The organism is Corynebacterium sp. HMSC055G02 (assembly GCF_001809065.1).
Classification (GTDB): domain Bacteria; phylum Actinomycetota; class Actinomycetes; order Mycobacteriales; family Mycobacteriaceae; genus Corynebacterium; species Corynebacterium jeikeium_D.
The window spans coordinates 1-53,017 of sequence record NZ_KV795634.1; the positions used below are offsets into that span (position 1 = coordinate 1).

General features: G+C 59.6%; 46 protein-coding genes. 19 read left to right on the top strand and 27 right to left on the bottom strand.

Annotated features, from left to right (window positions below; genetic code table 11):
* Positions 1-382, top strand: a 382-nt coding sequence (locus tag HMPREF2547_RS10890; RefSeq protein WP_210383939.1) for a hypothetical protein, incomplete at its 5' end; no start/stop codon positions are given.
* Positions 383-385: 3 nt separating this feature from the next.
* On the opposite strand, the gene HMPREF2547_RS01320 is transcribed toward HMPREF2547_RS10890, so the two are convergent.
* Together HMPREF2547_RS01320 and HMPREF2547_RS01325 are read right to left on the bottom strand one after the other, a co-directional pair.
* The gene (locus tag HMPREF2547_RS01320) at positions 386-1,267 is read right to left on the bottom strand and encodes a VOC family protein (RefSeq protein ID WP_070604497.1); all 882 of its coding nucleotides are present in this window, start codon (positions 1,265-1,267) and stop codon (positions 386-388) included.
* A gap of 3 nt (positions 1,268-1,270) precedes the next feature.
* Positions 1,271-1,564: an RNA-binding S4 domain-containing protein gene (locus HMPREF2547_RS01325; protein ID WP_005510922.1), complete on the bottom strand. Its 294-nt coding sequence runs from the start codon at positions 1,562-1,564 to the stop codon at positions 1,271-1,273.
* Positions 1,565-1,727: 163 nt separating this feature from the next.
* Here HMPREF2547_RS01325 and HMPREF2547_RS01330 point away from each other — a divergent pair, with 163 nt between their 5' ends.
* Positions 1,728-2,255, top strand: a complete 528-nt coding sequence (locus HMPREF2547_RS01330; RefSeq protein WP_049189801.1) for an HPP family protein — start codon at positions 1,728-1,730, stop codon at positions 2,253-2,255.
* Positions 2,256-2,621: 366 nt separating this feature from the next.
* On the opposite strand, the gene HMPREF2547_RS01335 is transcribed toward HMPREF2547_RS01330, so the two are convergent.
* Positions 2,622-3,497: an abortive infection family protein gene (locus HMPREF2547_RS01335; protein ID WP_070601361.1), complete on the bottom strand. Its 876-nt coding sequence runs from the start codon at positions 3,495-3,497 to the stop codon at positions 2,622-2,624.
* Positions 3,498-3,725: 228 nt separating this feature from the next.
* On the opposite strand from HMPREF2547_RS01335, the gene HMPREF2547_RS01340 reads away from it, so the two are divergent.
* Entirely contained in the window at positions 3,726-4,421 is a 696-nt protein-coding gene (locus tag HMPREF2547_RS01340) for an acetyltransferase (RefSeq protein WP_070601362.1), read from the top strand.
* Here HMPREF2547_RS01340 and HMPREF2547_RS01345 read toward each other — a convergent pair.
* From HMPREF2547_RS01345 to HMPREF2547_RS01370, 6 genes are read right to left on the bottom strand one after another with little or no spacing between them, the layout of a single operon-like run.
* Positions 4,405-5,070: a sugar transferase gene (locus HMPREF2547_RS01345; RefSeq protein WP_070604499.1), complete on the bottom strand. Its 666-nt coding sequence runs from the start codon at positions 5,068-5,070 to the stop codon at positions 4,405-4,407. The two genes, HMPREF2547_RS01340 and HMPREF2547_RS01345, sit on opposite strands and share 17 nt — an antisense overlap.
* Positions 5,071-5,080: 10 nt before the next feature.
* Positions 5,081-6,637 (bottom strand): O-antigen ligase family protein, encoded by a 1,557-nt coding sequence (locus tag HMPREF2547_RS01350; RefSeq protein WP_070604502.1) that lies wholly within the window; start codon positions 6,635-6,637, stop codon positions 5,081-5,083.
* Positions 6,634-7,812 carry a DegT/DnrJ/EryC1/StrS family aminotransferase gene (locus HMPREF2547_RS01355; protein ID WP_070604504.1) on the bottom strand — a complete coding sequence of 393 codons (1,179 nt, stop codon included), beginning with the start codon at positions 7,810-7,812 and terminating at the stop codon, positions 6,634-6,636. The genes HMPREF2547_RS01350 and HMPREF2547_RS01355 overlap by 4 nt, the downstream gene beginning before the upstream one ends.
* Entirely contained in the window at positions 7,812-9,002 is a 1,191-nt protein-coding gene (locus HMPREF2547_RS01360; protein ID WP_070595857.1) for a glycosyltransferase family 4 protein, read from the bottom strand. Before HMPREF2547_RS01360 ends, HMPREF2547_RS01355 begins: the two co-directional genes overlap by 1 nt.
* A 3-nt stretch (positions 9,003-9,005) precedes the next feature.
* Positions 9,006-10,250, bottom strand: a complete 1,245-nt coding sequence (locus tag HMPREF2547_RS01365; RefSeq protein ID WP_048731977.1) for a lipopolysaccharide biosynthesis protein — start codon at positions 10,248-10,250, stop codon at positions 9,006-9,008.
* Positions 10,251-10,268: 18 nt separating this feature from the next.
* Complete coding sequence (locus HMPREF2547_RS01370; RefSeq protein ID WP_070601367.1) at positions 10,269-12,146, bottom strand: polysaccharide biosynthesis protein; 1,878 nt, start codon at positions 12,144-12,146, stop codon at positions 10,269-10,271.
* A gap of 366 nt (positions 12,147-12,512) precedes the next feature.
* Between HMPREF2547_RS01370 and HMPREF2547_RS10825 the strand changes: the two genes are divergently transcribed.
* Together HMPREF2547_RS10825 and HMPREF2547_RS01375 are read left to right on the top strand one after the other, a co-directional pair.
* Positions 12,513-12,665, top strand: coding sequence for a hypothetical protein (locus HMPREF2547_RS10825; RefSeq protein WP_161798520.1), 153 nt, complete (start codon positions 12,513-12,515; stop codon positions 12,663-12,665).
* Positions 12,666-12,797: 132 nt separating this feature from the next.
* Positions 12,798-15,365, top strand: coding sequence for a multicopper oxidase domain-containing protein (locus HMPREF2547_RS01375; protein WP_070604506.1), 2,568 nt, complete (start codon positions 12,798-12,800; stop codon positions 15,363-15,365).
* A gap of 8 nt (positions 15,366-15,373) precedes the next feature.
* On the opposite strand, the gene HMPREF2547_RS01380 is transcribed toward HMPREF2547_RS01375, so the two are convergent.
* Both HMPREF2547_RS01380 and gltB read right to left on the bottom strand, forming a co-directional pair.
* Complete coding sequence (locus HMPREF2547_RS01380; protein ID WP_070604507.1) at positions 15,374-16,915, bottom strand: glutamate synthase subunit beta; 1,542 nt, start codon at positions 16,913-16,915, stop codon at positions 15,374-15,376.
* On the bottom strand, positions 16,908-21,530 hold the full coding sequence (gltB, locus tag HMPREF2547_RS01385; protein ID WP_070604531.1) for a glutamate synthase large subunit: 4,623 nt from the start codon (positions 21,528-21,530) through the stop codon (positions 16,908-16,910). The genes HMPREF2547_RS01380 and gltB overlap by 8 nt, the downstream gene beginning before the upstream one ends.
* 314 nt (positions 21,531-21,844) lie before the next feature.
* On the opposite strand from gltB, the gene HMPREF2547_RS01390 reads away from it, so the two are divergent.
* Positions 21,845-22,702, top strand: coding sequence for an HNH endonuclease family protein (locus HMPREF2547_RS01390; RefSeq protein WP_083295689.1), 858 nt, complete (start codon positions 21,845-21,847; stop codon positions 22,700-22,702).
* A gap of 539 nt (positions 22,703-23,241) precedes the next feature.
* The gene (locus tag HMPREF2547_RS01395; protein ID WP_049193377.1) at positions 23,242-24,939 is read left to right on the top strand and encodes an AMP-binding protein; all 1,698 of its coding nucleotides are present in this window, start codon (positions 23,242-23,244) and stop codon (positions 24,937-24,939) included.
* Positions 24,940-25,021: 82 nt separating this feature from the next.
* Here HMPREF2547_RS01395 and HMPREF2547_RS01400 read toward each other — a convergent pair whose 3' ends face one another.
* The gene (locus HMPREF2547_RS01400) at positions 25,022-25,753 is read right to left on the bottom strand and encodes an SDR family oxidoreductase (RefSeq protein ID WP_016421787.1); all 732 of its coding nucleotides are present in this window, start codon (positions 25,751-25,753) and stop codon (positions 25,022-25,024) included.
* Positions 25,754-25,777: 24 nt separating this feature from the next.
* On the bottom strand, positions 25,778-26,539 hold the full coding sequence (locus HMPREF2547_RS01405) for an SDR family oxidoreductase (protein ID WP_049193380.1): 762 nt from the start codon (positions 26,537-26,539) through the stop codon (positions 25,778-25,780).
* Between the two features lie 183 nt (positions 26,540-26,722).
* Here HMPREF2547_RS01405 and HMPREF2547_RS01410 point away from each other — a divergent pair, with 183 nt between their 5' ends.
* Entirely contained in the window at positions 26,723-28,783 is a 2,061-nt protein-coding gene (locus HMPREF2547_RS01410; protein ID WP_070604509.1) for an oxidoreductase, read from the top strand.
* An 11-nt stretch (positions 28,784-28,794) separates the two neighbouring features.
* Here the strand turns inward: HMPREF2547_RS01410 and HMPREF2547_RS01415 are convergent, their stop codons facing one another.
* The 4 genes from HMPREF2547_RS01415 to HMPREF2547_RS01430 all read right to left on the bottom strand — a co-directional run bounded on the left by HMPREF2547_RS01415 (position 28,795) and on the right by HMPREF2547_RS01430 (position 31,924).
* The gene (locus HMPREF2547_RS01415; RefSeq protein WP_049172542.1) at positions 28,795-29,457 is read right to left on the bottom strand and encodes a nitroreductase family protein; all 663 of its coding nucleotides are present in this window, start codon (positions 29,455-29,457) and stop codon (positions 28,795-28,797) included.
* A gap of 3 nt (positions 29,458-29,460) precedes the next feature.
* Entirely contained in the window at positions 29,461-29,961 is a 501-nt protein-coding gene (locus HMPREF2547_RS01420; RefSeq protein WP_049172545.1) for a methylated-DNA--[protein]-cysteine S-methyltransferase, read from the bottom strand.
* A gap of 12 nt (positions 29,962-29,973) precedes the next feature.
* Positions 29,974-30,921, bottom strand: a complete 948-nt coding sequence (locus HMPREF2547_RS01425) for an alpha/beta hydrolase family protein (RefSeq protein WP_049189819.1) — start codon at positions 30,919-30,921, stop codon at positions 29,974-29,976.
* Between the two features lie 109 nt (positions 30,922-31,030).
* Positions 31,031-31,924: a cation diffusion facilitator family transporter gene (locus HMPREF2547_RS01430; protein WP_049189821.1), complete on the bottom strand. Its 894-nt coding sequence runs from the start codon at positions 31,922-31,924 to the stop codon at positions 31,031-31,033.
* A 43-nt stretch (positions 31,925-31,967) separates the two neighbouring features.
* On the opposite strand from HMPREF2547_RS01430, the gene HMPREF2547_RS01435 reads away from it, so the two are divergent.
* The gene (locus HMPREF2547_RS01435; protein ID WP_070547009.1) at positions 31,968-34,385 is read left to right on the top strand and encodes an ATP-dependent RNA helicase; all 2,418 of its coding nucleotides are present in this window, start codon (positions 31,968-31,970) and stop codon (positions 34,383-34,385) included.
* 12 nt (positions 34,386-34,397) lie between these two features.
* Here the strand turns inward: HMPREF2547_RS01435 and HMPREF2547_RS01440 are convergent, their stop codons facing one another.
* On the bottom strand, positions 34,398-35,564 hold the full coding sequence (locus tag HMPREF2547_RS01440) for a glycosyltransferase 87 family protein (RefSeq protein WP_246819591.1): 1,167 nt from the start codon (positions 35,562-35,564) through the stop codon (positions 34,398-34,400).
* Positions 35,565-35,648: 84 nt separating this feature from the next.
* Between HMPREF2547_RS01440 and HMPREF2547_RS01445 the strand changes: the two genes are divergently transcribed.
* Positions 35,649-36,371, top strand: a complete 723-nt coding sequence (locus HMPREF2547_RS01445; protein ID WP_070429089.1) for a YggS family pyridoxal phosphate-dependent enzyme — start codon at positions 35,649-35,651, stop codon at positions 36,369-36,371.
* Between the two features lie 30 nt (positions 36,372-36,401).
* A complete protein-coding gene (locus HMPREF2547_RS01450; RefSeq protein ID WP_049172555.1) occupies positions 36,402-36,788 on the top strand; it encodes a Rieske (2Fe-2S) protein in 387 nt (128 codons plus the stop codon).
* Between the two features lie 9 nt (positions 36,789-36,797).
* Here the strand turns inward: HMPREF2547_RS01450 and HMPREF2547_RS01455 are convergent, their stop codons facing one another.
* The gene (locus tag HMPREF2547_RS01455; protein WP_049189830.1) at positions 36,798-38,006 is read right to left on the bottom strand and encodes an MFS transporter; all 1,209 of its coding nucleotides are present in this window, start codon (positions 38,004-38,006) and stop codon (positions 36,798-36,800) included.
* 106 nt (positions 38,007-38,112) lie between these two features.
* On the opposite strand from HMPREF2547_RS01455, the gene HMPREF2547_RS01460 reads away from it, so the two are divergent.
* Positions 38,113-39,330 (top strand): saccharopine dehydrogenase family protein, encoded by a 1,218-nt coding sequence (locus HMPREF2547_RS01460; protein WP_049193394.1) that lies wholly within the window; start codon positions 38,113-38,115, stop codon positions 39,328-39,330.
* On the top strand, positions 39,327-40,178 hold the full coding sequence (locus HMPREF2547_RS01465; protein WP_070604513.1) for an SDR family NAD(P)-dependent oxidoreductase: 852 nt from the start codon (positions 39,327-39,329) through the stop codon (positions 40,176-40,178). Before HMPREF2547_RS01460 ends, HMPREF2547_RS01465 begins: the two co-directional genes overlap by 4 nt.
* 1 nt (position 40,179) lies before the next feature.
* Here HMPREF2547_RS01465 and HMPREF2547_RS01470 read toward each other — a convergent pair whose 3' ends face one another.
* The 3 genes from HMPREF2547_RS01470 to HMPREF2547_RS01480 form a co-directional block, all read right to left on the bottom strand.
* Complete coding sequence (locus tag HMPREF2547_RS01470; RefSeq protein ID WP_049189837.1) at positions 40,180-40,515, bottom strand: YciI family protein; 336 nt, start codon at positions 40,513-40,515, stop codon at positions 40,180-40,182.
* 108 nt (positions 40,516-40,623) lie between these two features.
* The gene (locus tag HMPREF2547_RS01475; RefSeq protein ID WP_083296844.1) at positions 40,624-41,028 is read right to left on the bottom strand and encodes a hypothetical protein; all 405 of its coding nucleotides are present in this window, start codon (positions 41,026-41,028) and stop codon (positions 40,624-40,626) included.
* 79 nt (positions 41,029-41,107) lie between these two features.
* Entirely contained in the window at positions 41,108-42,436 is a 1,329-nt protein-coding gene (locus HMPREF2547_RS01480) for a PepSY-associated TM helix domain-containing protein (RefSeq protein WP_070429084.1), read from the bottom strand.
* A 145-nt stretch (positions 42,437-42,581) separates the two neighbouring features.
* On the opposite strand from HMPREF2547_RS01480, the gene HMPREF2547_RS01485 reads away from it, so the two are divergent.
* Positions 42,582-43,619 (top strand): aldo/keto reductase, encoded by a 1,038-nt coding sequence (locus HMPREF2547_RS01485; RefSeq protein ID WP_070604516.1) that lies wholly within the window; start codon positions 42,582-42,584, stop codon positions 43,617-43,619.
* Here the strand turns inward: HMPREF2547_RS01485 and HMPREF2547_RS01490 are convergent.
* Positions 43,603-44,601, bottom strand: coding sequence for an LLM class oxidoreductase (locus HMPREF2547_RS01490; protein ID WP_049172573.1), 999 nt, complete (start codon positions 44,599-44,601; stop codon positions 43,603-43,605). The two genes, HMPREF2547_RS01485 and HMPREF2547_RS01490, sit on opposite strands and share 17 nt — an antisense overlap.
* A 54-nt stretch (positions 44,602-44,655) precedes the next feature.
* Between HMPREF2547_RS01490 and HMPREF2547_RS01495 the strand changes: the two genes are divergently transcribed.
* Entirely contained in the window at positions 44,656-45,573 is a 918-nt protein-coding gene (locus HMPREF2547_RS01495) for an FAD-dependent oxidoreductase (RefSeq protein WP_049172575.1), read from the top strand.
* Here HMPREF2547_RS01495 and HMPREF2547_RS01500 read toward each other — a convergent pair.
* Positions 45,530-46,051 carry a GNAT family N-acetyltransferase gene (locus HMPREF2547_RS01500; RefSeq protein WP_070604518.1) on the bottom strand — a complete coding sequence of 174 codons (522 nt, stop codon included), beginning with the start codon at positions 46,049-46,051 and terminating at the stop codon, positions 45,530-45,532. The genes HMPREF2547_RS01495 and HMPREF2547_RS01500 overlap by 44 nt on opposite strands.
* A 286-nt stretch (positions 46,052-46,337) precedes the next feature.
* Here HMPREF2547_RS01500 and HMPREF2547_RS01505 point away from each other — a divergent pair, with 286 nt between their 5' ends.
* Positions 46,338-47,567 carry an HNH endonuclease signature motif containing protein gene (locus HMPREF2547_RS01505; RefSeq protein ID WP_070604520.1) on the top strand — a complete coding sequence of 410 codons (1,230 nt, stop codon included), beginning with the start codon at positions 46,338-46,340 and terminating at the stop codon, positions 47,565-47,567.
* Here the strand turns inward: HMPREF2547_RS01505 and HMPREF2547_RS01510 are convergent.
* Positions 47,564-47,890, bottom strand: coding sequence for a transglycosylase family protein (locus HMPREF2547_RS01510; protein WP_005511827.1), 327 nt, complete (start codon positions 47,888-47,890; stop codon positions 47,564-47,566). The two genes, HMPREF2547_RS01505 and HMPREF2547_RS01510, sit on opposite strands and share 4 nt — an antisense overlap.
* Before the next feature lie 93 nt (positions 47,891-47,983).
* Between HMPREF2547_RS01510 and HMPREF2547_RS01515 the strand changes: the two genes are divergently transcribed.
* Complete coding sequence (locus HMPREF2547_RS01515; RefSeq protein ID WP_070604523.1) at positions 47,984-48,997, top strand: App1 family protein; 1,014 nt, start codon at positions 47,984-47,986, stop codon at positions 48,995-48,997.
* Positions 48,994-49,686, top strand: a complete 693-nt coding sequence (locus HMPREF2547_RS01520; RefSeq protein WP_070604525.1) for an AAA family ATPase — start codon at positions 48,994-48,996, stop codon at positions 49,684-49,686. Before HMPREF2547_RS01515 ends, HMPREF2547_RS01520 begins: the two co-directional genes overlap by 4 nt.
* Here HMPREF2547_RS01520 and HMPREF2547_RS01525 read toward each other — a convergent pair.
* The gene (locus HMPREF2547_RS01525) at positions 49,670-51,052 is read right to left on the bottom strand and encodes a DHA2 family efflux MFS transporter permease subunit (RefSeq protein ID WP_070604527.1); all 1,383 of its coding nucleotides are present in this window, start codon (positions 51,050-51,052) and stop codon (positions 49,670-49,672) included. The two genes, HMPREF2547_RS01520 and HMPREF2547_RS01525, sit on opposite strands and share 17 nt — an antisense overlap.
* A gap of 59 nt (positions 51,053-51,111) precedes the next feature.
* On the opposite strand from HMPREF2547_RS01525, the gene HMPREF2547_RS01530 reads away from it, so the two are divergent.
* Positions 51,112-51,528, top strand: coding sequence for an iron chaperone (locus HMPREF2547_RS01530; protein WP_070604529.1), 417 nt, complete (start codon positions 51,112-51,114; stop codon positions 51,526-51,528).
* Positions 51,529-51,566: 38 nt separating this feature from the next.
* Here the strand turns inward: HMPREF2547_RS01530 and HMPREF2547_RS01535 are convergent, their stop codons facing one another.
* Positions 51,567-52,382, bottom strand: coding sequence for a hypothetical protein (locus HMPREF2547_RS01535; protein WP_048731909.1), 816 nt, complete (start codon positions 52,380-52,382; stop codon positions 51,567-51,569).
* Between the last annotated feature and the right edge of the window lie 635 nt (positions 52,383-53,017).

Genomic DNA, 53,017 nt, shown 5'->3' on the forward strand with positions numbered 1-53,017 from the left:
TGGCATGCGGACACACTTTTCTTTACTTAACCCGAGATCACTACAGCAGTGCTTGTTGATGGTGGCTTTTACCGCAAACGTGCGGCAACACTGTTTGGTCATAAGACCGCAGAGGATCGCGCTGATGAACTGGTCAAGTACTGCCATCGCCATATACGTGAATCGCGCGCTGGACTGTACCGAATCTTTTACTACGACTGCCCACCGTCACAGCGGGTTGTTTATCACCCATTGCTCCAGCAGCAAGTCAACCTTGGTAAAAGTGAACTTTTTACCTGGACCAATGACTTCTTCACTGCATTGGCTAAAAAACGAAGACGATCCTTTACACGTTAACTACACCGGAAAACAGGACCCTGAGGACGACGAAGAAGAGCTCTAGCCCCTACTGGAACTGGCTGAGGTCAATGCCTTCCAGCGGGTCGGACTCGCGGATGTCCTCCTCCGGTGGCAGCGGCACCTCGCAGAGCACAACTGCCGCACCACACGGATCCTGCACGGTTGCCAGCGGGCCGAACTCGGTGGCCTGCGGGGCAACGAGCACGGAACCGCCCAGTTCCTCAGCCTTGGCGACAGCGGTGTCGATGTTCTCCACGCCAAGGTAGGCCAGCCAGCCAACGAAGCTCTTATCTGCCGCATCGGTCTGTGCAGCAACCGAGCTGGCTACCAAGCCAGCGAACGGCGCCCCGTCTTCCATCGCAACTGCGAAAGTGCCGTGCTCGTTCTTGTTGCGCACTGCGATTTCCCAGCCAAAGAAGTTGCGGTAGAAGTCCGCGACCTGCTCGAAGGTCTCCTCCAGGCCTGCGACCAGCTCGAACCACACTGGTGTGCCGGGCTCGCCCGCTGCGATGAAGGCCTGCTCACCCGGCTGTTCCAGTAGCCCGATGAGGCCACCGGCGGGGTCGGAAACGACAGCCATCGTGGATCCGTCGACAAGCGGGGTCGGTTCCTGGAAGACCTCGGCGCCGAGCTCACGCGCCTTCTCGACGGCACCAGCGGCGGAGTCGACATGGAAATTCACGCGCCACTGGTTGACGAAGGCATCCTCAGCGTCCTTATCGGCCTCAAGCAGCACCGACACCGGCATTCCGGACAGCATGGCAACGCGGCGACCAGCGGATGCCTCGCGGGCATCCTCATGGATTGGCGCGGTATTGCGATAAGCCCACCCGAGAACGCCGCGGTAGAAGCGCTCGGTCTTACGCGGTGCGGCGGAGAGCAGATCTACGCGCAGGGGCATGCCAAATTCGGCGGGAAATGCGGGCATGAGTTACAAGTTCCTCCACTTTTCAGGATCAAAGTCATCGTCGGCGGTGGCCTCATCAAAGTAGTCATCATCGACTTCATCGGCGGTGGCCACGCGTGCCGACATACCGGCAACAGAGACGACGTCCCCTGGACGCAGCACCTTGCCACGGCGGGTGTCGACCTCACCGTTCACGCTGACCTGGCCCTCGGCAATGAGTTCCTTGGCCAGACCGCCCGTTTCCACCAGGTTTGCCAACTTCAGGAATTGCCCGAGACGGATGGACTCATCCCGGATTGCGACATCGATAGGCTCCATGTCCTTAAGTGTGTCATACCCGGTGAAAATGGTCGGGGTTGGTTCGGGTCTGGTTCGGCTTTGGAGGCTTGGGAGACCTGGGAGCCACCCCATTTAAACTTCTATTTCAATAAAAACCTCGAACCGCGACGCAGATGAGGCAGCACACCCTAACATCGTTCTCATGTCTAATTCACGGTCTCCGAAGTGGCCCCGGATCGCCAGCGAAGCGCCACCTCGCCCTCCGCTACGCCATGTTATCGCCGCCTCGGTAGCCGTGAGCCTGCCGCTGATGACCCTGGCACTCATCTCAACTTCTGTCTCTGACCTGCTATTTCTGCCTCCTATTGGCGCTGCCATGGCGCTTATTGTCGGTGCGCCCAACTTGCCTCTGGCTCAGCCACGAAATGTCGTGGTCGGACACCTCATCGGCTGCACGACTGGCATCGCAATTCTGCACATGTTGGGTTCGACCATCATTGCTGCAGCGGTTGCCGCCGGCGTCGCCTTCGCGCTCATGCTTCTTGCTCGCGCGGCGCACTCCCCTGCCACCGCTACCGCTATGGTCACTGTGCTGATGCCACACGGTCATGGGCTTGCCAACGATTTCCGCTTCATAGGCTTCATTTTCGCTTCGTCGATCATGATCGTGATGCTTGGCATCCTCGCAAATCGACTGCGCGGCCTCCGCTATCCCACATACTGGTGGTAGGTGGATTCGGAGCTCAGCCTCGAACCAGCGCCAGGGAAATCTATGGATTCACTACTAGGCATCTTTGCAGCCCCAAATATAGTTCCGTCGCACTTTCTATAGTGATTTCTCGCTTTACGGCGAACACAACCTAGGCTTTCCTAGGTTATGAACTTTTACCTTCCCGAACTGCAACGAGAAAAACTCTAATGGAGCTTTTCGAGACACATCCACCAACGTTTAGATAGCTCGAACCTTTCCCCATTTCTCTAACGGAAAAATAGGCCGCCAAGAGCCTACTACAGAGACCAAGTAAATCCAGCTGAAGAATCACTAGATACAGATAACTTTTTAGTAATGAGAGAAAAGACCAAAAAATTTCAATACTTAAAAGGGAGATATCTGCCGTTGGTTATAGACTCCGAGGACATAACGACACCACGCAATAGCAGAGTCCACTGCTAAATCCGCAGTTACTTTATCGAGTTCTGGAACTTCATTCATTCCATGTCCTGAGTCAGTTTGGCGAGACCTTAGGTCCGCTACACCCTGAACCATCTTATTCAGTCCTCTACGTACCGACTCGAAAGCTTCGCTTGTCATCAAAGCTCCCCCTGATTCGCCAATTCCTAGCATTTTATGCACTTTGGATGCCCTCTCCATCACCCTGAGATCAATGATTTCCGAATCCTTCATTCCCATAGCGGAAAGAATTGCAGCAGCGACTGCTTCAATTACATCCTTCGCGTAACCTACGACTTCCAAGTAGTCATGCTCGATTGTTAAAGCTCGGTTTAGCTTCTTAACTTTTCGCGTAACCCCATCGATTGAAGGCAGATTACTCAAATCGAAAAGATCAAGAGGAACCCCTTCCGGCTCCTCAATCCTCTGACTCTCCAAAGACAACCTAAAACCATCTTCACGGCAAGCGCGGCTGAGATCTTGAATCAAGGCTTCATACCTTAATTCACCCTCCCAGTCGGAATAGTCACTATTCCGAAGCATCTGACTCAAAGCCCGAAGTCCCCGTGATGCTTCTTCTTGGTTGCCCCAGTCCACTCGTTTAGAAAAATTCTGCCCAATTTCAAGCGATGAATAAAGGTTTGGGTTATCCTTCAAAGCTTCAGGGTTCGGAGTATCGGGATGGAAGAACTCGAATCGAGCCCAGCACATATATGTCTCATACGGGGTCAGGAAATCTGTTAAACCCATCGCTGCACCACGGATATTTACGCTGACTAAATCAGGATTTTTCTTAACCATCTTCTTCTCTATCTCCTCTCGTCCTTAACCGCATACCCTCACGCGACCTTCTCCATCTGCTTCTTATCAGCATCTTAACTAGCAGGCCGGAATGAACAGCCTCGTTAAACGATGGTGCTTCGAACGTTGGCACCCATACACAATCGCCCCCTAATCTCTTAGCGTGCAAATTCACTTCGACGCTTTTGCCCTGGCGGTGCCGCTATACGGCATGGGACAATTGTCCTCATGCCAAAGCAGTGGATTAACAACACGACGACCGAAAAAATTGTCATCGTCGGCGCTGGTGGTTTTGGGCGAAACGTGGTCAGCTTCATCAAGGACATCAACGACTACGCAGCAGCCAACGGCCTACCACCGCAGTGGGAAATCCTAGGCATTATTGATGATGGCACCCCAGATATGACCTTTTTCCACAAAATGGGCGTGCAACTCTTGGGCAAAACCGAAATCCTCGCGGACTTGCCCGAGGGGGTTTATTACACAGTCGCAATCGGTAGCGGCGCAGCTCGACGTTCGATTGCGCAACGCGCAGATGCCGAAGGGCTCGTGCCTGCGACTCTGGTCCACCCAGACACCAGCATTGGCGCGCTGGTCTCGCTCGGAGAGGGCACGGTCATCTGCCCCGGGGCACGCTTGACCTGCAATATTGAGGTAGGCAAGCACGCCCAAATCAATATGAATGTCACAATCGGCCACGATGCAGTGCTGCGGGACTACTGCACAATCTTCCCGCTCAATGCCGTGTCGGGCTTTGTCACGCTTGGCGAGGCCTGCACACTAGGCGCCAACTCCGTAATCAACCCCGGCCTCACCGTCGGCGAGGGAGCTTACATCGGATCCGGAGCCGCAGTTACCAGAAACGTCGATGACTACACCGTTGTCGCCGGTGTTCCCGCGGGCGTAATTAAGAACCTGCGTTAGCCGAAACGTCCTTCTCCGCCGAATTCTCATCCGACGAACCGGTGAACTCGGTCATAGTCACTTGCCCCTCTTCCGAGATCCCTTCGCGCTTGAGCACCACCAATATTGTGTCGAGCAGGATCTTTGCATCGAGCAGTAGCGACCAATTATCCACGTACTGCACGTCGTACTCGAAACGTTCTTCCCAGGTGATGCCATTGCGGCCCGAGACCTGGGCAAGCCCCGTAATTCCCGGTGGCACCTCATGGCGGCGTGCTTGGCGCGGCGAATAGCGCTCTAGGTACTTCATGCGCAGCGGGCGCGGGCCAACGAGGCTCATGTCACCACGCAGAACGTTAAAGAGCTCCGGGAGCTCATCCAAGCTTGTGGACCGAAGGAATTTTCCCACCTCGGTGAGGCGGGACGCATCGTCGACAAGCCCCTTTGCCGGATTGACGTGGTGCATCGTCCGAAACTTGAGGATATTAAACGGCTCACCATCCTGGCCCGGGCGTTCCTGGCGGAATAGGACTGGCTTTCCCATGGAAAGTCGCACTGCCAGAGCCGTAGCGCCCATAACTGGCGACAGCACAATCAAGCCCGCTGCAGATGCCGCGATGTCGACGCCACGCTTAATTACCCGTTGCGCGCGGATGCTCAGTGAATCCATTGGTCATCTCCTACTTTTCGTTGAACATTTCGCGCAGAAGCTTTTCGGCACGCGCATCGACTTCCGCATTGGAACGGTTCCTGACCAGCCATCCGATTGCACCCACTGCACCGGCCGCGGCAAACGACGCTGCCGCAACGCGCAGTTTCTTGTGGTCATTCTGGTTGTCAGGCGCACTTTGCTTGACGACGGCCACCGCTGGCTCCGGCTCCGGCACAACCGGCTCCGCGGTATCGGTGACCATGACTGGTTCGGGCTCGGCTGCGGGTTCTGGTTGCGGCTCCAGCTCTGGTTCTGCCGATGCTGCGTCCTTGCGCCGTAGGCTCAGCATCGCAAATGCTGCTGCAAAGCCAAATAGCCATAGCGAACGGGAATCGTAGTAGTAGCCGGAAAAAACCTGTGCCACAAGAACCGAGAATGCCACGGCTGCGGTCAGACCAGCTTGAAGAAACTTGAATAGGTGGCGACAGGCGATTGCCAACACAACCAGCACAATCACAAACAGACCGATACCTATGACACCCGCTTCAGATCCGACTGTGTAGAAGATATTGTGCGGATGCTCCAGTGGACGTGAAGACCTCGGTGTCGACAGCACAACGAAGCTATGCAGGCCTCCACCAAAGATGCGGTGTTCACTCATGATTCGGAAAGCTTCATCATGGAGATAACCGCGTCCGGAATCATGTTCTTTTTCGAAGGTCAACTGGATAAAGCGCGTCTTAAAGTACTCTTCAATCTCGGTACCTGCGATGAACCGCGAGTATCCATACGCGACCGCTGCGGCGACTGCGACGTAAAAAACAGTCGCCCACTTCCAACCCCAGTGAAAAAACACAGCTATTGCGGTAAAGAGGACTACCACGGTGGTAGCAACCAGTACACCGCGGCTTCCCGACGCAACGAGACCGTAAGCAAATGGTGCAGCAAACAAGAGAACTGCCCACATGAACTTACGCCACAGCATGAAAAACACAGCTGCCGCGATGCCGTACAGCATGAAACGGGCAAAGACATTCGGGCCACCGCCGAACGCCGTCATGCGTCCGACATATTTCGGACCAGTAATGCCACCGTAGAGAAAAATAAGCGAGCAAATGGCTACTGCTAACCACAGCCATACCAGTGCCTGAGGATGCAAATAGAACAGTATTGCTGACATCGTGGCGATGAGCCCAAGCGTTATCAACGCAGTAACGACAGGAGCAACTTCGGCAGCTTCGGGGGCCCACAGTCCGGACAGCATCATCCAGAACAACCAGGCATAGAAAGCCACTAATGCCCACACGGCCATCGGCCACTGCTTTACATTGCCAGCGCCTTTCATCGCATTCAGCCAACTCTGGCGCTGCGCTTCTGGGGTGCCGATGGCTGTAAGGATTGCAACGATTACCAAAATCGGCAATGCAAGAGAGAGATCAGGAAGCGCCGAAGAGACGTCCTTCATCGTCGTGTCGCCAACGTAGAGGACACCAGCAAACATTCCCGCGGCCACCACAATAAACAGCGACTGCAGTATTGGTTTTCGCTGTTTTACAGTTTCTCCAGCTACCTCTGTAGAAGTCATCCCAGCACTTCCTTCAAAACACTAATCACCCGCGCGACGTCGTCATCGCCCAGCGCCGGACCACTAGGAAGAGTAATGCCACGGGAGAAAAGATTCTCAGCGGTGCCGTTGATGGTCGCTCGCGCGCCTTCATACACCGGCTGTAGGTGCATGGGCTTCCACAGGTGACGAGCCTCAATGTTGGCCTCACCCAGTGCTGCAATCACGCTGTCCGGGCTCAGGACGCCCTTATCGACGGCCTCCTGCGGCAACACAATTGAGGTCAGCCAGCAGTTCTCGGTGAAACGCTCGTCGGAGTCAGAGAGCAAGCGGGTACCTTTACCAGGGGCATCGTCGTCAAGCGAGGCGAGCAAATCGATGTACGCATCACGAATCTGGCGGCGGCGAGCAATCATGCCGTCCAGACGCGAGTGCTGCGCCCGCCCCAGTGCGGCGAGCAGACTGGACAGGCGGTAGTTGTAGCCGATTTCGGTGTGTTCGTACCAGGCGACGGGCTGACGCGCCTGCGTGGAGAGGTAGCGCGCGCGGGCGATGAGGTCAGCATCGTTGGACAGCAGCATGCCACCGCCGGAGGTGGTCATGATTTTGTTGCCGTTGAAAGACAGCGCGGCGGCACGGCCGAAACTGCCGGCCGGCTGACCATGGACGCTGGCACCGAGCGCCTCGGCGGCGTCCTCGATGAGCGCGATGCCGAGTTCTTCCAGGCGTGGCGCGAAGGCCGGGTAATCGGCGCAGCGGCCAAAGAGGTCCACAATCATCACGGCGGGAACGCTCTTGCCCTCGGCAAGCAGCTCATCGACGGTGCGGAGCAGCAGCTCAGGGTCGATGTTTCCGTCCTCTGCGGCATCGACGAACACCGGCGTAGCACCAACGTAAGCAATGGCGTTGGTCGTGGCCGCGAAGGTCATGGTGGAAACCGGAATGTAGTCACCTTCACCGATCCCCAGCGCAAGCAGCGCCAAGTGCAGACCAGCGGTGCCAGACGACAGCGCGAGCGCGAGCTCAACACCGCAGCGCTTGGCAATCTCCGCTTCAAACGCGTCTACTTCGGGGCCCAACGGAGCCACCCAACCAGAGTGGAGCGCGCGAACGACGGCCTGTTCTTCTGCTTCGGTGACTGTCGCGAGCGAAAGGAAGATCCGCTCATTGGGCTTGTTAGCGTCGGCGTTAGTCATTACTTCTGCACCTTTCGGACGCGGTTGAGTACCTCGATGAGCTGGTTGTACAGGCTGTCACGGGCAAAACGCTTCTCACCCAGTTCGCGGTTTCGCTGTCCCGCTGCGCGCATCTCATCGCGGTCGGAGATGATCTCAGCGAATCGCTTGGCCGCGGTCGGAATATCGCGCGAGAGACGCCAACCGGCATCGTGCTCGGTTGCGGCTTCCTCCAGCCAGCCACCATGGTTGAACACCACCGGACGCGATGCGGCCATGGCATCGAAGACCTTGTTCAGGGAGTTGCCCTCCAGGCAGGGGTCATCACGCAGCGGCGATAGCGCGATATCGGCGGCAGACACGTACTTGGCGACATCTTCCTTCGGCTGACGGCCGAGGAACATCGCATCGGCATCGAGGCCAGCGTCCTTGGCGCGCTGGTACAACGCATCCGAGTCGCTTCCCTGTCCCAGCAGGACAAAACGCACATTCTCCACGCCATCACGACGCAGCTGCGCCGCCAAATCCACAAGCCACTCCAGCTGGTAGGACATGCCAAAACCACCGGCATAGACAGCTACCACGTCATCGCCCCAGCCCTGCTCCTTTCGGAAAGCTGTACGCTGCTCGGCCGGGACATCAAAGCGCTCAAAGTCCGACGCATTCGGAATGACGGTCACGCGCTTCTTCGGAGCGACCTCTTTGACGCCATCGGCCATCGACGGCGACAGCGCCACGACCTCGCTCGATGCCGCATAAAATGCCTTCTCCAGCTGCTTGGCCAAGAAAATTGCCACCGGATTATTGAGGTAGCCCAACTTGATCGGCACCTCTGGCCACAGGTCACGGATCTCCGCCACCAACGGCGCACGCTGGGTAAACTTCGCCACGATTCCCGGAACCGCCACAGTCAGCGGGGTCGAGGACGCGTAGATCACGTCGGCAGGCACACGGGCAGCGACCGCGGAGGCGCGCACCAGGAAGTTCAAGAAACTGACGATACGCTCGCGCTTCGACATTTCATTGCGGTACGGAATCGCTAGACGACGCACGTGGATACCATCAACCGTTTTATCCATGGCCTCATCGCGACCACAGATCATTGTCACCTCGTGGCCTGCGGCGGCCATTCGTCGGGCAAACTCGTAGGGTCGGGAACCACCCGGCTCACCGGGGAGAACAAAGTGCTGGTGGATATAAGTGATTCGCATTGTTTAGGCTTCCTCGATTACGTCGACGGGGAGTTCTTCGGTGGTAGTTGATGGATTCTTCTGGCCTCCGCTTGGCTGCATCAGCGCCACTGCTGCAACAGCGGCTGCTGCAAAGTAGACAATTGCGCTGGTCCACGCGAGACCGAGGGCGTCTCCGAGAAGAATGCCCATCGGGTAACAAATGACAGCGATAACGGCGGAAATGAGCTCCACTCGGCCAATTCGACGGGGATTGTCGCTGCCGAGAATTTCACCGCACAGGTGTCGGTAGCAGCCGAGCACCACGGCCGCGATAGTCAGTGGCAGCACCAACTCCCGGGAAGGCTCAAACTCATGGCCGAATACCGGCACGATGAGGAAGTAGAGTGCCACCCCACCGAGCGCACCAAGTGCTCCGTACGCTGCAGTGACTATGCCAAGGTGTCGGAGCACACGAGATGGGGTGAGTTCGCGACCCCTCTGGTCGCTGGTGCGCTGATCGGCGACTGACTGCGCGATCCAGTACAGCGGTTCCGTCGCCGTCGCCACGACTACAAAAAGACCTAACGACGCCGGTGAGGCCAGCGCCGGCAGCAAAACGCGACCCAAGCGTGTGGTCGTCAACGGCCCCAGACCCGATGCGATGAATGGGGCATTTGTTCGTGCCGTCTCTACCACTCCGCCAACACGGGAATCGGTGTGTTTGCGTGACTTCGCTAGCGACCAGATTGCCAGTGGCAGTGCCGGGAAGATATAGGCCGCAGCCCACCAGCGCCAGTCCTCGACTCCGGCGAAATAGAGCGCAGCGCTTATTAGCAGTACTGAGCCCTGAAAACCGACGAATACTGCGACGAAGAAGGACACTCGATGGCGGCTGATAGCCATGGCACGGACCATGGAAAATGACACGGTAACCAAGGCGACGACGCCGGCCATTGCCGTCCACGGTCCGTAGACGACTCCTGCGATGGCACAGGCAATCAGAGCGACCACAGTCATGGCGAAACCACTCGGAATGAGACCGTGGTCGTAATCATCGCGGCGCAGCAAAAGCCGATCGGCCCCAAATCCGACGAATGGCGCCACAATATAGGCGAACTGCAAAACGGTAGCGACCTCGCCTCGACCGGCGGGCCCCAGCACTCGCGCGGAAAGAATACTGACCACAAAGGCGACGACTGCGGCGAGCGCTGAAGCTGCCGAAATCGTCGCAACTGTTCGAACTCTTTGCGCCAGCTGCCCGGAGTTAGAGGAGCTGGTGGTTGTCACGGTGGGGAGTCATCCTAACTATTTTGCTTTCGAGCTAGCGGTTGCAAGTGATTGTGCACCGGTGGGATGCGCCTCAATACTGCTTTGCGCCCCACCGTGCTCTGCAAGCCAACGACGTGCAGCATCGTGATTATGTGTGCACGGGAGAATCCGCGAATTCAGCCGTTCCGGCTCAACACGTACCTCAGTGATTAGCGGATGACGATCACCGATCTTGGGAACCTCGCGGTCATCAACCAAGTCCTCGGAGATTTTCTCACCGTCACGAAGACCCGTGTAGACAATCTCTACGTCTGCGTCATGGAGCCTAATGAGGTTCTCCGCCAGCTCAGCAATCTTGACCGGCTTACCCATCTCCAGCACCAGAGTCTCACCGGACTCTGCAATAACGGTAGCCTGCAGCACCAGCTGCGATGCCTCCGGAATGGTCATGAAGTAGCGCTGAACGTCAGGATGCGTCACCGTCACCGGGCCGCCCTCTTCAATCTGACGCTGGAAAGTCGTAATGACCGAACCGCGCGAGCCAAACACGTTACCGAAGCGGACAGATGCCCAGACACCTTCGTGAGTTTTCCCCATGTGCGCAGTCAGACGTTCCGCAGCGCGCTTGGATTCACCCAGAATCGAGGCCGGGTTCGCAGCCTTGTCCGTGGAAATATTAATAACGGTTGAAACGTTAGCCGCAGCCGCTGCATCCAGGACGTTCTGGGTTCCGATGACATTGGTTTGCACTGCTTCTGCAGGGTAGCTCTCCAGCAGTGGCAGGTGCTTGAGAGCTGCAGCATGGTAGACAACATCGGGCTTGCGCTCGGTGAAGATTTGCGTCAGCATCTCCGCGTCACGGATATCAGCCAGGACGGTATCGGAGCCGTCGAGAAGCGCCGAACCCGTCAGCGACAGCTGCGTGGCATGCAAGCCGCCCTCATCGCGATCCAGCATGATCAGTTCTGCCGGCTCAAAGCGGTGAACCTGTCGGCAGATTTCCGAACCGATAGAACCTCCAGCGCCGGTGACCAGCACCTTCTTACCGCGGATTATGGAAGCGACCTTGGATTCATCCAGGTGCAGAGGCTGACGGCCAATGAGGTCGGCGATGTTAATTTCGCGCACCTGCGAGGTAGCGACAGCACCACGGTGGCGCGAGTACTCTTCCACCGGCGGCAGAATGAGCAGGCGCAGCGACGATTCCTCACAAATGTGGTTGAGGACGTTGATGCACTCAGTGGACAGTGGCTCATCAGTCGCAATGATGACCGACTGCGCCGAAGTGCGCGATGCGAGCTCACCCAGCTGATCAATTCCACGAACCACGCGGAGACCATGGATACGAGAAATATGGTTCTCGCCGCTTTCTTTGGGATCGACGATTCCAACCAAGTGGAAGCGGTTCTCACGGGAGATACCGGAATCCGTAAGGCTGTTAATAAAGAATTTGGCTCGACGGCCTGCACCGAGAACAATCAAGCGATCATCCGTCTGACGGGAGCCAAAGTTGTTGGTAATCCAGCGAGCGAGAGTTCGGGTATAGATACTTGCCAAAGTTGCGACACAGCCGCCTGCGAACGGAACGTACCACGCAATTTCCGGGAAGGTCTTCAGGATTTGAGCTAACCCAGTGGCTGCGGTAGCGCCGCCCATGCTGATGCTCAGCAGAACAATATCTTCAGTTCGACTGCCGGGCCATACGCGTTGTGGGTTGGTGTACTCCCCGAGCAGCAGGCCGAGCAGGACGATGACGGCCACGGCGACAGCGACAACCAAAAAATTAGTGCCTGATATTTCAGAGAAAGATACCAATTCACCGCGGACGATTCCGTTAGCGGCGGACAGCGCAATCAGCCAGGCGAGTACGTCAAATACGCACCAGGCGAGCTGCTTCCAGTCTCGGATAAACATTCTTATGCCTTTTACTGCTGGTTAAATTTTCTTACGCACAATGCGTTCCACAGGCTTGGCATACTATGCGATATGAACTACATTTACAGCCCCCTACTACAAAGGGCTACCCCATCGTTCGGGTAGCCAAAAAGCCACCTTTACCACTCATCATTCTCCCTGGTAAAACAACGTTTCACCAACTGTTTACTGAAGCTTCAATCTGTTTACATTCATCTAACTAGCTGTACAAACTAGCTTCTAACGCAACCACTTCCTGACGATTGCAATTAATGCAAAATCACCTCTTTATTGAGATATTTATTCAAGGAAGTATTTGCGTGAATACTCAAACAATCGTTTTTGACAAAAGGGTTACACTTCCCCGTGAGCACATCATCAATGCGTCGGGCACGCGCTTTCATCACCCGGAAGCCCTTCCTTGCTGCCCTGATGCTGATTCAAAACCGGATGGGTCAGACACAGAAGACCACACAGTTCTGGCAGGCCCACAAAAACGGCGAAGACCCGACCAAATAAAAGCACTCTTACATGCGCCCATATTAAATGCGCACCCAGTATGCGTATTATTGATATATGTCGTCGCACGCCACACCAGAACCCCAATCCCCCACAACCAAACCGCCTACTAAGCCTGGCAAGAAGCGCCGCATGTCCTGGCATCGCAAGGCCGGTATGCCAGTGCGCTGGTGGTTCGCCTCCATCATTGTGGCAGCACTCATTCACCCTTTCGTCACCGATGGCCGTTGGCTGTTGGTGCATCTCTTTACCCTCGGCGCCGTCACCAACTCCATCCTCATCTGGGGCCGCCACTTCACCGAAAAGCTACTGAAAATCGACGTGCCCGTTGGCAATCGGAAGATTCAGTTGGCAAATATTTACCTGCTCAACGTAGGTATTGTCGCGACGGTCGTCGGCAAGCTCGGTGACTGGTGGCCAGTGACCACCACCGGCGCGACGGTCGTCGGCGTCGCCGTCGCATGGCATGCGTTTTCCCTCGGACGCGACCTGGTAGCGAAGCGCGATCGGCCATTCGCCATCTCCGTTGCACACTACGTCGCGTCGGCATGCCTACTGCCCATCGGCGCTGCACTCGGCGCCATCCTCGCATCTCCTAAGGGCAAAGCGCTTCACGACGACCTCCTACTGGCACACGAAACCGTCAACCTCATTGGCTTCCTCGGGCTCGCGGCCTGCGGCACGCTCATCACCATGTTCCCAGCGCTGTGGCGAACCCGGATGTCGCCGCATTCCCGCCCGAAGCTGGCACTAGCAGTACAGCTCATAGGTATCGCAATTACTGCGATCGGTGCACTGACCAGCTTCAACTGGTTGGACTCCGTCGGCCTTGGCATTATCACTATCGGCTGGGTCATAGCCGCCATCCCGTGGGCACACAACGTCATGACTGTCGCTAAAGACCCGCGCGACCGCCTCAGCTACCCGGCGTTGTCTGCTGCAGCTGCAGTCGTCTGGCTAATCGGCACACTCGCAGTCGCCACAGTCAAGGCGCTTGACGACGGCTTCGTAATCTCATCCCTCACGCTGCCGCTGGTAATCGGTTTCGGCGCCCAGTTGCTTATCGGCATGATGAGCCAACTCTTGCCCGCCACCATCGGCGGAGGTGCTGGCCCAGTCTCTGCCGGTATGAAGGAACTTGACCGCGCGGGCGCATTCCGCTGGTCAACCATCAATATTGGTCTGGCACTGTGGCTAATGCCGCTGCCTTCCTGGACCAAAGTGGCGGTCTCCGCAATGGTCTCCCTTGCCTTGGTGTCTTATCTGCCACTTGTCGGCCGTGCCGCGAAGGCTCAGATTGGTGCGTTAAAAGAGAGTCAGAAGGCACGGGCGAACAAGGAAGCACCGCCGAAACCGGTCGAACTGCATGCAACTGCACGTCGACTCGGTGCTCAAACGACCGCTGCTCTGGCTGTATTGGGCCTGGTAGTAACCGTCGGCGTTGCGCTGAGCGGTGGCGGTGGCGGTACAGGAAGCATTGAAACCACCGGTGATGTTGCGTCCACCGGAGATACCGTCGAGGTGACGGTTACTGCCAACGATATGACCTATACCCCGAACGTTATAGAGGCGAACCCCGGCGACCGACTGGTCATCACCATGGTCAACGCTGATTCCCAGGTCCACGATCTGCGCTTGGCCACCGGCGAGGACACCGGACGTGTCGCCCCTGGCAACTCCGCCACCATTGAAGTGCCGGTTGTTCCCGGTGACATTGACGGCTGGTGCACCATTGCTGGTCACCGCCAGATGGGCATGACGCTCACGGTCAATGCAGGTGGCTCGAATCATTCACACCGCACCGGGAACAGCGGCCACTCCGACCACGCAACGCCAGGCGCACTCGGGAATGTCGGCGAACAGCCCGGTCCGGACTCCCCCACCATCAACCCGATGTTAGAGCCCGCCGAGGACGCCACGGTTCACCACGTCACGCTGCGGGCCAGCGAATTCACCGGCTACGCTGCCCCTGGCGTCGAGCAGCAGCATTGGGTATTCAACGGCAAACCGCTGGGGCCAACTTTGCGCGGCAAGGTGGGCGACGAGTTCGTCGTCACGCTCATTAATGACGGCACCATGAGTCACTCCATCGACTTTCACGCCGGCATTGTTTCGCCGGACGAGCCAATGCGCGACATCGCCCCTGGTGAGAAGCTTGAGTACCGCTTCCGTGCTGACCGCGCGGGCATCTGGATGTACCACTGCGCAACCATGCCCATGTCCATGCACATCGCTGCCGGTATGCACGGTGCCGTCATCATCGACCCACCGAATCTCACTGATGTTGACCACGAGGTTCTTCTGGTGCAGTCGGAAAGCTACTGGGGCGAGGACGGCCCCGACGCCGACAAGACCATGGCCGAGGACCCCGATATCTACAAGTTCAACGGCTACCCCGACCAGTATCTCACCCACCCAATTCGCATTCGCGCAGGTGAGACGGTACGTTTCTGGGTACTTGCCGCCGGCCCCAACAAGGGCACGAGCTTCCATATCGTCGGCACGCAGTTCCATCGCGTGTACAAGGAGGGCGCGCTTTTGCTTGACGACGGCGTGGGCGGTGCCCAAGCCCTTGACCTCGGTGCCGCGCAGGGCGGTTATGTTGAGGCCGAATTCCCGGAGCCAGGCACGTACCGCTTTGTTGACCACCAGATGGTGCATGCCGAAATGGGGGCACGCGGCAACATAGTGGTGAACTAAACCAGGGTTTACAACTTAATTGGAGCGTCTTCTGGCTCGACAGCGCGCGGCAGATTGGACTCGCCCATCAGGTACTGGTCCACGGCCTCGGCGCAGGCGCGGCCTTCGGCGATAGCCCACACAATCAAACTGGCACCACGGCCATTGTCACCGGCCACGAACACGGGACCGTCGAAGTTCTGCTCGATGTCGCTGCGCACGGCGAGGTAGTCGTCGTCACGCATCATCACACCGCGATCGTTGAACTGAATCCCCAGCTCATGCGACAGACCACCGCGCTCCGGACCGGAGAAGCCCAGCGCGATGAGAACTAGGTCGGCATCGAGTTCGAAATCCGTATCCTCCATAGGCACACGCTTGCCATCGATGACCTCGACCTCGTTGGCGGACAGGCCGGTCACGTGACCGTCCTCGCCGTGGAAGGAGACGGTGTTGACGTTGAAGACGCGCTTGCCCAGGGTCTCGCCGGTGACGCGAGCGTTAAGGCCGAGCGCCTCGGTAACCTCTGGCGGTTCGGAACCGGTGATGGTGTACTCGCCCTCTTCGTGGGCAGTCGCCACGCGCCAGACCAGCGGGTACATCGGCCACGGAGTCGACGCCGCACGGGACTTCGGCGCACGCGGGCGAATATCGAACTGCGTGACGGACGCCGCGCCCTGGCGCAGCGCGGTACCGAAGCAGTCGATACCGGTGTCACCGCCGCCAATGACAACGACCTTCTTGCCCTTCGCATCAATCGGCGGGGTGTCGAGCTCGCCTGCGGCAACGCGGTTGGCTCCCGGCAGGTACTCCATAGCCTGGTGAATACCCTCCAAATCACGGCCATCGACGGGCAGGTCGCGGGCCAGCGATGCGCCGGTAGCCAGCACAACTGCGTCGAAATCGGCCAGGTCAGCAGCTGTCGGTGAGACGTTGGTACGGAACTCGGTGCCCTCGATCTCCATCTGCTCAAGACGGCGGTCGAGGAAGCGCTGCTCCATCTTGTAATCCGGCACACCGTAGCGCATCAGACCACCAATCTTGTCGTCGCGCTCGAAGACCGTGACATCATGCCCGGCGCGAGTAAGCTGCTGTGCTGCAGCAAGGCCCGCTGGCCCGGAGCCGATGACAGCGATGTGCTGGCCGGTGTCGAAAGTCGGCACAATTGGCTGAACCCAGCCCTCATCGAAGCCGCGTTCAACGATGGCCAGCTCGATGTTCTTAATGGTCACGGCATCGTCGTTGATGCCGAGCACACAACCGCCCTCGCACGGAGCCGGGCACAGGCGACCGGTCCACTCGGGGAAGTTGTTGGTGGCGTGCAAGCGCTCGAAAGCCTCGTGCCAGCGGTTCTGACGAACCAGGTCATTCCACTCCGGAATGATGTTGCCCAGCGGGCAGGCCGAGTGACAAAACGGCACGCCACAGTCCATACAGCGGGTCGCCTGCTGTTGCACCTGCTCGTTGCTAGCCTCCTCATAGACCTCTTTCCAGTCCATCAGACGCAGCGGAACCGGGCGATGAGCAGGCTCTTCGCGCTGGAATTTCATGAACCCCTTCGGATCAGCCATTGGTTACTGCCTCCATGATTGCCTCGTTGATGTCAGCGTCGTTGTCCTTTGCCTTCGCGACTACGTCGAGAATTCGGGCGTAATCACGCGGCATGATTTTGATGAACTGTGCAGCCGGGAACCGAGTCTTAGAACCCGTGAGCTTGCGGTGCTTCGACAGCGTGGCCTCCAACCAGCTGATGTCCTCATCATCGAGCGGCACAATATCGACCAGCTCGGTGTTGATGTTCGCCCGCGTCGCCTCGTTATCCAGCAGGTAAGCGATACCGCCACTCATACCGGCGCCGAAGTTGTGACCGACCGGGCCCGCCACTACGACGCGGCCACCGGTCATGTACTCGCAACCGTGGTTACCGATGCCCTCGACCACGGCCGTAGCACCGGAGTTACGCACGCAGAAGCGCTCACCGACAGTGCCGCGGACGAAGATCTCACCGCTGGTGGCACCAAAACCAATGACATTGCCGGCAATGGTGTCGGTAGCCACATCCGCGGTCGGCGGGGCCGAACGTGAAGGTCGAACCACAATCTTGCCACCGCACAGGCCCTTGCCGACGAAGTCGTTGGCATCGCCCTCCAGCTTGATGGTCACACCGGCCGGCAGGAACGCACCCAGCGAGTTACCGGCGGAACCGAGCAGGTTGACGACGATGGAGTCGTCGGCAAGCCCCTGCTTACCTGCGACTTTGGTGACTTCATACCCCAGGCGCGTGCCCACGGAACGGTTCACATTGCTGATGGCATGGTGCAGCGATACCGGTGTCGGCGCCAGCCCATTCGCGCGCGCCGTACGCAGCGCGGGCTGCGCTTCGTCGATGAGGCGCTCGTCCAACGCGCCCTCAAGGCCGTGGTCCTGCGCCTTCGTGCAGTAGGAATCCTGGTCCGCAAAGAAGGGGCTTTCGGCAACGTGCAGGATTCGCTCCAGGTCAAGCTTTGCGACGCGCGGAAGGTTGCCCAGATCCTTGCGCGGACGCAGGCACTCGGCATGTCCGACCGCTTCATCGATGGTGCGGAAACCCAGCTCAGCGAGGTATTCACGGACCTGCTGGGCAATAAAGGTGAAGAAGTTGACCACGTGCTCGGCACGGCCGGTGAACTTGCTCCGCAACTTCGGATTCTGGGTGGCAATACCGACTGGGCAGGTGTCCAAGTGGCAGACGCGCATCATGACGCAGCCCTCAACCACCAGCGGAGCGGTAGCAAAACCAAACTCCTCAGCACCCAGCAACATCGCGACCACGACATCACGACCGGTCTTGAGCTGGCCATCGCACTGCACGCGGATGCGGTCGCGCAGCCCGTTGAGCATCAGGGTCTGCTGGGTTTCAGCGAGCCCCAGCTCCCACGGACCGCCGGCGTGCTTGAGGCTGGTCAGTGGCGAGGCACCAGTGCCGCCATCGTGGCCGGAGATCAGCACGACGTCGGCATGCGCCTTCGAGACACCAGCGGCGACGGTGCCCACGCCCTGCTCGGAGACAAGCTTGACGTGAATGCGGGCGCGCGGATTGGCGTTCTTGAGGTCGTAGATGAGCTGCGCCAAATCCTCGATTGAGTAGATGTCGTGGTGCGGTGGCGGCGAGATCAGACCCACGCCCGGGGTGGTGATGCGGACTTCCGCGATCCACGGGTAGACCTTGTTCGGTGGCAGCTGGCCACCTTCCCCGGGCTTTGCGCCCTGGGCCATCTTGATCTGGATGTCGGTGCAGTTGGACAGGTAGTGGCTGGTCACACCGAAGCGGCCCGATGCGACCTGCTTGATGGCAGAGCGCTTCCAGTCGCCGTTGGCCTCCATTTCGAAGCGGTCTGGATCTTCGCCGCCCTCGCCGGAGTTGGACATCGCACCCAGGCGATTCATAGCGATGGCCAGCGTCTCATGTGCCTCCGCAGAGATGGAGCCGTAGCTCATCGCGCCGGTGGAGAAACGCTTGACGATGCTGGAGACCGGTTCGACCTCATCAATGTCGATAGGCTCGCGGTCGGAGGCGAACTCGAGCATGCCGCGCAGAGTTGCCAGCTGCTTGGTCTGCTCATCGACCTTGTTGGTGTAGTCGCGGAAGACCGCGTACTGACCAGTGCGGGTGGCATGCTGCAGCGTGTAGATGGTCTCCGGGTTGAACAGGTGGTACTCGCCTTCGCGACGCCACTTGTACTCGCCGCCGAGATCCAGCTCGCGGTGGGCCTGCTCTTCCGGACGCGGCAGGAATGCGCTGCGGTGACGAGCCGCAACATCTTCTGCGACCTCATCGAGACCGATACCTTCCAGCGGAGAAACAGCTCCGGTGAAGTACTCGTCCAGGAACTCCTGCGACAGACCGACGGTGTCGGCCAGCTGAGCGCCACGGTAGGACTGCAGTGAGGCGATACCCATCTTGGACATGACCTTCAGCACGCCCTTAGAGGCGGCCTTGCAGTAGTTCGAGCAGGCCTGATCCAGCGTCAGATCACCAAGCTGATCCTTCATGCGCAGCTCATCGATGGTTTCGAAAGCCATGTACGGATTAATGGCATCGGCACCAAAGCCCAGCAGCATGGCCATGTGGTGCACCTCGCGGGCGTCGCCAGCCTCAATGATGAGGCTGGCGCGCGTGCGAGTGCGCTCCTCCACCAGGTGGTGGTGGACCGCGGAGGTCAGCAGCAGCGACGGGATGGGGGCAAAGCGCTCGTTGGACTCACGGTCAGACAGCACAATCAGTCGGGCACCACGGTCAATGGCCTCAGAGACCTCACGGCGAACACGACGGATAGCGTTGCGCAGGCCACGGCCACCGCGGGCGACCGGGTACAGGCCAGAGATGACCTCGGCACGGAACTCGGAGTACTCCTCGTTCTTGCCCGCCTGGCACAGGGTGACAAAGTCGTGGTTGTCCAGGATTGGATGCTCAAGCCGGATGCGACGGGCGGCATCGGCGGTGGGCTCCAGGATGTTGGTCTCTGCACCCAGCAACGTATTCATGCTGGTGATGGACTTTTCGCGCAGCGAGTCCAACGGCGGGTTGGTAACCTGCGCGAACCGCTGCGAGAAGAAGTCGAACAGCATGCGAGGGCGGTTGGACAGTGCCGCAATCGGCGTGTCTGAGCCCATCGAACCCAGGCCCTCCGCGCCGGTGAGTGCCATCGGGCGGATGATGAGGTCAACGTCTTCCTCGGTGATGCCGAAGACGCGCTGCCGCAACACCGCGCGGGCATGCGGCATGTACTGGTAGCGCTCTCGTGGCAGGTCGGTGATGTCGACCAGGCCCTCTTTGATCCATTCCTCGTATGGACCGGTGGCGGCCAGCGTGGACTTAATCTCCTTGTCCTCAATAATGCGACCGGCCTTCATGTCCACCAGGAACATGCGCCCCGGCTGCACGCGCGTGCGCTGCACAATCTGCTCCGGCGGGATATCCAGGACACCAGCTTCGGAGGCCATCACCACCAGGCCCTCGTCGGTCACCCAGATGCGCCCCGGGCGCAGACCATTGCGATCCAGGGTGGCACCGATGACCTGGCCGTCGGTAAAGCAGATGGCAGCGGGGCCGTCCCACGGCTCCATCAGGCAGGCGTGGTACTCGTAGAACGCGCGAACCTGCGGGCTGAGGTTGTCATCGTGCTCCCAGGCCTGCGGAACCATCATCATGACCGCATGCGGGAGACTACGACCACCGAGATGCAGTAACTCCAGGGCCTCGTCGAAACGCGCAGTGTCAGAACCGTTGGGGTCGCACACCGGCAGCGCGCGGTCGATGTTGCCCAGCTTGCCAGAGCGAATCAGCGACTCGCGGGCGCGCATCCAATTTTCGTTGCCGCGCACGGTGTTGATTTCGCCATTGTGAGCGACGTAGCGGTACGGGTGTGCCAGCGGCCAGGACGGGAAAGTGTTCGTGGAAAAGCGCGAGTGCACGATGGCGAGCGCGGAAGTGACTTCCTTCTGCTGCAGGTCAAGGTAGAAATCCTTCAGCTGCGGAGTAGTCAGCATGCCCTTGTAGACGATCGTGCGGCTGGACAGCGACGGGAAATACACGGTGTCGCCACCAGAGCCCTCGCCGGCGCCCTGTTCACCCAGCTCACGCTCGCAGCGCTTACGCAGGAAGAACATCTTGCGGTCGAGATCGATATTGCTGAGCTGGCGACCCTCGTAGTTCTTCGCGGTAACGAAGAGCTGACGCAGCACCGGCATAGCCTGGCGAGCCATCTGGCCAAGCCCGTCAGCGTTAATCGGCACATCGCGCCATGCCAAGATCTCGATGCCCTCTTCGGCGCAGATGTCTTCAATAGCCCGGATGGCATCGAGGGTGGCCATGCGCGACTGCGGCAGGAATGCAATACCGGTGGCATAGGTGCCAGCCGGCGGCAAAATGACGCCTTCCTTGCTCAGCTCAGCACGGTAGTAGGCATCCGGAACCTGAATGAGAATGCCGGCACCGTCGCCGGTGGTCTTCTCAGCGCCGGCGGCACCGCGGTGGTCGAGGTTGACCAGTGCCTGAATGCCCTTTTCGACAATGTCATGAGTCTGGCGACCGTAAATGTCGGCAACAAAGGCCACGCCACACGCATCATGTTCGTTCGACGGGTGGTAGAGACCTTCCCTCTGAGGACCACGAGGCAATGTGGTCGCTGTTTCGGTCAGAGTCATGGCTGTCTTAGCTGTCATGGCTGTTTTCCCCTTGTAGGTGCAATGTGCCAATTGGGGGACACGGGTTATCTATATTTCCAACTGTTTTAACAATGCACTTTCACCTAGGCGTATTGCAATACGTATTTAGGGAACTAGCTATATTTACCCACCCCCGAAGGAGCTAGAACACCCTTCCCGTTCGACTAAAACCGGGCTTTTACTACCCGCTTTAACGCCATAACCCCCTAATCGAGCTACCACCCCCGCTAACTACGCACAATTGTTCGATTCTTTAGCACACCTCTCTCCATACCCAATCCGCCCCCACCGCTATGGTTAGCTCCATGCTCGCCAACCGTCGTTTCCGCTCGCCACTGCAGGGCCTCGCCCTCCTTATCGGCGCAGCGACAATCCTCAGCGGCTGCACGGCTCCCACAGCCCCCACTCCAGAGAGCCAGTCATACAGCCCGGCACCGGCACCCGCATTTACGCCCGAGCCAGAGGAACCCGCGCCCGAGATTCCCGAAGTGCCCCACGCCCCCGCCGCCCCGGACACCCCAGCGCCCGGCACATCGCCTATCGACGGCATCCGTAGCGCCCTCAACCAGCTGGAGGTAAAAGGGCGCGCACCGAAAACCGGCTATGCGCGCGATGAGTTCGGGCAACGTTGGAGCGACGACGTCTCTGCCGAGTTTGGGCACAACGGATGTGACACGCGAAACGATATTTTGAATCGTGACCTTATTAATAAGGAGTACAAACCAAATAGCCACGATTGCGTCGTGCTTTCAGGGCAATTACTGGATCCCTATACCGGCACGATGATTGAGTTCCAGCGTGGCCGCGATACCTCTTCTGCCGTTCAAATCGACCATGTCGTAGCCTTAAGCGACGCCTGGCAAAAGGGGGCACAGCAACTCCCGCCCGAGGTTCGGCAGGACTTTGCCAATGACCCCCTCAACCTCTTGGCCGTCGATGGCCCCGCCAATCAACAGAAGCGGGATAGCGATGCCGCATCCTGGGTACCCGCCAATAAGCCATTTCGCTGCCAGTATGTCGCTCGCCAGGTGGCAGTAAAACAGAAATACCACCTGTGGCTCACACAGGCGGAGTACGATGCCATCGACCGTTGGCTCTCTACCTGCACACCAGAGGATGAGCCCACACTTGCCGCCCTAACCCTGAATTAGGGCAACTTCCTCCGACGCTCACCGATGCCGCACACCGAGGCTCAAGCCAGCGAATATGCCACCTATTCAGCTACGCACTCGCAACCTCCGCCCCTCCTAGTCTCGAACATTTCTATTTTTCAGAAGATTCCTAGCCCCCTAATTTCTGGGGGCGACCGCCATTCAGCTACTGCCCGCCCCGTCAAACAAACCAACCGAAAACCCCTGGGTTCATAGAGTTATATACGTCAATATCAGAATTGAATTCGTTACCGCAGTGTTATCCTTTCGTTATATTCACTGCTTCCTGTCGGTTTATAACTGTTTGATAACACTGTATCCTCGAGCCCGTACGCGAAAAGGTACCCGTCGTAAAGCATTGCGCACGCCGACTGCGTATTTTTTACTTTTCTTCGTGGAAACTACTTTTTGACGCGGCACAGGTTTGTTAAAGTCTGGTTGTTACAAAATCGCACTACCGTGACTGATGGTGTCAGTGTGACTAAAGAGTCGCTTGGCGCTATTAATCGCTTGTCCATCATCTTGGAGGATTCTCACCCATGGCAGCTGAAATGAAGGCTCCGGAAGTACCACTTGGGCTCCAAATCAAGGCTTTTGCCCAGTCGATTCCACCACTCCTGCGTACTGGTGCCCTGTACATGACTCCGAAGACGGCGCCGAAGATTCTCGATTACCTGCGTCGCCTGAAGTTCTCCGTCGCCAGCCTGATTTCCATGAGTGCGCTGCGCTACCCGGATCGCCTCGCCCTTGTCGACGATGACGGTGAACTCACCTATTCTCAGCTGCTTGACAACGCCCACGCCCTGGCTCGCGCCTTGATGGACCGTGGCATGACCCAGAAGTCCAGCTTCGGCGTTATCGCACGCAACGGCCGCGGCATCATCCTGCCGATGGCCATCAAGGGATTCATCGGCTCCGAAATTATGCTGATGAACATCGGCTCCGGCCCGACTCAGATTCGCGGTGTCGTTGACCAGAATAAGGCCAAGTTCCTGTTCGTCGATGACGAGTTCCTGGGCAACCTGCCAGAAGACCTCGACGATGTCACCGTCGTTATTACCTCCGTGACCAAGCCGGAGACCCGCAAGAACGCGGGCAAGAACTTCGTGTTCATGGAAGACCTCATTGAAGAAGGTCGTACATCGAACGCCAAGCTAGATCCGAAGCCGGAGCAGGGACGCATCATCATCATGTCCTCCGGCACCACCGGCATCCCGAAGGGTGTCCTGCGCAATGAGCCGAAGACACCGGCAACTGTGGGTGCAATCGCCGATCGTATTCCGTGGCGCCGCAACATGGTCATTCACCAGTCCGCATCCATGTTCCACGCCTGGGGCTGGGCAAATGTGCTGATTGGCATGGCTACCGGCTCCACCATTGTCACCATGCGTGTCTTCGACCCGAAGAAGGCTGTTGACCAGTGTGAACAGTACGGCTGTAACGGCATGATTTCCGCGGCCTTCTTCCTGCGCCAAATCAAGGACGTTCTGGATGAGGAGCCGAACCGCAAGATTGGCCCGTTCCGCTTCATTGTCTCCTCTGGTAACGCCATCCCGGGCTGGCTCGTCTCCGCGCTGACTCACCGCTTCGGTCCGGTTATCTGTAACTTCTACGGCTCCACCGAGGCCGGCCTGTGCTCCATCGCATCCGGCGCGGACCTCGCAGCCCGCCCGGACTCCGCAGGTCGCCCGGCAATTGGCGCCAAGGTTCGCATCCTGGGTGACGACGGCAAGGAAGTCGAGCCGGGTGAGGTTGGCATGATCCACACCGCTCAGGAGCTCTCCTTCATCGGTTACCTGAACAAGAAGGACAAGTTCACCACCGTCGATGGCCTGTTCCAGATTGGTGACCTCGGCCGTATCGACCAGGACGGCTACCTGTACATCTGTGGTCGCTCCGACGACATGGTGATCAAGGGCGGCGAGAACGTCTTCCCACGCGAGGTCGAAGAAATTCTGGGCCCGGTGCCGGGCATCGCCGATGTCTTCTGCCACGGCAGCAACGAAAACGACGAGATTTTCGCTGACCTGTTCCTCTACGTTGTCCGCGAGGACAATGAGGCCGGCAAGAACCTCACCGAGGACATGCTGCGCGAGTACGTCCGCGAAACTCTGGCCGAGCACTCCACTCCGGACCGCGTCTTCTTCGTCGACTCCCTGCCGCGCAACGCCATCGGCAAGGTTGTCCCGCGCGAGGTCAAGGCAATGCACGAGCGCCTGAATCTGGACGCTCAGTAAGAAGCCTGCACACGAAAGTGTGCCCACCGGCTATCCGCCTGGTGGGCACACTTTTTGCTTATTTCCGCTACCTTTTACACGGCTATCCGCGCGGGCGCACCTGGATTTCATCCACGTTGGCATCCGCTCCGGTATCAACGGCCAGACGTACCGCGGCTGCGATCGATTCAGGCCGCATGAACTTCGTGCCGTCGTAACGCCAATCCGCATCATCGCGGTGCCAATTCGACTGCAGCTGAACCTGCATATCGGTATCGACGCGCCCGGGGTGCACGGAGCTGACTCGTACCGCGCCACGCTCTTCCTCGCGCAGCGCATCGGTGAAGGCCCGCAGTGCGAACTTCGACGCCGCATACGGCGAAGTACCAGCTGAAGCGCGGAATCCCGAGCCCGAGTTGATGGTCACCAGCGTACCCTCCGCCTTGCGCAGCGCCGGCAGCAGCTGGCGGGTCAGGTCGGCAACGGCGACGACGTTGATGTCCATAATCCGCGACCAGTCCGCACGCGAAACCTCCGCCACGTCCCCATCGACGTACACGCCCGCCGAGTGCACGAGCACATCCAGCCCGCGCCCACCGAGCGCCTCCAACAGCTTTGCCACTTCCGCGTTTACGGCGTCGGTATCACCCAGATCAGCAACGAATACGCTTGCCGACGGCAACTGCGACGCCACCTTCTCGGCAGACTCAGCACTGGTAGCGCCCACAATGACATGGTGATCACGGGAGAGATCCTTGGCAACCGCCAGGCCGATACCACGGCTTGCGCCCGTGACCAGGGCAATCTTGGTATCAGCGGCAATATCGATGCTCATGTACGGCTCCTCTATGTAGTCGGTTTACTTCTTCGGCTTCGCGCCGCCCACCTGGTCGATGGGGGTCACCTGCAGGAAGTCAATGTTGACGCGCTTCGGACGGGTGGCCGCGAACACAATGATGTCGGCAACATCATCGGCGGTCAGCGACTCAACGCCATCGTAGACCGCTGCGGCCTTGGTCTCGTCGCCGTCGAAACGCACGAGTGAGAAGTCGGTGTGGACGCGCCCCGGATCGATTTCGGTGACGCGCACGCCATCGGCAGCAACCTCTTGACGCAGGACTTCCACCAGCGCGCGCTCAGCGTGCTTGGCTGCGTTGTAACCGGCGCCGCCGGTGTAGACCTGACGGCCGGCAATCGAGCCGACGGTGAGCACAATGCCGCTAGTGGACTTCAATGCGGGCAGCAGCGCGCGGGTGACGCGCAGGGTGCCCAGCACGTTGACCTCGTACATCCAGCGCCACTTTTCCTCGACAGCGCCTTCAACCGATTCCATGCCCCAGGCGCCACCGGCGTTGTTAACCAGCACGTCGACGCGCGGTTCGGCCTTAGCCAGCGCCGCCACATCGGCGTCAGAGGTGACGTCAACCTTGTAGACCGTCGCTTCACCACCGGCAGCGCGAATCTCCTCCGCGACAGCCTCCAGCTTGTCCTCGCGGCGGGCTCCCAGCACAACGCGGAAACCTTCAGCTGCGAACTGCTTGGCAGTGGCTGCACCAATACCGGAAGAAGCACCGGTAACTACAGCTACTTTCTTGCCATTAGTTGAAGTTTCAGAGGTCATGGGGGCTCAACTCCTTGCTACATGCGTCTACTAATATCCCCGACTGTAGTCATACGACACCCTCCTGCGCCGAAGACTGCGTGTGCTTTACACCTGATGTTCCACGTGAAACGTATATAAAACTGTGCCGGAATTTTTCCGATTCACCGCATGCACAGCCGCTAAAACCGCGATACTGGTTGCATGTCTGACCAGCCTCACTTCCCACATCTTCTCTCCCCTCTCGATGTCGGTCCTCTAACTCTGCGCAATCGCATCATCATGGGTTCAATGCACTCCGGTCTGGAAGACCGCACCCGTGATATCCCCAAGCTGGCTGCCTACCTGGGTCGGCGCGCCGAAGGTGGCGTGGGACTCATCGTCACCGGCGGTTATGCTCCCAACATCGAAGGCTGGCTGACTCCGGCCGGTTCGATGATGGCGTCGAAGCGCATGGCGGACAATCACCGCCGCGTTACTGACCTCGTGCACTCCCACGGCAGCCACATCGTGCTGCAGGTGCTGCACGCCGGTCGTTACAGCTACAGTCCGCTGGCTCGCTCCGCCAATACCGGTCAGTCGCCAATTAGCCCGTTTAAGGCTCATCGCCTCACCGGCTTTGATGTCTCACGCACCATTGGCGCTTATGTCCGCGCCGCGAAGCTCGCGAAACGTGCTGGTTACGACGGCATTGAGGTTATGGGCTCCGAGGGTTACCTGCTCAACCAGTTCCTGGCCGAGCGCACTAACCACCGCTCGGACAACTGGGGCGGCAGCGCCGAGGCTCGCATGCGTCTGCCCATCGAAATTGTCCGCCGCATTCGCGCCGAAGTGGGCGAGGACTTCCTGCTTCAGTACCGCATTTCGCTGCTTGACCTGGTGGAAGACGGCCAGACCTGGTCCGAGACCACTGAACTCGCGCAGCGTCTGGTCGAGGCTGGCGTCGATGTCTTCAACACCGGCATCGGCTGGCACGAAGCACGCGTCCCCACCATCGTTACGTCCGTGCCGCGCGCCGCATTCACGGATCTGACTGGTCGTCTCCGTTCGCTTGTCGACGTCCCGGTCGCAGCCTCCAACCGAATCAACCGCCCCGAGGTTGCGGAGAAGATCCTCGCTGACGGCAATGCGGACCTGATTTCCATGGCCCGCCCACTGCTGGCTGACCCAGACTTCGCCATCAAGGCGGGCGATGGTCGAGCTGACCAGATCAACACCTGTATCGCCTGTAACCAGGCCTGCCTGGACCACACCTTCGCGGCCAAGCGCTCCACCTGTTTGGTCAACCCGAAGGCGGCTTACGAAACCGAGCTGGTATCCGTGCCGGTTGCGAAGGACAAGGCCAAGCGCGTCGCCGTGATCGGCGCTGGTGTGGCTGGACTCGCTTTCGCGGAAGCCGCAGCTCAGCGCGGTCACCAGCCGGAGATTTTCGAGGCCGCCGATCAGATTGGTGGCCAGTTCAACCTCGCCGCACAGATTCCGGGCAAGGAGGACTACGGCGAGACGCTGAAGTACTTCTCACGTCGCCTGGAGGTGCTCGAAGTTCCGGTTCACCTGAACACGCGTGCCGACGTCGACGAGCTCAAGACCAAGTTTGACCACGTGATTGTGGCCACGGGTGTCACCCCACGAATCCCGGGCATTGACGGTATCGACCACGAGAAGGTCATTCGCTACGACGAGCTGCTCTCGGGTGCGAAGCAGGCCGGTAACAAGGTGGCCGTCATCGGTGCTGGTGGTATCGGTGTGGACGTGTGTGAGTACCTCACGCGCAAGCCGAACCAGACCATCGAGGCCTGGAAGGACGCCTGGGGCGTCGGTGACCCAGCGGAGTTCCGCGCGGGTCTGACCAAGCCGGGCACGGTCTCTGGCGCGGCTGAGGAGTTTGAGGTTGAGCGCGAGGTGCACCTGCTGCAGCGCAAGACCTCCCGCATCGGTAAGGGCCTGGGCAAGACCACTGGTTGGGTTCACCGTGCGGAGATCAAGAAGGCCGGTGTCAAGCAGTACACCGGCGTCACCTACAACCGTATCGATGACGAGGGCCTACACATCACCATCGATGAAAAGCCACAGGTCATCGCGGTTGACAACGTGATTGTCTGTACTGGTCAGGTATCCAATCTGGACTGCCTGGGCGGAAAGAATCGCGAGAGCGTCACCGGCGATAACTCCAATGTCACCATCATCGGCGGCGCGGACGTGGCCGCTGAGCTGGACGCAAAGCGTGCCATCCGCCAGGCCGTTGAGGTAGCGCTCGCGCTGTAGGGCTAGGGCTGCTACGCCTCGTAGCGGTCGGTGTAGGCGCGCTGCTCGAACTCGAAACGGCCCGGGTGAGCCGGGAACTCACCCGGGACACCGATGGCCAGCAACAGCGCTACCGCCACATCGGTGTCACCGGCACCGATAGCTTCCTTGACCTTCTGCTCACTAAAGCCCGTCATCGGGGAGCTAGCCCAACCAAAGGCGCTGGCAGTGACCATAGCGAAAGAAGCGGCAATCATGGCGTCGCGGATTGCGAACTCGCGGGAGAGACCCTTTTCCTCGCGGACCTTATGGAAGGAGGTCATCGAGGCTTCCCGCTCGGCAGCGGCAACTTCGTCCCACAGGCCAGTCGCCTTGTTGGCCTCAACCAGGCGTGGAATACCGCGCTTCCAGCCGGTCGGCTCACCAATGAAGGCGAGCAGCAGCGGCGCATTGGCAACCTGCTTCTGACCACCGGCAGCTTCCACTACCTGCTGGCGCACCTCAGGGTCCTCGATGCGCACGATAGCCCGAGACTGAATGTTAAAGGCGCTGGGAGCTTCCAGAGATAGCTCCAGGAGGCGGCGCACGTCAGCGTCGTCAAGCGGTTCGTCAGCGTAGACGCGCGTGGCACGGCGGTTGCGGATGATGTTCTCAAATTCGGTGGCGAACTGGTCGCGCGGAGAATGCGAAGTCATGCATTAAAGAATAACTGTTTGCCAACCTTCGAGTTCGAGCAGCCAGCGCTTCATTTCGCGGCCGCCGGCATAGGATCCGAAAGACCCCGCTCCCCCACTGGCGGGCACCACGCGGTGACAGGGAATCAGAATGCCCAGCGGATTGGTGGCACAGGCCGAGCCAGCAGCTCTGGCGGCACGGGGTGATCCGGCCATTTCAGCGAGCTCACCGTAGGTCACAACCTGGCCATACGGCACGTCGCGCAGTGCGGTCAGCGCACGAGCGCGGAAAGAATCCTGGGTGAATATGTCGCAGTCCAGCGGCAGCGCAAACTCGCGGCGCTGCCCGGCAAAGTACTCGCGGAACTGCTGCGCTGCCTGTTCCGCCACCGCTTGCGCTTCGGGGTCGGCGGCGCTGGGGTCGTCGTCAAGCACGGGGCCTAAGAGATTGACTTCGACGACCCCGCGAGCGGAGGTGGCGATTCCAAGCACGCCGAAAGGCGTTTCTACCTGGGAAATCGCCATAAAACCTCCTACTTAGCCCTTGTTGGCCTGGAACCAGGCCAGCAGCTCGTCCCACTCCTTCTCGTGACCGGAGCGGAAGTAACCACCGTAGCCCACGCCCTTGCCGCCAGCCGGCTGAGCCTGGCGCTTTTCAATCTTTTCAGCAGAGCTCATCACATTGGTGATCAGGTCTGCCGAGGACTCCTCAGTCCAGTAATCATCCGGAACGCGGATGGACAGGAACGGCTGCGGAGCCTTGGAGAAGCGGTTAGCGAAGTCGAACTCGGAGTCGTCGAAGAAGTAGCCTTCCTTGCGAGCCCAGCGAGCCCACTGACGCATGACACCGTTCGGCGGCTCAACAGCCAGACGCCACGCCGACGCCGGAATATGGCCGGTAATGAAACCGCTAATCGGGCCGAGAATATTGAAGATGAAGAATGCGCGGACCTTGCCCGCCACTGACGGCACCTTGGAAATACGCATACCGCGGCAGTTGACCAACGCCGCTGCGTCATAGGTGCCCTCGGAGCCGGCGTAGACGATGCCGTGACCACCAACCGCGTGGCCGACAGCGAAGTGCGGCACGTCCGGGTAGGTCTCCTTGGCCCACTCAATCACACCCGGAATATCCTTGGTGATCCAGTCCGACATCCGGATGTCTTCATTGTTCTGGTCAGTCTTCAGAGCGGACTGGCCAATTCCGCGGTAGTCATAGGTGATAACGCCGTAGCCCTTTTCTGCCACGGTCTCAGCGAAACGGTGGTAGAAACCCTGCGGCACACCGGTACCGGAGTGAACGGTGATGATGCCGTTGGGAATGTTCTCTGGGTTCTCCTTCGGGCGGAACATGGTTCCGCGCAGCAGGACGCGGTCATTAGCCGGAATAATGATGTCCTGCCGAGGGCACGGCTCCGGCAACTTCGGGCTCTTCGCGGAAAAACGGCTATCCCCAGTGGAAGTGGTTGAGGCTTCGGAGGTCATTTATGCAGTTCCTTCGAGTGGACTTAAACAGTGCATGATTTTGTATACACAATCTTAAAGTGTAAGGCTCATCACTTTCAGCGCTTTCGTGGAATTTGCCTCACACGCGTTACAACTGCACATCCCCATAGGCGCGTTCGTCCTCAATTGGCTCCAGATGCGAGGAGATATGCACACCTGGGAAACGCTCCCGCAGCTCATCTTCCATCGCGGTAAGCACATCGTGACCGCGCTCCACGCTCCACGCGCCCGGCACCAGCACATGAAACTCAATGAACTTCTGATACCCCGACTCGCGAGTGCGGATTTCGTGGACGTCGATGCCACGACTCCGGTCACGGTGCGAGGCCAAAATCTCATCCACCGCCACGCGGTCGTCGCCCTCCATGGCCTTGTCCATCAGGCCGTTACCGGAATCGCGCAGCAGCTTGTAGCCGGTGACCAGGATGTTTACGGCCACGGCCAGCGCGATAATCGGGTCGAGCCACCACAGGCCGGTAGCCCACACCAGAGCCACACCCGCCAGAACGCCGGCGGAGGTCCACACGTCGGTCATCAGATGCTTACCGTCGGCGGTCAGCGCCAGGGAGTTGTGGTGGCGCCCAGCCTTAAGCAGAACCAGCGCCACCGCACCATTGATCACCGAGGCAATTACGGTCACGACGAGGCCCAGGCCAATCTGCTCAATCGGCTGCGGGTTCACCAACCGCTCGATGGAGACATAAATAATGGCCGCCGCCGCCACGAAGATCATGGCACCTTCCAGCCCGGCCGAGAAGTACTCTGCCTTGGAATGGCCGAACTCATGATCGCGGTCCGCGGGCCGCGCGATAACCTTGAGCACGATAATTGCGACAACTGCCGCAACCAGATTGACAATCGACTCCGTCGCGTCGGAAAGCAGGCCCACCGATCCGGTTAGAGTGTAGCCCCAAAACTTCAGCGCGATGGTGACGACCGCCGCCCCCACTGAAAGCCAACCAAAACGAGATAAGTCCTGCATATGCGGGCACTTTACCCGCCTTTCCGGAGTTACTACCAGTTCTATGAGCACCGATTTCCAGTTCAATTTGCAGAACATTTCTGCAGGCCTGCCGTTCGCGTCGCAGCTCGCCTCGCTTGCCGACGCCGTGCGCGACCACGACGTAGTAGTCCAGGCCCCACCGGGCACCGGCAAAACCACGTTGGTTCCACCGGCGGTGGCCAACACCCTGGGTGGCCGCATTGTGGTCACGGCTCCCCGGCGCGTGGCGGTGCGCTCGGCGGCGCGGCGGTTGGCGCAGTTGTCGGGCACGAAGCTCGGTGAGGAAGTTGGCTACTCGGTGCGTGGCGACGCAAAAGTTTCCCGCACCACCCGCGTTGAGTTTGTCACTCCCGGTGTGCTGCTGCGCCGACTGCTGCGCGACGGCGACGTGGATGCCAGCGCGGTGCTCATCGATGAGGTGCACGAGCGCGGCTTGGACACCGACCTGGTGTTGGCGATGGTGCGCGACTTGCGGGATATCCGCGATGACCTGCGCATTGCCGCTATGTCGGCAACGGTGGACGCGCCGAAGTTCGCGGCCTTGCTCGGCGGCTCCACCCCGGCCCCCATTGTGGCGGCGGAGGCGGAGATCTTCCCGCTGGACATCCGCTACGCGCCCTTTCCGCAACGGCTGGATGCACGCGGTGTGACCGACGACTTCCTGCAGCACGTTGCCGCCCAGGCCAGCACACTCACGGAAGAAGCCGCCGGTGATGTGCTGGTTTTCCTCCCCGGCATCCGCGAGGTGGAACGCTGCGCGGGTTATATCGCGGATTCCTCGGAGGTGGCGGTGCTGACGCTGCACGGCCAGCAGAGCTCCGAGGAGCAGGACCGCGTGTTCCGTCGGCAAGCGGATGGTAGACGCGTAATTGTGTCCACCGCGATTGCGGAATCATCCGTGACTGTGCCGGGCGTGCGCGCCGTTGTCGACGCCTGCCTCGCGCGCGGACCGCGACTCGACATTGCGCGTGGCTTCTCCGGCCTGGTCACCAGCTCGTGTGCGCAGTCCTCCGCGAACCAGCGCGCTGGCCGAGCGGGACGTGAGGGCCCGGGCATCGTGGTGCGCTGCGTCTCCCAGTCGGAATTCGCGTCCTTTCCCGCCTGGCCCGCGCCGGAAATCGAGGTCGCCGACCTGACCCAAGCGCTCCTCGACGCCGCCGCGTGGGGCACGCCGGGGATGCAGGGACTGAAGCTTCTCGACGCCCCACCACCCCACCACGCCGAGGCTGCAAACCGCATTCTCGCTGGCCTGGGCGCTGTTGATGAGGCCGGTGACATCACGGAACTCGGCCGCACCCTGGCTACCCTGCCGGTGCATCCGCGCATGGGACGCGCGCTGCTGACCGCCACGGCCATGATGCCGCAGCACGCCGACGCGGTCGCACGCGCGGTGGAGAAACTCACCGATGCCCGCGGCTTGGCCAAGCAGGTGCGCCGCATTGAGCTGGATACTGAAGCCCCCGCCAATCTGCTGCCCTCGGACATCCCCGCGCTGGTCACGGCCCTGGCGTGGCCGGATTTCATCGGGCGACGGCGCAGTGCGAGTTCCGACGAGTACCTTTTCACCGGCGGCACCGCAGCGGAACTCGCCCGCGGTTCTGACCTGCGCGGCCACGAGTGGATTGCGGCCGCCGACATCTCGCGGCTCTCACACGGCCGCGCGCTCATCCGCGACGGCGAGGCAATTGACCTGGAAATCGCCATGCTCGCCGCCGGCCACCTCGCCCACACGGAAACCACGGCGCGCGTCGAACAGGGCCGCGTTCGCGCCCGCGAGCGCGACCTGCTCGGCGCCATCGAGCTGTCCTCCCGCCAGGTCTCCCCGACGCCCGAGCAGTGCATTGCCGCCAACTCCGCCTGGCTTGCCAAAGCGCTTGCCGACGCCTCCCCCAGCCTCGACCGCGACACCGAACAACTCCGCCGCCGCATGGCCTTTCTCCACACTCATCGCGGTGCCCCATGGCCGGATGTCTCCCCCGCAGGGCTCGCGGCCCAGGCCGAGCTCCTCTTTGCTGGCGAGCTGGACCGCCCGACCCCACCCAAGCTAGATGCCGAGCACCTCCGCCGCCTGCTGCCCTGGCCGGAGGCTTCGGACTTCGACCGGCTGGTGCCCGAACGCCTAGAGGTCCCCTCCGGTTCGAAGATTCGCCTGGAGTACCCGGAGGACCCCACGAACCCTGAGGCAAAGATTGTGCTCGCCGTGAAGTTGCAGGAGTGCTTCGGCCTGGCGGAGACCCCGCAGGTATTGGAAAAGCCGGTGACAATGCATTTGCTGTCACCGGCTCAGCGACCACTCGCGGTCACTCAGGACTTGGAAAGTTTCTGGAATGGCGCCTACGCACAGGTTCGCTCCGAGATGCGGGGCCGTTACCCCAAGCACCCGTGGCCGGAGAACCCGTGGGAGGAGCAGGCTACTGCGAGGACGAAGCGTCGTCGTTAAGCAAGCCCGTCGTTAAGCAGCTGCCTGTGCCCGCACGCGACTGGGCTTGCGCCAGAGGTAGATTGCGTAGCCCAGGCAGGTGAAGAAGAGCACGCCCCCCATGATTCCCTGCATGTTGCCGTAGAACCACTGCCCCACATTGGCAGCGTGGCCGAAGTCATTGCCCACGAACACCTTGTACGGTGCCCACCAGTGGGCGATCATGAACAGGACACCGACAATAATGTGCCCAATCTCGCGGACGAAGAGCACCAGCGGCACGAAGACCATGACGATCGACCAGTGGTGGCTGACCGCGTATGGCCCGGCGAAGCTGACCGCCAGCGCAACGAAACCGAGGGCTGCGACCTCATAGCCATTGCGGTGGTAGATCCACGCCACGAAAGCAGCGGCGATGGCACCAAAGAGGAAGAAACCGTAGATGCCAATATCGAGCGCAGTGCCCTCCACCCCGGCACGGGCGAGCAGACCACTGAACGCCTGGTTGGCCTCATAGGTCGGGGCGCCACCGCGGTTGCCGGCGAAGAACTCATCGGTCCAGAAGTAGATGGACTCCTTAAAGCGCACGGCGAAACCAATAGCGACGGTCACCAGGAACCAGCAGAAGCTCTTGGCCACGGCCGCAAAGTCACGGCGCATGAGGAACACCAGCGCATATGCCGCGGGGGTGATCTTAATTCCCGCCGCGATACCCACGCCCAGTCCACGCAGTTTCTTGGGCAAAAAGCCCAGCACATCGGAGACCACCAGCAGCGCGAGGAAGACGTTGATCTGCCCGAAGAGCACGTTGGCGCGCAGCGGGTCGAGCAGCATCACAACACCGAGCACGCAGGTAGCCATCAGCTTCGGACGCTCAGAGCCGAGACGAGTGAAGACCATCCACAGCATCGCCCACACCGCCGCCAGCGTGGCGAACGTCCAGATGATCTGCAGGGTCACCGGCCCCGCCCAGGTCAGCGGGTAAAACAGCAGCGCCGCAAACGGTGGGTAGATGAAGCGGAAACCCGATCTGGTGGGAAACTCTGGTGAGTAGAGATCCTGGTCTCGTCGTAGTGCCCAGCCGGCGTCTTGGAAGACCTCGAGGTCCATCATGTAGGCAGTTGCCGCAAGATAGATGAAGTCGATGACAACGACCAGCGACACCAGCCCAAATACAATTGCCAAGATCCGTCTCTGCATGACGGAAAGCGTCGAGAGTCTGTCCATGAGCATGATTCGACACTACCGCACAGTTCTTCCTACTCAGGCCTTAGAGTGGGAGGTATGTTCGTGGAAAACTATCGCAAGGTTCGCTCCGAGATCGACGACGCTTGCCGACGAGCTGGGCGCCAGCCCTCCGAGGTCCGCCTGCTGCCCGTCAGCAAGACTGTGCCTGTCGACGCCCTGGTGGAATCCTGGCCGGAGCTCGCAGCAGCCGGCTGCGCTGGCCTGGCGGAAAACCGCGTCCAGGAAGCGGTGGCCAAGGCGGAGGCATTCCGGGAGGCCTTCGGCGACAAGGCACCACATATGGCCATCATTGGTCCACTGCAGACGAATAAGGCCGGCCACTTGGTCAGTTGTGCTGATGAGTTTCAGGCTCTGGACCGCCCGAAGGTGGCCGGAGCACTGCAGCGTCGCTTGGCCGATTCCGAGCGCACGCTCGATGTCTTGATTCAGGTCAATGCCTCCCGCGAGCCGCAGAAGTCGGGTCTGGCGCCGAGCCACGCGGCGGAGTTTGTCCGCATGTTTGGCCCCGATGGCGAATACCCGAACTTGCGTCTGCGCGGGTTTATGACCATCGCGGCCCAGAATGATCCGAATGTGCGCGAGACCTTCGCGGAGCTGCGGGAGCTGCGGGACAGTCTGCTCGGGGATTTACCGGAGGGTGTCAGCCTCGACGAACTGTCAATGGGTATGTCCGGCGACTACCGCGAAGCCATCGCCGAAGGGGCGACCACCGTGCGTGTGGGACGCGCCATCTTCGGTGAGCGCTCCTATCAGAAATAAAGGTAATCAAATGAAGGTAATCTCAGTGCCATGAGTTCTGATGTCTCCCCGTGCTCCCGTCGTCGTTTCCTCCTGGGAACTGCCGCCACTGCAGCTGGCGCACTCGTAGCCGCTTGTGCACCAAAGTCTGCGGTGGAAAAGGTTGACGCTGCCGACATTCCGGTTGGCGGCGGTGTGGTGATTGGCAATTACGTCGTCACGCAGCCGGAGGAAGGCAAGTTCGCCGCTTTCTCCAGCTCCTGCCCGCACCAGAATGGTCGCATCACTGAGGTCAGCAATGGTGTGATGATTTGCCCGAACCACAACTCCCACTTTGATATTGCTACTGGTGAGGTTGTTTCTGGCCCGTCGCGTAAGCCCGCTGGCCAGGCATCGCTTTCAGCCGAAGGCACTGAGCTGATTGTGGGCCAGAAGTAGGTTTATCTTCTACCGCCGCGGCTTCAACCCCGCCACAGCACACGCACCAGCGATGAAGGACAGCGCCACCAGCCACGGAATCAGCCCTGCCCACTCGAAGCGACTGAACACCATGCCGGATACCCAACCGACAATGGACGAACCCGCGTAGTAGCTGAACAGGTACATCGATGATGCCTCGGCGCGGTCGCGCTGTGCCACCAGCCCCACGCCGGACGAGGACAGCGAGTGCGCCACGAAGAACGAGGCCGTGAACACGAGCACGCCCACAATCAGCGCGGGCAGCCACGGCAGCAGCGCCAGCCCCAGGCCCACGCACGCGGCCAGAGTCGCAATGGCGATGAGGCGGCGACGGCTCACCGTCTTCGCCCACACACCCGCGCGTGCCGACGACCACGTGCCCGACAGGTAGAGAATAAATACGAACCCTGCCAGTGCCGGGGAGAGCCCGAACTTATCGCCCAGCCGGAAGCCCAGGTAGTTGTACAGGGAGACAAACGCTCCCATAAACAGGAACGCCAGGGCGCACAGCGCCAGGATGCGCGGGTCGCGCAAGTGTCGCGCAATGGCCTGCCCCTCCCCTGCAAACGACAGTTTCTTCGGCTTAAACCTGCGCTGTTGCGGCAGGAAGTACCAGGTCAGAATGGCGAAGATGAACGCCACCGTCGCCGAGACCGCAATCGCCACCCGCCAGGAGGCGAACTCCAGCACAATGGACGGAATGATACGGCCGAGCAGGCCACCGACCGTCGTGCCCGAGATATACAGCCCCATCACGCGACTGACGTGGTCGGCGTGGACTTCCTCACTGACATACGCCATAGCCACTGCGGGCACACCGGCAATGACAATGCCCTGCAACAGGCGCAGCGCAATCATCGAACCGATGCCCGGCGCGATTGACACCACGAGCCCCAGTAGCGTTGCCACAAATGCGCTGATGACGATGACGCGCCTGCGCCCAAAGCGTTCCGACAAAATGGACACCGGGATAATCGCACAGGCCAAGCCACCGGTGGTGGCGGATACCGTCAGCGCGGCGGTGGCGGGGTCGACCGATAGCTCGTCGGAAAGCGTGGGCAGTAGCGCCTGCGTTGCATAGAGCGCTTGGAACGATGCCAGGCCAGCGAAAAGCACAGCAATAAGCGCGCGACGGAATCCGGGATCTTCTGGCCGCAGTCCTTCGATCTGTTCGGGGTTTTCGTTAGCGCTAGTCACTTGTCCTACGTTAGCCCTCCCTCCAAACCCCTCGCTGAATACACGGATTCAGAAAACCTTTTTAATTCGCCCGCGGTATCGCTTTCGTTTTATTAGTTTCGTAGGCATGACTACTTCTTCCGCACAGCCACAGAGTCGCAATCACGACCGCGAGTACGACATCGTCGTCTACGGTGCCACGGGTTTCGTGGGCCGTTTGATTGTGGACTATCTGGCTAAACACGCCGGTCAGACGAAGGTGGCGCTTGCAGGCAGGAACGCCCAGAAGCTTGCCGACGTCGCGGAGAACGCAGGCGTATCGGACTGGCCGGTCATTGTTGCGGATGCTGCCGACCAGCCGGCGGTGGCTGAGCTTGCGGCCAGTACAAAGGTGGTGCTGACCGTTGTGGGGCCGTATGCGAAGTACGGTCGCACCCTGGTGGCCGAGTGCGCCAAGGCCGGTACTCACTACGTCGACCTTTGTGGCGAGGTGCTGTTCGTCCACGACTCCATTGCGAATAACCACGAGGTGGCGCAGCAGACCGGAGCGAAGATTGTCCACTCCTGCGGCTTCGACTCGATTCCTTCCGACGTCGCTGTCCGCGAGCTCCACGAGGCGGCCCACACCAAGCTCGGTGAGACAACCCTGTTGTTCAAGCACGTCAAGGGCGGGGTCTCCGGCGGCACTATCGATTCGGTCCGCGTCCAGCTTGCACAGGCCAAGAAGGACCCCAAGCTGCGTCGCATCATCGCCGATCAGTACGCCCTGGCTGAGCCGGGTCCCGACCAGGGTAAGTTCGGCGTCGACCTGCGCCCGGCGCGCTTCCGCCGCCATTGGCGAGCACCCTTCTTCATGTCGCCGTTCAACACCCGCATTGTTCAGCGCTCGGCGATGCTGGCGGATTACGGTGATTCCTTCCGCTACCGCGAGCTACTCAATGTCGGCCGTGGTCCGAGGGCTTTCGTCCGCGCAAATATTTTTGCGGCTGTCTGCAGGTTGGCACTGGCGGCGATGGCGTTCGGGCCGACGGCCAAGCTCATTGATAAGAAGCTGCCGAAGCCGGGTGAGGGCCCGAGCGCTGAAGAACAGGCCGAGGGACGCTTCACCATCGAGGCCTACACCGTCGATACTTCCGGCATTCACTGGCGTTCCAAGGTGTCGCTCGAGGAAGACCCGGGGTACGCAGGCACCGCGATCATGATTTCCAGCGCCGCCCTCGCGCTCGTCCACGACGATCTGCCGGACGCTACCGGCGTGCTCACTCCCACTGTCGCGCTTGGCGACGCCCTATCCCGCCGTCTCCGCGCGGGCGGCATGACCATTGAGGCGGTGCAGGCTCGATGATTGGTGGCCTGACCGGTGCTTTTGCAAATATCACCCGCGGACCGAAACTGCCGAGTGTAGGTGGCGGCCGTGCGTTAGTGACCGGCGCTTCCTCCGGCATCGGCTGGGCATGCGCGGAGGCACTGGTCGAGGCCGGTTTCGAGGTCGTTGGTACGTCCCGCAGGGGCGCGGAGGCGCCGCACCCCGAGGGCGTGCAGATGGTGGCGCTCGACATGTCCAGCGCCGACGACATCGCTGCTGTGGTCGCCCACGGGCCTTACGACGTCGTCGTCGCCAACGCCGGTGAGAGCCAATCGGGCGCTTTCGAGGAGCTACCCCGCGAGGCGCTTGAGCGTCTCTTCCAAGTCAATGTTCTGGGGCAGGTGGAGCTGTTACAGCAGCTGCTGCCTGGCATGCGCGAGGCCGGTCGTGGCCGAATTGTGCTGGTTGGCTCGATGCTCGGCGGGTTGCCGCTGTCCTACCGTTCTTCTTACGTGGCGACGAAGGCCGCTATCCGCGGCTTTGGGCTTTCGTTGCGCGGTGAAGTCGCGCAGTTCGGTATTGGGGTGACGGTTGTCGAGCCGGGTGCCATCAACACGGGGATTTCTACACGTCGGACGACGTATGGCGATGAGGGTTCCGTTTACGCTGCTGATGTCCACCGCATGCTGACGAAGTTGAATGCCAATGAGGAAGATGGCATTCCCGCTTCGGAGATTGCTGAGGTGGTTATGCGCGAGGTATCTGCCGAGCGACCTTTGGCTCTGGTGGCGCGGGGGTCGTCGGCAAGCGTTGCAGTGCCCTTCATGCGGCGAATCCCGACGCAAGCGATGTTGACCATCATGCGCCGGGTGCACGGGCTGCGGTGAGTTAATCGGCGACGGCGCGCATTTCAACGGCCTGCGCACACGCCTCCGCGGCTTCGTGGGCTAGGTTGATGGCCTCTTGCTCGTCTGCGACTTGGACGATCCAAAAAGCTGACGGGAACGTCATCGCGTTGTAGTACGGCAGATCACTATGTGAACCATCCGGCAGCACCGTCATGGCATCCTCCGGCGGTACCAGCCCGCCGGACATAACCCAGTGGCCTTCGTCCTGAAGCTTCTGATTGAAGCGTCCAATCCGTTCAAAGGCAGCGTGCATTTCCTCATCAGAGTCATACGCGTTGATATCTCTGCGGCCATGGACCGTGAAAAAGTACTGCACACCAAGCTCCTGAGTTTCGTTTTGCTAAGTGTAACAGATTGCGCGGGGCTGGAACCGGGAATTTGTGGGGAATTTAGAGCTTTGGTTGAGCGTTTTTGCGGCCAGGGCCTAGTTCTCCTGTTGCGCGGCGGCGGCTCGCTGTGCCCTGATCTCCGCTACCTGCTGCTTGCGGGTATTGAAGCCCATGCGCCACGGGGCTGCTAGACCTGACTCGGGGGCATGCGGGTTATCGCGCCAAGATTTGCCCTCGTTGTAGGCCTGTGCACCCTCACGGTATGCGGCGGACTGCTGAGAAAAAGTTGGATACGGCTGTTCGTCAGCCTGCCTGGCCTGCGCGCCGACAGCTTTCATTCTTGCGCGCAGTTCCTTGACTTTGTTCTTCGCCCTTTCGTCATGCTGTTCCTGCTGCTCTGCGATCTCAGCGAGTGCCTGCTGCTCGGTGATGGGGTCGCACCAGTCTTCCTGACCGTCATCTTTGTAGATACTGCCGCTGTGATCCCAATACCTTGTCATGCGTTTACCCTCCTGAGTGTTTTTCATGGGTGTGACTACGCCGTTAGGTACAGGGAACCCGAAGGCGACAGAACCTACACTAACCTCTCCGCAGCTTCCGCCAGACCCAATCAACAATCACGAAGCCAACAAGCGTCACACCAAACAGTGGTGCAACCACCGAGTAGGCAATCAACAGCGCCACAACAGCTGCTGCAACACCCGGGCGAATGTCCCGCCAACGCGTCGGCGCCGGGAGCCTGCCAGGTCGGCCACCTCGACCGCGCCCAAACCACATGGCGTACCCGCGCACAATCATCGCCAACAGAGCGACACCAATCAGTGCCAGGACCAGCTGATTCACCCACCCGAACAGGATGCCCATGTGCGCGTTAATCAGCCATTCGGTCAGCTTCGCCGGCAGCGGCCAGTCCGCAAAATGAATCCGATCGACCATCGCTCCGGTCGAACCGTCAACGGTGACGGTCTCAATGCCCATCCGCCATTCCTCGCGGGCTTCCTTGGCCATCCACACCGTGCCAGCCTCCGGTGGTGTCAGTTCGACTTTCCCGGACAGGCCCTCGGCACGTGCGAGGTTCATAACACTATCTGCCTCTGACCAGTCATAATTCGCTGGTGCAGTCGCAGTCATGGCTGGTTTCGGTGCGTACCAGTCCATCGTCTCGCGCAGCTTTGCGATGCCCGTTCCAGCCACCCACGACCACGTCAGGCCGGTGACGGTCAGGAACAAAAGTCCAACACTGACCGCCACGCCAACATTCGCGTGACGACGCATATGATGCGCCCTCTTACTTGTTCCCTGTGTCCGCTTGCGACGCGAACGATCCCACCAGAGCCAGAGGCCACCAATAGCCAGTGCGCCCATCCAGGATGCTGCCGTCTCGGAGTAGAGGCGACCGAAGTTGCTATCAATCCAGAGTCTGCGGTGCCCTTCAGAGATCCACGCCCGCAGTGGCAGCGCCGCCGAGGAACCGTATTGCACCAGGTCACCCTTGATGCTCAGGTCGCCTGGGTCGACGAACACCGCATGTCGGTAGGACTCCGACTTCAGCTGCTCATCATTGAACATGACTCGCGTTGTCTGCCCCGGCTTTTCCGGGACCTGCACCGCGGTCACCGGCAGGTCAGGGTGCACGCGCTGCGCGACCTCAACCTGCTTTTCCAGCGGTTGTGCGGGAAGGCTTGATGTTGCGGTTAGCTCTTCGTGGTAAACCACCTTTTCTATGCTCGGGGCGAGGGCATACGCCACGCCTGTGATAGCTGCAATAACGAGTAGTGGCGCAACGAGGATGCCTGCAACGACATGGATTCGGTGCAGTAATGCTCGTGGCCCACCATTTTTCTGAGTCTGTGCGACGGGGTTTGCGGCTGGCGTTCCAGCGGCATCGCCTGTGGCTATTGAAGTCATGCCTCATTAGTCGGACGAACTGCCCCAGTTGTTCCCCAGCAAGCTCACTTTTATTACTTCCAGGGGTAGCCATTCGGCCACGCACCTCGTTGTCGGCCACCTTGTGCGCAACTACCCGTCGTTAAGCACGCGTACCCTCGTAGACATGGCTTATCCAGACGTGTACCACGCCGATGACAACCGCTATGAGACAATGCCGTACAACCGCTCCGGCAGCACGGGGCTGAAGCTTCCAGCCATTACGCTGGGACTTTGGCATAACTTTGGTGATGACCGACCGCTCGAGACGCAGCGTGAAATCCTGCGCACCGCGTTCGACCACGGCGTCACGCACTTCGACCTCGCCAACAATTACGGCCCACCGCAGGGCTCTGCGGAGGCGAATTTCGGTCGCATCATGGCCAAGGATTTCGCTCCCTACCGCGATGAAATGATCATTTCCTCCAAAGCCGGTTGGTACATGCAGGATGGTCCCTACGGCTTCGGCGGCTCGCGGAAGTACCTCGTGGCCAGCTGCGATGCCTCGCTGAAGCGCATGGGCCTGGATTATGTGGACATTTTCTACCACCACCGCCCCGACCCGGATACGCCTATCGAGGAAACCGTCGCCGCCCTCGATTTCCTCGTCCGGTCGGGTCGCGCGCTCTACGTCGGCGTTAGCTCCTACTCCCCCGAGCTCACTCGCCGCGCGCAGAAAATTGCCCGTGAGCTGGGCACACCGCTGACCATTCACCAGCCGAGCTACTCCATGTTCAACCGCTGGATCGAGGACGAGCTGCTGGCAACCTGCGCCGACGAAGGCATGGGCGTCATCGCCTTTTCCGCGCTTGCGCAGGGGCTTCTCACCGACCGCTACTTGGATGGCGTGCCGGAGTCCTCGCGTCTCGGGGCGCACAAGATGAACTCGGGGTTCCTCAACGACGACACGCTCACCGCCATCCGCGAGCTCAACGCCATTGCTTCACGACGAGGCCAGTCCCTGGCACAGATGGCCATCTCGTGGGTGCTCCGCCGTGACGAAGTGACCTCAGCCCTGATCGGTGCATCCTCGGTGAAGCAGCTGAAGAACAGCCTCGGCGCCCTGGACGCTGCACCGTTTAGCGATGAAGAACTCGCGGAAATCGACAAGTGGGCTGTCGACCGCGGGATTAATCAGTGGCAGGGCGCTACGGAGTCTGTGTAGGGAGCTCATCGAGCGCCGGCAGCACATACTCGATCAGCTCATCAATCTGTTCTTCCGCATCCCGCTTCGAGGTGCGGAAGTTGATGCTGACGTGATTGATGCCGAGCTGTCGCTGGGATTGCAGCAGTTCAATGAGCTTGTTGCGACCAAGGCGGTACCCGAAGTGGCCGCCCTGCGCGGGGGCGTCGGGATCTTCATGCAGGTCAATCCACAGTGATTCCAGGAATGGTTTGAACACGTCCTCACCGCACTCCTGAGCCACAGCCTCCTGCCAGTTGGCGATGTTTTTCTTCTGCATCTCCAGGCCCTTGTGGTACATGAACCACCCGTCGGTATGCGCGGCCTTCCACTCCAGGCTCTGCTGACAGGAGCCAGTGGCCAACAGCGGAACTCGGCGTGCCAGTGGCTTGGGCACCACATCGGATCCGCCCATCTTGCCCTCGGACCAGCGGATGGGCCGGTAGCTAGTACTGAGGGCCTTTTCATAGACCTCGATATGCTCGCGGAAGCGCTCACCGCGCTTGCCTTTGTCCTGGTTAAAGGCGGGGAACTCCTCGGGTCGGTCACCGGTGGCAACGCCAAAGAGGAAACGGCCGTCGGAAAGCCTGTCCAGTGTGGCAGCGCGCTTGGCCATCACCAGCGGATGCTGGAAGGGCACGACGACTGCACCGGTGCCGAGCGCGATATCGGTGGTGTGTGCGGCGATGTAGCTGAGGTACATCCAGGGGTCGTAGACCTGGCCGACGTCGCCAAATGTTTCCACGCGCAGCGGGATGTCGCGTGCCCAGACCGCCGCGATGCCTGCGCGTTCGACTTTCTGAATCAGCCGAATCTGGTTGCTCAGCGCGTCCCTGGGCTCGGCTTCGGCGTCCTGCTCGATGGGCAGACTCAGCCCTACCGTGAGTCGGCCCGGCGCGAATGTGCGCTGGTAACCGGGTAGTTCGTCGATAGGCTTGTCCGAAAGATCAAACAGCGAGCTCATGGTGCTCCACGGTAGTACAGCTCGAGGTGCGGCACTCGTCGTTAAGCTGGGAGCATGCTTGAGGATGTCATCATCGTCGGTGGCGGCCAAGCTGCCCTCGCTACCGCCTATTACTTGCACAAACGCGGCATTGATCCGCTCATTCTGGACAATCAGCCCGCTCCCGGCGGCTCCTGGCGCAATGTCTGGCCCTCACTGACGCTCTTTTCCACCCCGGACTTTTCCAACCTTCCGGGCATCCAGATGCCCGATTATGACGGTTTCCCGCCCGCTTCCCACGTGATTGACTACCTCAGCTCCTACGAAAAGCGCTACGAACTGCGCGTCCAGCGCCCGGTCACCGTCACGCACGTCTCCCATGACGGCACCTTCCAGCTCACCAGCGATGCCGGCGACTTCGAATCCCGACAGCTCATCGCCGCCACCGGCAACCGGCCCTTCGTCCCGTATTACCCCGGCACGACCTCCGCGAAACAGTGGCATTCGGCCAACTACCCAGGTCCCGAGCCATTCGAAGGCTCCCGCGTTGCCGTTGTCGGCGCGGCGAACTCCGGCGCCCAAATAGCCTCTGAACTGGTGCTTTCCGGCATCGACACCACCTGGTTCACCCGCCACGAACCACGCTGGATGCCCGACGACGTCGACGGCCGCGTCCTGTTCAAACGCTACCGCCAGGGCGCCACCGACAGCATTGGCGACATCGTTGCCCTACCGCCCGTCCGCAAAGCCCGCGACTCCGGCGCACTCACCTGGACACCCATGTTTTCTTCGCTTGACGACGTCCACGCGGACCACCTCATCTGGTGCACCGGTTTCCGCCCAGCGCTCGACCCTTTCCGCAGCATCGACTCTGACCTCATCGAGTTCGTCGGCTACGGCGACTGGGTTGGCCCCGGTGCCGCCACGATCATGGGTGTTGGCCCCTTTGCTAAGCGCGCGGCCGAGCGGGTGGCTGCCCGTCTGTCAGCATGACCTGCATCAACAGCATGTCCAACCAGCGCCCGTTCTTCGCCCCCACCTGCGGCAATAGTCCAACGCGCTGGAAGCCATACTTTTTGTGCAGCGCAATCGACCCCTCGTTGCTGCCTTCAATCGCCGCAACCAGAACGTGCTTTCCCGCCTCCCGGGCAGCATTAATGGTCTTGTTCAATAGTGCGCCACCAATTCCCCGGCCTTGAAAGTTCGGATGCACGTAGATGGAGTTTTCCACCGTGTACTGAAACCCGTCGAAGTCACGGAAATCGCTAAAGGTGGCATACCCAGCGACTTCGTCGTCAAGCGTGGCGACGAAAACCGGGTAGCCCTTGTCCCAGTGCGCCTCCATCCATGCGATGCGATTCTCCGCACTGACAGTGTCATCATTCCAGATGGCGACGGTGTTGATTACGGCTTCGTTGTAGATCTCCGCGATTGCCGCGGCATCGTCCCGCGTTGCGTGCCGGATGATCACGGTTTTGCTCCCCATTGTCTGCGCTGGTTATCTGCACTCTGCTTTTATGAAAGCGAGATTACCAAGCTTCTACGTTCGAACGGGTGTTTTGTTTGTATTCTTGGGACACCACCTAGCGCGCCCCCTGCAAATACCCAGATAAACTGTGCTTTTATGGTCGACTAATCGTCTTCGAGAACTCCCCAATATTTCTTTTCATTTCTCTTTACAAACTAGAAACATGCCCGTATGATAGCAAGTACGTTCGAAAGAAAACCGACAACCATTGGAGCACCAGGGGGATCCAATGAAGTCCGACCAAGCAACCGAACCATATTGGGCTCATGAGAATTCCGAAGATGAGCTCTCAGCACTCGCGCGGGCTACCAACCGCGCCCAACTTGAGTTGATTGAAGCCTGCTGCCCTGCAGGTGATGATGACGTTGAAAACCATGCCGCTCGCATCAGCGTTCGGTTGGGAATCACTCGCAGTGAGGCACTGCGTATCTGTGACATTGGCCTGTTGCTGGAGAAAATGCCACAGTTGGCGGAATATGCCCGGGAAAGCTGCGCATTATCCATGCGGCAACTCGGCATCATTGCACATGGCGTAGTCGGCATCGAGCCTGATCAAATACCCGATGCAGAGAAGAAGATTCTGGCATTGGTTACGCCACGGAAGCGTCGTCAAGCAATGATTGGTCCTCGCACGCTCACCACCAAAATTGGTGATATTGCTGCGGACTTGGATGACCGCGCTCGTGCCGACGGCACAATTCCCACCATCACCGACACGGAATCGGTGACTCTGGTGGAACGTCCCGACAGCTACTCTCAAATCATTCTCACACTGCGGCCGGACCGCGCCTATTTTGCCATGTGCGCAATTGAAACGGTCTTCCGCGCGAATGAGGAAATGACGCAGGCGGATGCATTTGTGGAACTCATCCACCAGCGCACCAATGCGGAAGTTGTGCTCAATGTTTTCCGCGAGCCCCACAGTGATGACGCCTGGCTGGACGGTGCCGGCTGGCTAGGCGCGCTGGTCACGGAGGAGTGGATGCAAAAGGTGACGAATGTCCGCCTCTCAGCAGACAGCGCCACCAATGGTTACCGTCCAACTCCAGCGCAGGTCGCCCGCGTCCACGGTCGCGATGGAACATGTCGCTTCCCCGGCTGCGAAGTCCCAGCATATAAGTGCGATATTGACCATATCGCGCCGTACAACCAGGAAGACCCCGAAGCCGGTGGCCCCACCGACACGCAGAATCTGCACTGCCTATGCAGGAAGCACCACAACCTGAAAACCCACAAGCTCTGGGATATCACCGCTTATGAGGACGGCTCAGAGGTGTGGTCCTCTGCCGACGGTATTACCGCGGCGACCGTCCCGGCCGGACCATTAGCCGGGTTCGGGCGACAGACATTTGACAAACGCGCTACCCAGAAGACGAAAGCACGCCATGACCACTACATGAAGTGGTGGCTGTCATTCGCGGCTGTGCCAGATCTGGTCTTTGATGATGGGGAGGATTAACCCAGCGGGCCACCGCAGTTCGGCCATGCGCCAGCACCCTGGGAGGCAAGCACGCGCTCGCCAATCTCAATCTGCTGCTCCTTGGTGGCCTGGTCAGCTGTCGGTGCGTACTGGTCACCGCCGTGGCCACTCCAGGTCTGCTGCGAGAACTGCAGTCCGCCGTAGTAGCCGTTACCGGTATTGGTCTGCCAATTTCCGCCGGACTCACATGCCGCAACCTGATCCCAGGCGCTGACTGATGCAGCGTTAGCGGCGGCGGTCGGGGCAGCAATCATGCCTGCTGCCACAGCGGCGGATGCGATGAACTTACCGGAAAAACGCATAAAAAGAGAACACTCCTAAAGGGTTGACTTTTCTCTTGGGCGACCAACCTACGCGCACCCTCCCCCGTCCTGTCAACCCGTATCCTGGAAAGCATGTCCGTGGCAGATGTCGTCCGCAAGACCGAGAGAAGGATCAACGCGCTGGCCGCCAAGCGTTCCAAAAACGCTGGTTGGGAACCGGAAATCATCGGTTTCACCGGGTACGGAAGTGCAGAGCGCGTTCGCGTATTCGGCCGTGTCCTCCTGAAGGATCCGGCCAAAAAACGAGACGAAGAACGAAACAAAAAACGCGGATTTTGGCAGTTCTTTACCGTCGAACTCGCGGACTTTCCCGTCACCATCACTGCCGGCGACCGCACGGTGGAAACCACCACGGATAGCAACGGCTATATCGAGGTACTAATCAGGAATCACGGCCTGGAACCCGGCTGGCACGAAATCACCATCAACGACACTCCTGCAGAGGTCCTCATCCTCTCCCCGGAGACCAAATACGGCATCGTCTCCGATATTGATGACACCGTTTTGGTCACTATGCTGCCGCGCGCCCTCATCGCCGCCTACAACTCCTGGGTCAAGGAGACAGACGAGCGCAAGGCCGTCGCTGGCTTCAGCGAGTTCTATGCGCAACTTCGCCGTCGTTACGCGAGCAAAACCGACGAGGACACGGACGTTCCCGTCATCTATCTCTCCACCGGAGCGTGGAACACCTTCAGCACACTAAAAAAGTTCCTACACCGCAACAACCTGCCGAAGGGCCCACTGCTGCTCACCGACTGGGGGCCAACGCCCACCGGCCTGTTCCGCTCGGGCAAGGAACACAAGAAGGTGCGACTTCGCGACCTGTTTATTGACTTCCCCGAAATCAACTGGATTCTCGTCGGCGATGATGGCCAGTACGACCCGCTCATCTACGGCACGGCCGCGGCGGAGCATCCGGACAAGGTCGCGGCCATCGCAATCCGCAACCTCACTCCCAGCGAGCACGTGCTCTCTCACGGCACGGCGGTGCCAATTGAAAAGCTGGAGAACAAGGAGGTCCCGTTCATCGAGGGCGCCGACGGCTATGAACTGCTCAAACAGATTGACCAGCTGCCGCAACCATGATCTACCTCCGCCATGCCCGTATTCACGATGATGCCGAGCTCCCGGCGTACGTCGTAAAGCTCGCGCTGCCCTCCCCCATGACCTTCACCACGCCGATTACCATCCTGACCGGCGAAAACGGCAAGGGAAAGTCGACGGTACTGGAGGCGTTAGCGTCGGCGATGGGTGTCGATACGGACGGCGGCTCGCGGTACAAGACGCAAGAGCGCACCTCCCCGGTCCCACTGGCGCTGACCAGGCGCAATCCCCCGGATACGTTTTTCTTTCGCGGCGACACGCACCTGAACCTCGCGCGCTATTACGAGTCGCTTGGGCAGCTACCAGGTGGCAGAGAAATGGCAGACCTCACCCAGATGAGCCACGGCCAATCCATCATGACGCTGGCCGAACGCCGCTTCAGTCCCGAATCACTGATTTTCCTTGACGAACCCGAGGCGGGACTGTCGGTCCTACGCCAACTGGAGCTCCTCGGCCGCCTCGGCGCGCTCGCGGAAGCCGGCGCACAAATCATCATGGCGACGCATTCCCCCATCCTGCTCGCCACGCCAGAAGCAACGATTATTTCGCTTGACGACGCCGACACCACCCACTTCGAAGACACCCTCGCGGTACGGGCGACCAGGGATTTCCTGGCCGATCCGGTCGGCATCGCGGACTACATGGTGGAGCGTTTTACGTCGGATTCTTAAGCCCCAGCGCCGCCACGACACCCACGGCCGACAGTGCCACCGGCAACCACATCGCGTCACTCATGGCGGTGGTGAAGTCGCCACGGTTGCTGCTGAGCGCCGCCGCCATGACGGTGGCAATCAGTGCGCTACCCAGCACACTGCCAATCTGGCGGATGGTGTTGTACACACCGGAGGCGGCACCGGCGAGGGACGGGTCGATGTTGCGAGTAGCAGCCGTCGACAGCGTGCCCCAAATAAACGCGTTTGCCACACCGAATGCGGCGCCCGGCAGTAGCAGCCACAGCACGGAGAGGTCCTCGTGGATGAGGTAGTGGAACCCGAGCATGCCCACCAGCGAGGACCCAAAACCGATCAGCGCGAACTCGCGGAACTTCAGCCGGTCCAGCATTCGCCCAGTCCATGGCGCCATGACACCGGAAATGAGCGCCTGCGGCACGAGCAGTAGTGAGGCCTGGATGGTCGATAGGTCGCGGGCATTCTGGGCGAAGAGGATGATCGGGAAACCAACCGCGACCACCAGCGCGCCCATCACGGCAATGGCCAGCGAGGAGATGGTGAAGTTGCGATCCTTAAAAAGGGACAGCGGCATCAGCGGTTCGGCCGTGGTCTTGGCCTCCCACAGGGTGAACAGGGCCAGGACCACCACGCCACCGGCAATCAGTGCCCAGATCCAACCGGACCAGCCGGCACTCTCCCCCTCCTGAATGCCGAAGACCAGCAGGAACATACCAATCGCGCTGAGTACAACACCGAGATAATCAATCTTGTTGCGGTGCGTCTCAAAGGTCGGCAGATAGCGGAACGCAAAAACGAGCCCGATCAGCCCAATCGGCACATTAATGAGGAAAATCCAGCGCCAACTCAGCAGCTCAATCAACACGCCACCGGCCAGCGGCCCCGTCAGCGAGGCAATTCCGGCCGCCGCACCCCACAGGCCCATCGCCGCACCGCGATGCGCCGGCGGAAACATCTGCGTAATCAGCGCCATCGTCTGCGGCGTCAGCAGCGCGGCCCCCAGTCCCTGCACCACGCGGGCAATGATCAGCATGCTTAACGACGGCGCCAACCCACACGCCAGCGACGCCAACACGAAGATAACCAGGCCCGCTACATAGGTGTGCTTGACTCCCCAGAGGTCACCGAGCCTGCCAGTAATGAGCAACGGCACGGCATAGGCCAGCAGATAACCACTGGTCACCCACATGACCTGGTTGAGCTCACCGCCCAGTTCATGCTGGATGGTGTTGATACCAACGGTGACAATGGTGGCGTCGACCAGGATCATGAAGAAGCCGAGTAACACGGTCCATAGCGCTGGCCACGCCTTTTTGGGATCAAACTGAGTATTCAAATCTGTAGCCACTCGGAGTTATGTTAGTTGATGGCTCGGGTGTTAGTTGATGGCACAGTAAAATCCAGGCTATGGCTGTTCAGCATATGACCGATGAAACCATCGCCGAGTTCTTCGCCAATCACCTCTCGCGGGTAGATGATGACACGCAGCGCGCTGTCGCTCTCGAGGTGTTGGAATGGGTTCATGAAAAGTACCCGGAACTGGGCGTTCGCATCGCTTGGAATCAGCCGATGTTCACGCTCGATGGCACTTTTATCATCGGTTTCTCCTACGCCAAGAAACACATGGCGATTGCCCCGGAACGCGCAGGTATTGAAAAGTTCGCCGACGACTTCGATGCCCGTGGCCTCTCCTACGGAAAAATGATGGTCCGTTTCCCCTGGCCAAAGGACGGCAAGGCCGAGTCCATGCCGCTGGACCTGCTGGCCAAGATGATTGAGTTCAACATGGAGGACAAGCGCGGGATGACCAAGTTTTGGCGATAGGCCGGGGTTGATTACCAGACCTGGAAGCTGCCAAGCATTTAATGAGCATTCCTTTCCTCAGCGAGATTGCGGAGGAATGCGTCTTTGTCGTCGCAGTAAATCTCAATCGAGAAAACGGTCATTAGCCCCTTGTAAAGATCTTCTGCCACGACTTGCGAATCCACTTCTAATCTGACGTTCACTTCACTCAAAACAGGCACCCTGAGATTGCCGTCCTCGTCAATTGCTATGTCCCCTCCTTCACCTGCCGTTACGGAGCTCGCATGACGTAACTGTGACCACGGAATTTCGCAAATAAGCCTTCGCCCATTTCGCAGTACGAGTCCTTGCGGTGTTATGAGATGCGGATGGTCCCGAACAGTTACGTAAAATCCAGATAGAAGAACTACGGCATAAACACTAATTACCAGCAATAAATATCGCCAAAGTGCATTAGAAATGGCAAAATGCACAATGCTGATTTCTACAACGCTTAGCGCCAGTATCATAAAAACAACAGTTCGAAGGTTTCTATGTACAGTGAAGGCTCTGACTTCACTGTCGACATTTTTCTGAGGCCTAAAGAATGCGAAAGCAGCTATCAGTGAACCAACTTCCGAAACGAGTAGCGCTAGTATTTTTCGAGGTACACCAAATTTCTTCGCCGTCTCGGACAGTGAAGCAGCCCATGACCTGCCATTTCTGAGATAGTCTTGCCACATACCCCCAAACAGCAAGAGAAAAGCCGCAACCATCACCACCAGCGGCAACAGGAATACCCAACCCGGCAAACCAGATACCACATTCATAAGAAGGAAAAGAACTCCTTCAAAAATAATTGCGGTAAACAGTATTGCTCTAAATACACTTTTCACGCTTGCCCTCCGATTATGAATTGTCAGGTTTTCCCCGGAAGAAGATTCCTCACCATGCAAGCTCTCTTAATACTTCTTACACATTCTTGGGTTGATTTTTCACGATATAAACAGGTACCAAATGATCGTCAAAATATGACCGTGAATCAATTTCATGACTGAACATCGCTATATCAATGCCCCAGATGGGGATGCGCACCGCATTACAGCCAGCTAAGAGATAGGGCCGACTGCCCTCATGCACATCTCAAAACTATTCAAGTTTTCTTCTACTTTCAATACAAAATGAGTTGTGAGATTTCTACATTTCTTCTCGTGAGCCGTTGCAATGCTAGCTGGCCGACGCATCCGACGACTTATGGCCACGCTATTCACCTATCGATGCGCTACAGCGTGTCCACAAGTGAATAGCGCATCGACAAGTGAGAGAGCCTGGCTCACAGCGTGCGCATAAGTGCCGAAAAACCATCGATAAGTCAGGGGAATACATCGACAAGCCCCCGAAACCTGGCCATAAGTGCCGGACAGGGTTAAAGGAGAGTTAAAGGACAAGCCAACAACGTCAGCTCAGCATCTGCTTCTGCTTCGGGTTAAACGACAGAAGGGGATGCGGACGGAATCTTGGAGGATTCCAT

Excerpts from the sequence above, each read along its gene's own strand:
- HMPREF2547_RS01320 (WP_070604497.1), bottom strand. The coding sequence starts at position 1,267 with ATGCCCGCATTTCCCGCCGAATTTGGCATGCCCCTGCGCGTAGATCTG.
- HMPREF2547_RS01325 (WP_005510922.1), bottom strand. The coding sequence starts at position 1,564 with ATGGAGCCTATCGATGTCGCAATCCGGGATGAGTCCATCCGTCTCGGG.
- HMPREF2547_RS01330 (WP_049189801.1), top strand. The coding sequence starts at position 1,728 with ATGTCTAATTCACGGTCTCCGAAGTGGCCCCGGATCGCCAGCGAAGCG.
- HMPREF2547_RS01335 (WP_070601361.1), bottom strand. The coding sequence starts at position 3,497 with ATGGTTAAGAAAAATCCTGATTTAGTCAGCGTAAATATCCGTGGTGCA.
- HMPREF2547_RS01340 (WP_070601362.1), top strand. The coding sequence starts at position 3,726 with ATGCCAAAGCAGTGGATTAACAACACGACGACCGAAAAAATTGTCATC.
- HMPREF2547_RS01345 (WP_070604499.1), bottom strand. The coding sequence starts at position 5,070 with ATGGATTCACTGAGCATCCGCGCGCAACGGGTAATTAAGCGTGGCGTC.
- HMPREF2547_RS01350 (WP_070604502.1), bottom strand. The coding sequence starts at position 6,637 with ATGACTTCTACAGAGGTAGCTGGAGAAACTGTAAAACAGCGAAAACCA.
- HMPREF2547_RS01355 (WP_070604504.1), bottom strand. The coding sequence starts at position 7,812 with ATGACTAACGCCGACGCTAACAAGCCCAATGAGCGGATCTTCCTTTCG.
- HMPREF2547_RS01360 (WP_070595857.1), bottom strand. The coding sequence starts at position 9,002 with ATGCGAATCACTTATATCCACCAGCACTTTGTTCTCCCCGGTGAGCCG.
- HMPREF2547_RS01370 (WP_070601367.1), bottom strand. The coding sequence starts at position 12,146 with ATGTTTATCCGAGACTGGAAGCAGCTCGCCTGGTGCGTATTTGACGTA.
- HMPREF2547_RS01375 (WP_070604506.1), top strand. The coding sequence starts at position 12,798 with ATGTCCTGGCATCGCAAGGCCGGTATGCCAGTGCGCTGGTGGTTCGCC.
- HMPREF2547_RS01380 (WP_070604507.1), bottom strand. The coding sequence starts at position 16,915 with ATGGCTGATCCGAAGGGGTTCATGAAATTCCAGCGCGAAGAGCCTGCT.
- gltB (WP_070604531.1), bottom strand. The coding sequence starts at position 21,530 with ATGACTCTGACCGAAACAGCGACCACATTGCCTCGTGGTCCTCAGAGG.
- HMPREF2547_RS01390 (WP_083295689.1), top strand. The coding sequence starts at position 21,845 with ATGGTTAGCTCCATGCTCGCCAACCGTCGTTTCCGCTCGCCACTGCAG.
- HMPREF2547_RS01395 (WP_049193377.1), top strand. The coding sequence starts at position 23,242 with ATGGCAGCTGAAATGAAGGCTCCGGAAGTACCACTTGGGCTCCAAATC.
- HMPREF2547_RS01400 (WP_016421787.1), bottom strand. The coding sequence starts at position 25,753 with ATGAGCATCGATATTGCCGCTGATACCAAGATTGCCCTGGTCACGGGC.
- HMPREF2547_RS01405 (WP_049193380.1), bottom strand. The coding sequence starts at position 26,539 with ATGACCTCTGAAACTTCAACTAATGGCAAGAAAGTAGCTGTAGTTACC.
- HMPREF2547_RS01410 (WP_070604509.1), top strand. The coding sequence starts at position 26,723 with ATGTCTGACCAGCCTCACTTCCCACATCTTCTCTCCCCTCTCGATGTC.
- HMPREF2547_RS01415 (WP_049172542.1), bottom strand. The coding sequence starts at position 29,457 with ATGACTTCGCATTCTCCGCGCGACCAGTTCGCCACCGAATTTGAGAAC.
- HMPREF2547_RS01420 (WP_049172545.1), bottom strand. The coding sequence starts at position 29,961 with ATGGCGATTTCCCAGGTAGAAACGCCTTTCGGCGTGCTTGGAATCGCC.
- HMPREF2547_RS01425 (WP_049189819.1), bottom strand. The coding sequence starts at position 30,921 with ATGACCTCCGAAGCCTCAACCACTTCCACTGGGGATAGCCGTTTTTCC.
- HMPREF2547_RS01430 (WP_049189821.1), bottom strand. The coding sequence starts at position 31,924 with ATGCAGGACTTATCTCGTTTTGGTTGGCTTTCAGTGGGGGCGGCGGTC.
- HMPREF2547_RS01435 (WP_070547009.1), top strand. The coding sequence starts at position 31,968 with ATGAGCACCGATTTCCAGTTCAATTTGCAGAACATTTCTGCAGGCCTG.
- HMPREF2547_RS01440 (WP_246819591.1), bottom strand. The coding sequence starts at position 35,564 with ATGCAGAGACGGATCTTGGCAATTGTATTTGGGCTGGTGTCGCTGGTC.
- HMPREF2547_RS01445 (WP_070429089.1), top strand. The coding sequence starts at position 35,649 with ATGTTCGTGGAAAACTATCGCAAGGTTCGCTCCGAGATCGACGACGCT.
- HMPREF2547_RS01450 (WP_049172555.1), top strand. The coding sequence starts at position 36,402 with ATGAGTTCTGATGTCTCCCCGTGCTCCCGTCGTCGTTTCCTCCTGGGA.
- HMPREF2547_RS01460 (WP_049193394.1), top strand. The coding sequence starts at position 38,113 with ATGACTACTTCTTCCGCACAGCCACAGAGTCGCAATCACGACCGCGAG.
- HMPREF2547_RS01465 (WP_070604513.1), top strand. The coding sequence starts at position 39,327 with ATGATTGGTGGCCTGACCGGTGCTTTTGCAAATATCACCCGCGGACCG.
- HMPREF2547_RS01475 (WP_083296844.1), bottom strand. The coding sequence starts at position 41,028 with ATGACAAGGTATTGGGATCACAGCGGCAGTATCTACAAAGATGACGGT.
- HMPREF2547_RS01480 (WP_070429084.1), bottom strand. The coding sequence starts at position 42,436 with ATGACTTCAATAGCCACAGGCGATGCCGCTGGAACGCCAGCCGCAAAC.
- HMPREF2547_RS01485 (WP_070604516.1), top strand. The coding sequence starts at position 42,582 with ATGGCTTATCCAGACGTGTACCACGCCGATGACAACCGCTATGAGACA.
- HMPREF2547_RS01490 (WP_049172573.1), bottom strand. The coding sequence starts at position 44,601 with ATGAGCTCGCTGTTTGATCTTTCGGACAAGCCTATCGACGAACTACCC.
- HMPREF2547_RS01495 (WP_049172575.1), top strand. The coding sequence starts at position 44,656 with ATGCTTGAGGATGTCATCATCGTCGGTGGCGGCCAAGCTGCCCTCGCT.
- HMPREF2547_RS01505 (WP_070604520.1), top strand. The coding sequence starts at position 46,338 with ATGAAGTCCGACCAAGCAACCGAACCATATTGGGCTCATGAGAATTCC.
- HMPREF2547_RS01510 (WP_005511827.1), bottom strand. The coding sequence starts at position 47,890 with ATGCGTTTTTCCGGTAAGTTCATCGCATCCGCCGCTGTGGCAGCAGGC.
- HMPREF2547_RS01515 (WP_070604523.1), top strand. The coding sequence starts at position 47,984 with ATGTCCGTGGCAGATGTCGTCCGCAAGACCGAGAGAAGGATCAACGCG.
- HMPREF2547_RS01520 (WP_070604525.1), top strand. The coding sequence starts at position 48,994 with ATGATCTACCTCCGCCATGCCCGTATTCACGATGATGCCGAGCTCCCG.
- HMPREF2547_RS01530 (WP_070604529.1), top strand. The coding sequence starts at position 51,112 with ATGGCTGTTCAGCATATGACCGATGAAACCATCGCCGAGTTCTTCGCC.